55 protein-coding genes and 1 pseudogene (1 of these 56 running past the window's edge) are annotated in these 57,671 nt (G+C 42.3%); 27 read left to right on the top strand and 29 right to left on the bottom strand.

What is annotated here, in order from left to right; genetic code table 11:
• Together VIM89_RS20885 and cysC are read right to left on the bottom strand one after the other, a co-directional pair.
• Positions 1-1,263: the 5' portion of an SLBB domain-containing protein gene (locus tag VIM89_RS20885; protein WP_488158122.1), read on the bottom strand. It extends 1,236 nt beyond the left edge of the window; 1,263 of the gene's 2,499 nt are visible here — the first part of the coding sequence; the start codon lies at positions 1,261-1,263; its stop codon lies beyond the left edge, outside the window.
• A 151-nt stretch (positions 1,264-1,414) separates the two neighbouring features.
• Complete coding sequence (cysC, locus tag VIM89_RS20880) at positions 1,415-2,071, bottom strand: adenylyl-sulfate kinase (RefSeq protein WP_488158121.1); 657 nt, start codon at positions 2,069-2,071, stop codon at positions 1,415-1,417.
• A 130-nt stretch (positions 2,072-2,201) separates the two neighbouring features.
• On the opposite strand from cysC, the gene VIM89_RS20875 reads away from it, so the two are divergent.
• Positions 2,202-3,179 carry a glycosyltransferase family 2 protein gene (locus VIM89_RS20875; RefSeq protein ID WP_488158120.1) on the top strand — a complete coding sequence of 326 codons (978 nt, stop codon included), beginning with the start codon at positions 2,202-2,204 and terminating at the stop codon, positions 3,177-3,179.
• 14 nt (positions 3,180-3,193) lie between these two features.
• Here VIM89_RS20875 and VIM89_RS20870 read toward each other — a convergent pair whose 3' ends face one another.
• Positions 3,194-4,957, bottom strand: a complete 1,764-nt coding sequence (locus VIM89_RS20870) for an ABC transporter ATP-binding protein (protein ID WP_488158119.1) — start codon at positions 4,955-4,957, stop codon at positions 3,194-3,196.
• 150 nt (positions 4,958-5,107) lie between these two features.
• Between VIM89_RS20870 and VIM89_RS20865 the strand changes: the two genes are divergently transcribed.
• The gene (locus tag VIM89_RS20865; protein ID WP_488158118.1) at positions 5,108-6,025 is read left to right on the top strand and encodes a serine kinase; all 918 of its coding nucleotides are present in this window, start codon (positions 5,108-5,110) and stop codon (positions 6,023-6,025) included.
• Positions 6,018-6,971: a sulfotransferase domain-containing protein gene (locus tag VIM89_RS20860; RefSeq protein WP_488158117.1), complete on the top strand. Its 954-nt coding sequence runs from the start codon at positions 6,018-6,020 to the stop codon at positions 6,969-6,971. Before VIM89_RS20865 ends, VIM89_RS20860 begins: the two co-directional genes overlap by 8 nt.
• A gap of 4 nt (positions 6,972-6,975) precedes the next feature.
• Here the strand turns inward: VIM89_RS20860 and VIM89_RS20855 are convergent, their stop codons facing one another.
• The 7 genes from VIM89_RS20855 to mnmE all read right to left on the bottom strand — a co-directional run bounded on the left by VIM89_RS20855 (position 6,976) and on the right by mnmE (position 11,826).
• Entirely contained in the window at positions 6,976-7,170 is a 195-nt protein-coding gene (locus VIM89_RS20855) for a hypothetical protein (protein ID WP_488158164.1), read from the bottom strand.
• Complete coding sequence (locus VIM89_RS20850; RefSeq protein ID WP_488158162.1) at positions 7,095-7,334, bottom strand: hypothetical protein; 240 nt, start codon at positions 7,332-7,334, stop codon at positions 7,095-7,097. The genes VIM89_RS20855 and VIM89_RS20850 overlap by 76 nt, the downstream gene beginning before the upstream one ends.
• Positions 7,335-7,362: 28 nt before the next feature.
• The gene (locus VIM89_RS20845) at positions 7,363-7,614 is read right to left on the bottom strand and encodes a hypothetical protein (protein ID WP_488158116.1); all 252 of its coding nucleotides are present in this window, start codon (positions 7,612-7,614) and stop codon (positions 7,363-7,365) included.
• Between the two features lie 9 nt (positions 7,615-7,623).
• Positions 7,624-9,492 (bottom strand): asparagine synthase-related protein, encoded by a 1,869-nt coding sequence (locus VIM89_RS20840; RefSeq protein ID WP_488158115.1) that lies wholly within the window; start codon positions 9,490-9,492, stop codon positions 7,624-7,626.
• Between the two features lie 115 nt (positions 9,493-9,607).
• Entirely contained in the window at positions 9,608-10,051 is a 444-nt protein-coding gene (locus VIM89_RS20835) for a lasso peptide biosynthesis B2 protein (RefSeq protein ID WP_488158114.1), read from the bottom strand.
• A 4-nt stretch (positions 10,052-10,055) separates the two neighbouring features.
• Entirely contained in the window at positions 10,056-10,358 is a 303-nt protein-coding gene (locus VIM89_RS20830; protein WP_488158113.1) for a PqqD family protein, read from the bottom strand.
• A gap of 100 nt (positions 10,359-10,458) precedes the next feature.
• Positions 10,459-11,826, bottom strand: coding sequence for a tRNA uridine-5-carboxymethylaminomethyl(34) synthesis GTPase MnmE (gene mnmE / locus VIM89_RS20825; protein WP_488158112.1), 1,368 nt, complete (start codon positions 11,824-11,826; stop codon positions 10,459-10,461).
• A 203-nt stretch (positions 11,827-12,029) separates the two neighbouring features.
• On the opposite strand from mnmE, the gene VIM89_RS20820 reads away from it, so the two are divergent.
• Together VIM89_RS20820 and VIM89_RS20815 are read left to right on the top strand one after the other, a co-directional pair.
• Entirely contained in the window at positions 12,030-12,395 is a 366-nt protein-coding gene (locus tag VIM89_RS20820) for a hypothetical protein (protein ID WP_488158111.1), read from the top strand.
• Positions 12,396-12,423: 28 nt separating this feature from the next.
• On the top strand, positions 12,424-13,482 hold the full coding sequence (locus tag VIM89_RS20815) for a nucleoid-associated protein (protein WP_488158110.1): 1,059 nt from the start codon (positions 12,424-12,426) through the stop codon (positions 13,480-13,482).
• Positions 13,483-13,522: 40 nt separating this feature from the next.
• Here the strand turns inward: VIM89_RS20815 and VIM89_RS20810 are convergent, their stop codons facing one another.
• Positions 13,523-13,882, bottom strand: coding sequence for a DUF5655 domain-containing protein (locus VIM89_RS20810; protein ID WP_488158109.1), 360 nt, complete (start codon positions 13,880-13,882; stop codon positions 13,523-13,525).
• Positions 13,883-13,962: 80 nt separating this feature from the next.
• Between VIM89_RS20810 and VIM89_RS20805 the strand changes: the two genes are divergently transcribed.
• Positions 13,963-14,370: a hypothetical protein gene (locus tag VIM89_RS20805; RefSeq protein ID WP_488158108.1), complete on the top strand. Its 408-nt coding sequence runs from the start codon at positions 13,963-13,965 to the stop codon at positions 14,368-14,370.
• Between the two features lie 3 nt (positions 14,371-14,373).
• Here VIM89_RS20805 and VIM89_RS20800 read toward each other — a convergent pair whose 3' ends face one another.
• The 4 genes from VIM89_RS20800 to proS all read right to left on the bottom strand — a co-directional run bounded on the left by VIM89_RS20800 (position 14,374) and on the right by proS (position 18,403).
• Positions 14,374-15,201 carry a TIGR02757 family protein gene (locus VIM89_RS20800; protein ID WP_488158107.1) on the bottom strand — a complete coding sequence of 276 codons (828 nt, stop codon included), beginning with the start codon at positions 15,199-15,201 and terminating at the stop codon, positions 14,374-14,376.
• Between the two features lie 36 nt (positions 15,202-15,237).
• Positions 15,238-15,657, bottom strand: a complete 420-nt coding sequence (locus VIM89_RS20795) for an SMI1/KNR4 family protein (protein WP_488158106.1) — start codon at positions 15,655-15,657, stop codon at positions 15,238-15,240.
• A gap of 33 nt (positions 15,658-15,690) precedes the next feature.
• Positions 15,691-16,830, bottom strand: a complete 1,140-nt coding sequence (locus tag VIM89_RS20790) for a cystathionine gamma-synthase (RefSeq protein WP_488158105.1) — start codon at positions 16,828-16,830, stop codon at positions 15,691-15,693.
• 100 nt (positions 16,831-16,930) lie between these two features.
• Positions 16,931-18,403, bottom strand: a complete 1,473-nt coding sequence (proS, locus tag VIM89_RS20785) for a proline--tRNA ligase (RefSeq protein ID WP_488158104.1) — start codon at positions 18,401-18,403, stop codon at positions 16,931-16,933.
• Between the two features lie 113 nt (positions 18,404-18,516).
• On the opposite strand from proS, the gene VIM89_RS20780 reads away from it, so the two are divergent.
• The 4 genes from VIM89_RS20780 (at position 18,517) to VIM89_RS20765 (ending at position 23,236) form a co-directional block, all read left to right on the top strand.
• On the top strand, positions 18,517-19,290 hold the full coding sequence (locus tag VIM89_RS20780; protein ID WP_488158103.1) for a DUF4905 domain-containing protein: 774 nt from the start codon (positions 18,517-18,519) through the stop codon (positions 19,288-19,290).
• A 7-nt stretch (positions 19,291-19,297) separates the two neighbouring features.
• Positions 19,298-20,287: a septal ring lytic transglycosylase RlpA family protein gene (locus tag VIM89_RS20775; protein ID WP_488158102.1), complete on the top strand. Its 990-nt coding sequence runs from the start codon at positions 19,298-19,300 to the stop codon at positions 20,285-20,287.
• Positions 20,288-20,308: 21 nt separating this feature from the next.
• Complete coding sequence (locus VIM89_RS20770) at positions 20,309-20,962, top strand: uridine kinase family protein (RefSeq protein WP_488158101.1); 654 nt, start codon at positions 20,309-20,311, stop codon at positions 20,960-20,962.
• 207 nt (positions 20,963-21,169) lie between these two features.
• Positions 21,170-23,236 (top strand): sensor histidine kinase, encoded by a 2,067-nt coding sequence (locus VIM89_RS20765; protein ID WP_488158100.1) that lies wholly within the window; start codon positions 21,170-21,172, stop codon positions 23,234-23,236.
• Between the two features lie 48 nt (positions 23,237-23,284).
• On the opposite strand, the gene VIM89_RS20760 is transcribed toward VIM89_RS20765, so the two are convergent.
• The 5 genes from VIM89_RS20760 to VIM89_RS20740 all read right to left on the bottom strand — a co-directional run bounded on the left by VIM89_RS20760 (position 23,285) and on the right by VIM89_RS20740 (position 28,753).
• The gene (locus tag VIM89_RS20760; RefSeq protein ID WP_488158099.1) at positions 23,285-23,941 is read right to left on the bottom strand and encodes a 3-oxoacid CoA-transferase subunit B; all 657 of its coding nucleotides are present in this window, start codon (positions 23,939-23,941) and stop codon (positions 23,285-23,287) included.
• Positions 23,934-24,641, bottom strand: a complete 708-nt coding sequence (locus tag VIM89_RS20755) for a CoA transferase subunit A (RefSeq protein WP_488158161.1) — start codon at positions 24,639-24,641, stop codon at positions 23,934-23,936. Before VIM89_RS20755 ends, VIM89_RS20760 begins: the two co-directional genes overlap by 8 nt.
• A gap of 157 nt (positions 24,642-24,798) precedes the next feature.
• Positions 24,799-25,875 carry an SGNH/GDSL hydrolase family protein gene (locus VIM89_RS20750; protein WP_488158098.1) on the bottom strand — a complete coding sequence of 359 codons (1,077 nt, stop codon included), beginning with the start codon at positions 25,873-25,875 and terminating at the stop codon, positions 24,799-24,801.
• An 18-nt stretch (positions 25,876-25,893) separates the two neighbouring features.
• On the bottom strand, positions 25,894-28,251 hold the full coding sequence (locus VIM89_RS20745) for an endonuclease MutS2 (protein ID WP_488158097.1): 2,358 nt from the start codon (positions 28,249-28,251) through the stop codon (positions 25,894-25,896).
• Positions 28,232-28,753, bottom strand: a complete 522-nt coding sequence (locus tag VIM89_RS20740) for a DUF4296 domain-containing protein (protein ID WP_488158096.1) — start codon at positions 28,751-28,753, stop codon at positions 28,232-28,234. Before VIM89_RS20740 ends, VIM89_RS20745 begins: the two co-directional genes overlap by 20 nt.
• Before the next feature lie 40 nt (positions 28,754-28,793).
• Between VIM89_RS20740 and VIM89_RS20735 the strand changes: the two genes are divergently transcribed.
• The 5 genes from VIM89_RS20735 (at position 28,794) to VIM89_RS20715 (ending at position 32,801) form a co-directional block, all read left to right on the top strand.
• Positions 28,794-29,483 (top strand): YggS family pyridoxal phosphate-dependent enzyme, encoded by a 690-nt coding sequence (locus tag VIM89_RS20735; RefSeq protein ID WP_488158095.1) that lies wholly within the window; start codon positions 28,794-28,796, stop codon positions 29,481-29,483.
• A gap of 117 nt (positions 29,484-29,600) precedes the next feature.
• On the top strand, positions 29,601-30,065 hold the full coding sequence (locus VIM89_RS20730) for an N-acetyltransferase family protein (RefSeq protein WP_488158094.1): 465 nt from the start codon (positions 29,601-29,603) through the stop codon (positions 30,063-30,065).
• 4 nt (positions 30,066-30,069) lie between these two features.
• Positions 30,070-30,750 (top strand): RsiV family protein, encoded by a 681-nt coding sequence (locus VIM89_RS20725; protein WP_488158093.1) that lies wholly within the window; start codon positions 30,070-30,072, stop codon positions 30,748-30,750.
• Entirely contained in the window at positions 30,751-31,545 is a 795-nt protein-coding gene (locus tag VIM89_RS20720; protein WP_488158092.1) for an RsiV family protein, read from the top strand.
• Positions 31,545-32,801, top strand: coding sequence for an aspartate kinase (locus VIM89_RS20715; RefSeq protein ID WP_488158091.1), 1,257 nt, complete (start codon positions 31,545-31,547; stop codon positions 32,799-32,801). The genes VIM89_RS20720 and VIM89_RS20715 overlap by 1 nt, the downstream gene beginning before the upstream one ends.
• Before the next feature lie 43 nt (positions 32,802-32,844).
• Here VIM89_RS20715 and VIM89_RS20710 read toward each other — a convergent pair whose 3' ends face one another.
• Positions 32,845-33,588, bottom strand: a complete 744-nt coding sequence (locus tag VIM89_RS20710) for a DUF92 domain-containing protein (protein ID WP_488158090.1) — start codon at positions 33,586-33,588, stop codon at positions 32,845-32,847.
• Positions 33,589-33,644: 56 nt separating this feature from the next.
• On the opposite strand from VIM89_RS20710, the gene VIM89_RS20705 reads away from it, so the two are divergent.
• On the top strand, positions 33,645-33,878 hold the full coding sequence (locus VIM89_RS20705; protein WP_488158089.1) for a hypothetical protein: 234 nt from the start codon (positions 33,645-33,647) through the stop codon (positions 33,876-33,878).
• 199 nt (positions 33,879-34,077) lie between these two features.
• Positions 34,078-34,851: a porin family protein gene (locus VIM89_RS20700; protein WP_488158088.1), complete on the top strand. Its 774-nt coding sequence runs from the start codon at positions 34,078-34,080 to the stop codon at positions 34,849-34,851.
• 59 nt (positions 34,852-34,910) lie between these two features.
• Here VIM89_RS20700 and VIM89_RS20695 read toward each other — a convergent pair whose 3' ends face one another.
• Together VIM89_RS20695 and VIM89_RS20690 are read right to left on the bottom strand one after the other, a co-directional pair.
• A complete protein-coding gene (locus VIM89_RS20695; protein ID WP_488158087.1) occupies positions 34,911-35,393 on the bottom strand; it encodes a hypothetical protein in 483 nt (160 codons plus the stop codon).
• Positions 35,394-35,725: 332 nt separating this feature from the next.
• Complete coding sequence (locus VIM89_RS20690) at positions 35,726-36,385, bottom strand: adenylate/guanylate cyclase domain-containing protein (protein WP_488158086.1); 660 nt, start codon at positions 36,383-36,385, stop codon at positions 35,726-35,728.
• A gap of 198 nt (positions 36,386-36,583) precedes the next feature.
• Here VIM89_RS20690 and VIM89_RS20685 point away from each other — a divergent pair, with 198 nt between their 5' ends.
• A complete protein-coding gene (locus VIM89_RS20685) occupies positions 36,584-36,856 on the top strand; it encodes a hypothetical protein (RefSeq protein WP_488158085.1) in 273 nt (90 codons plus the stop codon).
• Between the two features lie 156 nt (positions 36,857-37,012).
• On the opposite strand, the gene VIM89_RS20680 is transcribed toward VIM89_RS20685, so the two are convergent.
• From VIM89_RS20680 to VIM89_RS20660, 5 genes are all read right to left on the bottom strand, one after another.
• Complete coding sequence (locus VIM89_RS20680) at positions 37,013-38,095, bottom strand: papain-like cysteine protease family protein (protein WP_488158084.1); 1,083 nt, start codon at positions 38,093-38,095, stop codon at positions 37,013-37,015.
• Positions 38,096-38,216: 121 nt separating this feature from the next.
• A complete protein-coding gene (locus VIM89_RS20675) occupies positions 38,217-39,359 on the bottom strand; it encodes a formylglycine-generating enzyme family protein (protein WP_488158083.1) in 1,143 nt (380 codons plus the stop codon).
• A gap of 60 nt (positions 39,360-39,419) precedes the next feature.
• Entirely contained in the window at positions 39,420-41,753 is a 2,334-nt protein-coding gene (locus VIM89_RS20670) for an arylsulfatase (protein WP_488158082.1), read from the bottom strand.
• Between the two features lie 31 nt (positions 41,754-41,784).
• Entirely contained in the window at positions 41,785-43,236 is a 1,452-nt protein-coding gene (locus VIM89_RS20665) for a RagB/SusD family nutrient uptake outer membrane protein (RefSeq protein WP_488158081.1), read from the bottom strand.
• Positions 43,237-43,247: 11 nt separating this feature from the next.
• Entirely contained in the window at positions 43,248-46,358 is a 3,111-nt protein-coding gene (locus tag VIM89_RS20660) for a SusC/RagA family TonB-linked outer membrane protein (RefSeq protein ID WP_488158080.1), read from the bottom strand.
• Between the two features lie 645 nt (positions 46,359-47,003).
• Between VIM89_RS20660 and VIM89_RS20655 the strand changes: the two genes are divergently transcribed.
• From VIM89_RS20655 to VIM89_RS20645, 3 genes are read left to right on the top strand one after another with little or no spacing between them, the layout of a single operon-like run.
• Positions 47,004-48,056, top strand: a complete 1,053-nt coding sequence (locus VIM89_RS20655; RefSeq protein WP_488158079.1) for a PfkB family carbohydrate kinase — start codon at positions 47,004-47,006, stop codon at positions 48,054-48,056.
• Complete coding sequence (locus VIM89_RS20650) at positions 48,037-48,699, top strand: beta/alpha barrel domain-containing protein (RefSeq protein WP_488158078.1); 663 nt, start codon at positions 48,037-48,039, stop codon at positions 48,697-48,699. Before VIM89_RS20655 ends, VIM89_RS20650 begins: the two co-directional genes overlap by 20 nt.
• 10 nt (positions 48,700-48,709) lie before the next feature.
• Positions 48,710-50,068 carry an MFS transporter gene (locus VIM89_RS20645; protein ID WP_488158077.1) on the top strand — a complete coding sequence of 453 codons (1,359 nt, stop codon included), beginning with the start codon at positions 48,710-48,712 and terminating at the stop codon, positions 50,066-50,068.
• 10 nt (positions 50,069-50,078) lie between these two features.
• Here VIM89_RS20645 and VIM89_RS20640 read toward each other — a convergent pair whose 3' ends face one another.
• Positions 50,079-50,660, bottom strand: coding sequence for a NanQ anomerase/TabA/YiaL family protein (locus VIM89_RS20640; RefSeq protein WP_488158076.1), 582 nt, complete (start codon positions 50,658-50,660; stop codon positions 50,079-50,081).
• Positions 50,661-50,860: 200 nt separating this feature from the next.
• Here VIM89_RS20640 and kduI point away from each other — a divergent pair, with 200 nt between their 5' ends.
• From kduI to VIM89_RS20610, 6 genes and pseudogenes are all read left to right on the top strand, one after another.
• A complete protein-coding gene (gene kduI, locus VIM89_RS20635; RefSeq protein WP_488158075.1) occupies positions 50,861-51,691 on the top strand; it encodes a 5-dehydro-4-deoxy-D-glucuronate isomerase in 831 nt (276 codons plus the stop codon).
• 164 nt (positions 51,692-51,855) lie between these two features.
• Positions 51,856-52,899 (top strand): LacI family DNA-binding transcriptional regulator, encoded by a 1,044-nt coding sequence (locus VIM89_RS20630; RefSeq protein WP_488158074.1) that lies wholly within the window; start codon positions 51,856-51,858, stop codon positions 52,897-52,899.
• A 113-nt stretch (positions 52,900-53,012) separates the two neighbouring features.
• Positions 53,013-54,413 (top strand): glucuronate isomerase, encoded by a 1,401-nt coding sequence (gene uxaC, locus VIM89_RS20625; RefSeq protein ID WP_488158073.1) that lies wholly within the window; start codon positions 53,013-53,015, stop codon positions 54,411-54,413.
• A gap of 168 nt (positions 54,414-54,581) precedes the next feature.
• On the top strand, positions 54,582-56,237 hold the full coding sequence (locus VIM89_RS20620; RefSeq protein ID WP_488158072.1) for a glycoside hydrolase family 28 protein: 1,656 nt from the start codon (positions 54,582-54,584) through the stop codon (positions 56,235-56,237).
• Between the two features lie 6 nt (positions 56,238-56,243).
• Positions 56,244-57,230, top strand: a complete 987-nt coding sequence (locus VIM89_RS20615; RefSeq protein ID WP_488158071.1) for a pectinesterase family protein — start codon at positions 56,244-56,246, stop codon at positions 57,228-57,230.
• 26 nt (positions 57,231-57,256) lie between these two features.
• Positions 57,257-57,671: pseudogene (locus tag VIM89_RS20610) on the top strand (tagaturonate reductase); the annotation flags it as partial.

Raw genomic sequence — 57,671 nt, 5'->3', positions numbered from 1 at the left:
TCTGACTGCAACGCCATTGACAACCCTGTTCAAAACAGAATCCACCTCGAACACATCGCCGTTTGATGGCTGATAAGTAGCAAAGTCTGATTTGGACAAATCACGTACCCTTCTCTCAATATCAGTTATCTGCTTGACTTTAATCGTATTTTTATAGGCTCTATCTGTATATCCACCGGCAAAAAATAATAGATCCTGCAGCGTTTCATTGTCTTTCAATTCAAAAATCCCTGGCCTTTTTACCTGGCCCAAAATGGTTACCCGCTTATTATAAACCGGGAAGTTAATTACATCATTTTCTTTTAGCGGAACGTTGCCCTGCTGGTCGCCTTTGGTAAGAAACTGGTACAGGTCGATCCTTTGCTGAACTTTATTATTACGGACAAGTTCGATATTTCGATAAGTGTTGATATCGCCGGGGCCGCCACATACGTACAGCGAATTAAAAACAGTAGAAAAAGATGACACCGTATAATTGCCGGGCTTAGCTGCGCCAACTACAGTGATATGTATGCTTTTGATCTTACTTAAAGTAACAACAACCGTAGATAATCCACTTTTTATTGACCTGTAAACCGTTTGGCTCATTTTAGTCCGCATAAGGGCGGTAGCTTGCTCAATAGTTAACCCTGCAACCGGGATTGTACCAACTTGCGGAATAAATATGGTGCCCTCAGGCTGTACTGTCGCACGAATAACAGCTTCCTGGTAACCAGATACATTGATCAATAACTCATCATCCGGACCAAGTACATAATTTACCGGCGTTGCAATGCGCAAATTGGGCTCAAAAGACAAGGATGGATTATTAAAAAAGGATGACCCGAATATAGCTGGAACAGATTGAGGCTTGCTGTAGCTTGAATAACTATTCCCTTGCCCTTTCCCCCTGCTTGTTGAGGTGGCAGTGTCGGCACGTGCAGGAGTGCTAACCGTTGCGTCTTTGGAAGATTGCCCCATTAACCTGGCTTTCAGCTTTTGTGCCTCAGCAGGAGACATCCCTTTACTAATCGCAATTTGTGCTGCCTGGTCGTAAGAAATATTATAAGATTGGAGTTTCGATTTTAAATTATCGATATCGTTATCTGAAAGCTGATCTGTATTGAAATTGGATAGATCATACCCGCTGAATACGTCGGAGTTTTGTGTTGCGTCAGTGCTCGGAGCTGTCGCTCTGAAATGTTTGCCCTGAGCCAACACAATAGATAAATTACAACTGATACAAAAGAATAAAAGCAGTAATTTTTTTATATTATTATGCATTTAAAAAATACTTAGATAGGTTCATAAGGTCGATGTCGCATCTTATCCTGGTTAAATGTTTGGTTTCCAATGCCTACCCGTAAGTCTCCATATTATGGATCAGACAAGTATATTTTAACCAGTACACAACAAGCGGTATAACCCGCTAAAATTATACATTTTCAGCAAATTTCATTTTATTTATTAAGTAATTTTTAACTAAACCTACACACTCATCAATAGTATTAACATCAGTGTGCAAATGTATGTCGGGTGACTTGGGAGCTTCATAAGGGCTATTGATGCCTGTAAAATTATCGATCTGGCCTTGCAGTGCTAATTGGTATAAACCCTTTGGGTCGCGATTAACACATTCAGCCAGGCTGCAATCGATAAATACTTCTATAAAATCATCATTACCAATAATATCGCGCGCCATCAGCCTGTCCTTTTCAAAGGGAGAAATGAGTGCAGCTATAACGATAACACCCGCATCATTAAATAGCCGGGCGATCTCGGCCACCCGTCTGATGTTTTCGGTCCTGTCAGCATCAGAAAACGTAAGGTCTTTATTGATACCGGAGCGTGTGCTATCGCCATCTAAAATATATGCCCGGATTTGTTCACTGTACATCCAGGCTTCAATTTCATTGGCAATGGTCGATTTCCCAGATGCCGAAAGACCGGTAAGCCATAAAGTAAAGGCTTTGCATTGGTTTAGTCGTTCGCGGTCTGCCCGGCTTACTTTGCTGATATGTTTGAAAAGATATTGAGAATCTGATGAATGGTTGGCTTCATCCTTGTGAATGGGTTTATTTTGATCATGCATAGGTTTATTTGCCGGTTTATAGCTAACTAATATAGAAATATTACTCAGACAATAGTTAAAATTGCACTAAATTACAAAGTCGGAAATCGAGCCAATTGCTTCTTTTCCATTTGTAATAATTGTAAAGAACTTGAACCTAAAAAAGCAACTGCCACATAAGTTATCTGTTATTATTCCCACAAAAAACCGCCCGGATTTGCTCAGAAGGGCTTTACGGTCGGTTGCCGTCCAGGAATATCCATCTTTTGAAGTATGTGTGGTTGACAATAATAATGACTACGAAAAACAGGCAGCAATAGATAGAATAGTAAAGGAATTCGCCTACGAATATCCATCATTAAGCTGGATTTACGTTCACAGTGCAAAACCTTATGCATCCGGTGCACGAAATGATGGTATAGCGGCAACCTCCGGCGATTTTATTATTTTCCTGGATGATGACGATGAGATGCTGGAAAATAGCATCAGTATACGCATGCAAGTCATGTCAGCCCAACCTGAATTGGTTTTGTTGTATTGCGGTGGATATTCAAAAATATATCCCTACCCTTTCAAAATGTACCGTTATTATCATTATAATAAAAGTATACATCGTGATAGGTTGTTAATGATGTCCTGCTCTTCGATCATGATCAACCGGAAAGTTTTTGAGATCAACAATCTGCATTTTAACGAGGAATTAAGCCGGATGGAAGATTATGACCTTTGCAAAATGATCATCAAACTAAACCTTAATGTAAAATCTATACCCGATCCGCTGGTAATGATCTATCTTCATCCAGAAACGAGATTATCGTCACAGGAACTAATTGACTATAGCTTTAAGGAAAAACTTATCCAAAGATGGGGGCACCAGGAAGAAGATGTCGTATTTGACTATGCACAAGGGGTATACCAGTGGCGAAAGTGCTTTGGCAGCAGCAATCAAAATTTGAAGGAAATATCCCAGGATCTATATAGAGATTTTAAACGTTATCCAACCCAATCATTCCGGCTTAAATTTATGTTGATCGGTATTAGTCCTTATCTTTTTCTTGCGCTTTATCACGTTTCAATTTTTCTTACACAGTCTTATAAAAATATGCTGGCACATATCGATAAACATTAGACACAATAAATGATCTACAGTTTTTGTGCATTGTACATGCTGTTGAAAATGCCACCTTTCCTCACCAATTCTTCCAGACTGCCTTCTTCAATAATACTTCCCTGCTGCATAAGGTAAATATGGTCGGCTATTTTCAGATTATATAAACGATGGGTGATCAGTATGACCATTTTATCTTTAAACTGTTCTTTGATATTCCGGTAAAGCTCCAGTTCGGCATTGGCATCCAGCGCGCTTGTGGGCTCATCAAGTACCACCAGTTGCGCTTTTTTGTAAAAGATGCGGGCTAAAGCGACCTTTTGCCATTGTCCGCCGCTCAGTTGTTCGCTGCCGGTGAACATACGCCCCATCCGGGTCTTATATCCCTGTTTCAACTGCGAGATGAAAGGGTGCGCACCCGATAACCCGGCGGCGTGTTCAACATCCAATAAATCGAACTTCTCTTCACCAATCGCGATATTCTCCTCTAAAGTGAAATAATATTTTTCAAAATCCTGGAACAGAAAGATCGAGTTCTTACGAAGGTCGGCCAGGGAGATATCTTCTATTCTATTATCATCAAAGCAAATACTACCCGACTGGATATCATAAAGTCTTGCGAGTAATTTTACCAGTGTTGATTTACCCGAACCATTCTCACCTACTATAGCTACCACTTTGCCGGGTTCACATTTGATAGAAACATCTTTTAATGCGACACGGTCCGTTCCGGGGTATTTGAATGATACATTATTAACAGTAAGGCCTTTCCCATCTTTGGGGAATGGGACAGGATAAGCCGGCTCGGAGCGTGGCTGAATGTCAAAAAAGGCGAAGATATCGCGCAGAAAGAGACGCTGCTGAAATAGCTGCACCCATGATTGCAGGAAGCTGTTTGAGGTGCTCTCCAGGCGTTGAAAACCCGCGATAGATGCTCCCAATGCCCCCACTGTGATAATATGCGACCATGCCTGTTTGGCCAGTATACCAAAAACCACCGCCATTACAATTATTCCCAGCGCTTCTGACATCAAACTGTAGCGCATAAATTTTAAATTCAGTTTCCTTTTCTCTCGATTGATAAAAAGACGCATGTTCCTGAATTTATTAATAAAATAAGGGCCAAAGCCAAATACCCGCACCTCCTTGGCTGTGGATATGCCGGTAAGCGTTTGGTGCAGGTAATTAGCCTCACGTTCAAGCGGCACGAATTCTTTTTGCTGTTTATGCAATGCTACTCCAGAGTACCATTTCACCAAAGCCAGGGGGACGGATAGCAGGATAAAAAACAATGCAAACAACGAATGGAGTGTAAAAAAATACCCTATCAATGCTACCATTGACAGCGTATTCTGCACAATAGAGTTGAAATTATTAAAAAGCTGGCTGATACGTGATACCGATTGCTGCTGCGCCAGGTGCAACGTATCATGATATTCGGGAGTCTCGTAGTATTCATAATCAACGGCAATAGCCTTCACCAATACCTCCGATGACAGGAAATCGGTGAGTTTTTCCTGGTAAATGGTGTTGATATAAGTTGAATATTGCGTTATTAATGCTGAAATGAACTGTACCCCGCCGAATGCCGCAATGAGAGGTATGATAGAATTAAATGAGCGATCTGGCTGCACTACCGCATCGAGCATCAGCTTCAGGTAATACAACGTCAGGAAAGACAGAAGGGCCTGTATGGCCTGCATCGCAAAATTGATAATGGTGATCTTTTTATCGACCCGCCAAAGCAGCAGCGAGGCCCTCCAAAGATCAGTAACAAAAGAACCGAGGTTTTTTTTCACTTATTTATACAAGCGGTATTTACTATTATTCAGCCATCGAAAATATAAATTACAGGCGGTTTTGTAACTATGAATATAAAATATAAAGAAGATAAAAAATATATTATTGGTTAATTTTTTTCTAAATTCGACAGCTAATCTATTTTATTAATGTTCAAATACTGGGGGTTTGGGCTGCATATTTCTTCCGAAATAGAATTTCCCGAATTTTTACCGGCAACTTTTGATAAGCCGGATATTACTATAAAGCTGGGTGGCATACCCGAAATGCTTAGTGGCGATGAAGTTATACGCAAGGTCAGGGTTTCAATGAGCCCTAAAGAATACCTGCAAAAGGTGATCAATATAGCCGATTATTATGTAAGCAACGGCAATGAGATACGTATACAGCCGCATAAGGATGCCGACGATAAAAGCGTGCGTCTTTTTATGCTTAGCAATGCAATGGCGGCTATATTACATCAGCGTAATACCATTCCCTTACACGCATCAGCTGTGTATCATAACGATGGTGTGATATTATTTTGCGGGCATTCAGGTGCAGGTAAATCAACCATAGTGATCGCGTTGGAAAAGAAAGGTTACAAAGTATTTTCAGACGATGTTTGCGTATTGAAAGCAGCTGAAGAAAATGATAAGATAGTAATGGCCGTTCCTTCATACCCTATGATGAAATTATGGGGCGACAGTTTTGTAAAAACCGGTCTTGAAGTACCAAATGACGACACAAAATTACGGCCTAACCTGGCCAAATTTGGTCGTTTTTATCATGATGATTACGAAACTGCAGCCATGCCAATCAGGCGTGTATTTATGCTGAATTCCAATAGCCTGGAGCAAAATGCTGAGATAAAAAAGATGGCTTCTATTGAGTCATTCAATGCATTGCAGCGTAATACTTACCGGCAGGTACAAATGAATGGTATGAAAAAACGCAACCATCATTTTGCCATTGTGAGCAAGCTCACCGCAAGTGTACCTGTTTATCGTATCAACCGCCCTCAGCATTTAAATACAGTTGATGAGATATCAGCATTGATAGAAGCAAATTTGCAGTATAATGGATAATACCGAAGAAAAACCGGAGGATCAGAAAAAGATTGTCTGGCTGGCATCCTATCCCAAAAGCGGCAATACCTGGTTCAGGGCCTTTTTAACCGCCTTGCTTGGCGACGGTACACTTGATATCAACATGATGAAGACCGATGGTATTTTTTCGTCAAGAAAGATCTTTGATGATACTACCGACTTGGACTCGACCTATCTTTACGATGATGAGGTGAAGCAAATGCTGCCAGAAGTATTTACAGAAGTAGCTTCGCAATATAGCAGACCGCGTCTTTTTGTAAAGGTACATGATGCCTACAGCAAAAATGTTGACGGCATTCCCATCATACCAGTCGAACCTACTTTGTGTGCGCTGTATTTTATCCGCAATCCGCTTGATGTGGTAGGCTCCTTCGCTAATCATAATGCGGGTACCATTGATGAAAGCATAGAGATCATGAACAACCCACGTGGCACGTTGGCCAGGCAAAATCGTCTACGCGGCGAGATGAACATTAATTACCAGTTTACGCAACTAATGTTCAGTTGGAGTGACCATGCGGAGAGCTGGACAAACCCGGAAGTACCTTTCCCTGTATTGGTTTTACGATACGAAGATATGCTTCATGATACGTTGAACACATTCAGCAAGGCCGTAGCCTTTATGGGCCTTGAAAAAACAACTGAAGAAATAGAAAAGGCTATTAATCAATGTCGTTTTGAGAAACTGAAAGAGCAGGAAAAAGAAAATGGTTTTATGGAAAAGAATCGCAAAAGCGAATCGTTTTTTCGCAGCGGCAAGTCTGGCGGATGGAAAAATGAGCTAACACCCGAACAAATCAGATCAATTGTTGACAACCACCGGGCTGTGATGGAAAAATACGGTTACGAGATACCGGATATAGAAGCTGTCGAGGCGTCATATAAGAATAAAGTCACCGGGATAAGCGCTGCCACTAAAGAATGATGTCTCATTGTTTATTACCTTTAGCCGCCTGATCCTTTTTATAGAGTGCAGCTTTTTCAAGCGCCTTGTTTTTATTGATATTCTTCCAGAAATCCCGTATTAAAAAATATTTATCGCCGAAGCTTACAAATATCTCCTCACCTTTGGTATAGCTTGTTTGGCTTGAAGGGTCATTATTCCATTCTTGAAGTTTTGCCACATATTGGTATTAGGCGTATCCGAATGATTATATGTTGAGCCTAAACCCAATGCAAGATATTGAAATGCACCATGTTTGCGGCATTCAATACAGGTACATTCCTTGTTAGCCCAAACATGATCTTTTAAAATAGGATCAATTGGATAATGCGCCCGCCAGGTCATTTTTAAAAGCCTGCATTCTTCAATAAATTCACCTTCGGCTATATCTTCTTTCGCAAAAAACACCATATCCGTGCACTGGTGAAAGACGGACCTCTACCTTTGGCGAATGCCCTTTTATCATCTCCTGCGGCTTTTCTTCCTGCAAACAGTATGGAATATCGTTTTCATCATTATTCTGAACAAATGAAAAATCATCTTCGTTAAAAAACAATTGCCTGTTTTTCAGTTCCGGGTGTTCGGCGAACAATTTTTCAAGGCCTTTTCTCAGCTTCTCATTCATAACGTAGATCTATTCAATTACCTGGTCTTTCCAATTTTTTTGAAGCCAGCGGGCCATGGGGGTGCTTACCTGCCGATTTTTTATAGCTTGTGGTTTAATAAGATGGATACCTTCCAACGCCGCATACATCTCATTTTGCATTTGCCTGGTCAAAGCAGCCTTTTCTTTTATGATATTCTCATCTTTTTCTGGATTGCGATACGGTGTCATATTACCCCTCTTGTTATCCCGTTCAAGCACCTCCTGCGGCAGATAATCCTTCAATGCTTTACGGTAAGCGGTACGGTGCAAATCACCTTCATACTTTAAATAATTGGGTAACGATAAGTAAAACTGGGTAAGGCGTATATCAGCCATCGGAAAACGTGGCTCCAGCCCAAAATATAGCCCAAATCGTGTTTCGCTTTCCATACGCGCCGGCAGGTGGTAGCGCAGGAAACGCCATTTTTGATAATGCCTGTAGCTTTTAAATTGCTCTTTCAACAACGGGCTTCGCCAGTTAACATCTCCTTTGGCACGTATATTTTCAGCCGGGATATTGTATATCTTACGTGCATTGCGGACATGCTTATTGTATATACCCAAGCTGTTTTTTAAAGTATGTAACCTGTAGCGAATGCTATAAGGTATAAGAGGGTCCAAACGTCTGAATCCCTGAAACTCGCGCTTCGCGAATAGATATTTTAGATATTGCTTTTTATCCAGGAAATCTAAAAAATAATATTTGCCCCGGTAGGTCACCATTTCATCACCCGGAAAGCCTGATAAAAGGGTACGGATACCTTCTTTTTGCGCTGCCTGTCTTATAGGTATCTGCCACTGTTGCTGCCAGGTATCGGGCCCGTCATTTACGTATAGCATAAAATCAATGTCTTCAAATGGATGAGCGGGCTGATCTGAAACGGTAATAACTGATCTTTTTATACCGTTAAAATTTACAACCGCATCGATAAACCTGCGTTCGCTTTTTTCCAGTTCCTCACCTTCAGTAATATGTCTTGGGATCGTGTTCGAAATTGCGATCAATTCCCGACCTTCAGGTTTTAAAAGCGACGATGCTACTCCTGCAATTCCCGACGAGTCCATTCCACCGCTCAGTTCGATCCCGATAGGATAAGCCGTGCGAAGCCTGCATTCCACCGCTCTTTCAAACTCTTTACAAAAAGCCTCATAATAGTCATCGCGGTTATCAAAATGTATTTCGGTAACAGCATCCATGTCCCAATAACGTTCCGTTTTCAGGTTGTTATTCTTTAGGTCAAATGTTAACGTGTGGGCCGGTTCAAGGCGTGAAATATATTTGTATAAAGTATTGCGATCATATTGTTCGGAATTGCGGAACATTGAATTGTAAAGGAATTGCATATTCAATGCCCTGTTGAGGCCGGGGATGTGCAAAAGGCCCTTTAACTCGGAAGCGAAAGCAAAAAAACTTTTATCGCTGTAATAGAAAAAAGGCTTTATACCTATATGATCGCGCGCACAAAATAGTTTTTCCGCCTTCTCATCCCAAATTGCAAAGGCAAAATCACCTACAATATGCTTTATACAATCATTGCTATATTTTTCATACAGCATTAAAATCAAGGTGCTGTCGGGCAAGGCACAGTCGCTTTCAAGGTTAAGCAGTAGACAGATTTCATCGCGGTTATCGATCCGCGCATCGGCGGTTATAGTAAGGCCATTTTTGGTAAGTGGCAATTTCTCATTCAACGATTCGGGCGTATTATAAAACATCAGACTCCCCAACCCCACATGTTCTTTCATCCATTTTCCGGCATCATCAGGCGTCCAATGCTTCAGCTTGTTTTCCATCAGCGAAAGCTCATCAATAGTAACAGGGGTGGTAAGATTTAGTCGGCCATAAATAACGCTCATGCCGTAAAAGTAATAAAATCGCTATTTATCTTTAAGTTAAAAGACAGATCAGGGATTGAAAGAAATTATTTGGTTTTCTATATTGATTCTTTTCTTTTTTGACATTGGGCATATCTCACGAAAAATAGGCATTCACTGAGAACTGGGTAAGATCCATATTGCCGGATACAACGTTATCATTGGGCGTTTTCAACCAGGCATGTCCCTCGAATTCACCTTCGTTTTTTTTCCAGCCTATGTAAAGCGTGCTGGGTATGTTGCGGCGGCGCAGTAATATCTTACCGGTAAGCGCCAGGGTATAGCATTCGGTTTTCCATAAAGCGTAGCGGTTGCAAAGTTTCAGTGTATGGTAAGTGCGGTTTATTTGCCTGATCTGCTCATGTGTTAGTTGCACATCGGGCCTGTGACTGCTTTGGCCCAACCACCCTTTTATTATTTTAAATGGCAGGTAGCTCAACGCAAAACGTACGCAGGCCGAGGTATATAGCGCTTCTATGAACAATAGTTTGTTACTTTTAGGCATCCGTACGGCCGTCCGTATTTTACGCAAAAGTTTCATAGCATTATTGCGGCTCGCTAATAATGATCATTTGCTGTTTAAGCATGCGTTGAAGAAAAGTTTCCAATTCGGTCTTTAATTGCTCTTCACTTATATCATACACTTCCAATACGCGCCTGTTTAATTCGTCAACAGTTATAGGCCCGTCTATCAAGTTCCAAATATCGCTTCCTACATTGTTCACACCTATGTAGTCCCCGTTATCAATGTTCATCATTACTATCTCTTCGCCGAGAGGGCTTGCCAAGAACTTTGATTCATTACGCTCGATCAGCGATGTTCCACTTATTACAGTTATATCAGACATATTTGATATTTTGATCAATACCAATGCAATATTAATAAATTATTTAATTGCAGTAGTCGTAGAGTAAGAAACAGAATCTGGAAAATCTATATTAAAACCGTCACTTGCCGATACAGAACTTGGAGAATATATTATCCAGCAGATCGTCAGTTGTAACGGTGCCTGTTATCTCGCCCAGATAATGCAGCGCCTGTTTAATATCCATTGCAAGGAAATCGGATGTTGTCTGGGTATCAATACCTTCTAAAAGGTGGGTCAATGCGGACTCTGTTTTCTGCAATGCCTCCAGGTGACGGACGTTTGTAACCAAGGTTTCATCACCATTTAGCTGATGTTTAACTGCAGCCGAATATATCTTTTGCTTCAGTTCATCAATATGCTGCTTTTGCTTTGCTGAAATTATAATTGCACTTTGGGTGTGAGGCAGCGATAGTAATTGTTCTTCATTCAGCAGATCAGCCTTATTAGCAACAACCAGCATTGTCACGCCTGGCTTTTGCAAATTTTCCAGGTCATTGTTCAATTCCTCAATGGTGATCTCTGCTGCATCAAATACATAGATCAGTAATGCCGATTGGCTTATCTTTTCCATAGTGCGCTGCACCCCTATTTGCTCAATGGTATCTGTCGCCTCACGGATCCCGGCTGTGTCAATTAATCTGAAATTGATACCGTTGATATTTAGTACTTCTTCTATGGTATCCCGCGTAGTACCGGGTATATGACTTACAATTGCGCGCTCCTCGTTCAGCAAAGCATTAAGTAAGGTTGATTTGCCAGCATTAGGCCGACCGGCGATCACCGTATTTACGCCATTCTTTATCACATTACCTAACTCGAAAGATTGAATTAATTGCCCTACTATCCTTGTAATATTATGAATCAATTGCTTAAGCTGTTCGCGATTGGCAAATTCTACATCCTCTTCAGAAAAATCCAGCTCAAGCTCTACTAGTGAAGCAAAGTTTACTAATTGTCCTCGCAAAACCTGCAATTGATTACTAAATCCACCACGTAATTGCTGCATAGCGACCTGTTGTGATGCTTTTGAGTTTGCTGCTATCAAATCGGCCACTGCTTCAGCTTGCGAAAGATCTAACTGGCCATTCAAAAAGGCCCTTAAAGTAAATTCTCCCGGCTTTGCTGAGCGGGCGCCTTTTTTAATCAATAGTTTGATAATTGACTCTATAATATAATTCGACCCATGACAAGATATTTCCACCACATTTTCGCTGGTGTAAGAACGTGGCGCAACAAATAAAGAAACCAGTACTTCATCTAGCAATAGGTCCTCATCCATAATCTGCCCAAAATGGATAGTATGTGATTCTTGTTTAGTCAGGTCCTTGCCCTTAAATACACTATTTGCAATTGTAATAGCATCAGGACCGGATAACCTTATCACAGCGATGGCCCCTACTCCGTTCGGTGTTGCGAGGGCAACTATGGTTTCTTCTTTAATATTCATAGTCAATTATCTGAATCAGAATTTTTCACGGTTATTTGCTTTCAATGGTGTTCAAGAAGGCTACGCCGTTTTCAGAATTAAAGGATTAACAGAATTCTGAAAATTAGCAAATTCTGTTAATTCTGATTCAGACGGTAAAAATCGCTATTTACCACTTGATTTTTATTCGGTAAGTGTAAAATATTAAACTGTAATTTTGAGGTATGGTCAATGCAATTCCATACGAGTTCGTGTTTGATTATTTGCCGTCCGATATAATCGTGCGGAAAATGTTCGGCATGCATTATATCTACTGGCGCAAAAAGATCATGATGATACTGCGCAGGAGGCTTAATGAACCTGAGTTTAATGGCGTTTGGGTAGCTACTAACAGAGCACATCATGAAAGCCTGGAAAAAGATGTACCTGATCTTGGCCCCTTCTTTTGGGCGGGAACTGAACAGCGTGGTAACTGGCTGCTGATACAGGATGGTGTGGAGGGTTTTGAGGAAGCAGCCATCAAAGTCTGTGAATTAATCTCGCACAACGATCCGCGTATTGGCAACCTGACAGAAAAAGCTCCGCTCTGAGCAATATTTATTTTACTTTCGCAGCATTATGGTAACTTTCTTTGAAGCTTCGCTTGAAACGGTATCGGTTCATCACATTGGCAACCAGGCACAAAATGAAATGTATGCACTTTCGGAACAGCCACTCTCATTTAAGGATGAGGTGATTCCTCAATTGCTGATGCAGTATTTTTTGCGGCCATTTGAAAAAGCGAATGAGGTTTATCACCTGATGCATAGCGGTGGGGACTTAGACCTGAACGAAGTTCACCATTACGTTACAGGTATTTTTGAGGATAACAGTAAGTTTCATGAATTATCGGAACAGATTGCCAAACATTTATATAACGCTTCCAATCATCCTAATATCAAACCGGGTGAGTTGTATCTGGCGCATTTCAAGAATGTGCAGATAGAAGGCAACCTGCTGGAAGCTGTCGGCATTTTTAAATCAGAAAATAAAGAGACCTACTTGAAAGTTTACCCCGAACAAGGTGGTTTTGGAATGGATTACGAAGAGAATGCCATCAACATTAACAAACTGGACAAAGGGGCATTGATCTTCAACATAGAAAAAGAAAACGGTTACAAAGTTGTGGTTGTCGATCATACGAACCGGGGCCAGGACACAGCTGCTTACTGGAAAGACAACTTTCTGCAATTAAAAATCCGTAACGATAGCTTTAATCAAACCACCAATACTTTAGGCATATATAAAAATTTCATCACCCAAAAACTGGATGATGAGTTTGAGCTAAGCAAAGCCGATAAGATCGATCTGCTTAATAAATCCATGAAATATTTTAAGGAAAAGGACACCTTTGATATGGATGAGTTTACCGGTGAAGTATTAGGCAATCCGCAGGCCATCGAGTCATTCAAAAGTTTTAAAAATCAATACGAGCAGGAATACGAGATGCCTATCGCTGATGTTTTTGAGATATCAGGCAATGCGGTTAAAAAACAGCAAAGGGTATATAAAAGCGTGTTAAAGCTGGATAAAAACTTCCACATCTATATTCATGGCGACAGGGAATTGATAGAAAAAGGCTTTGATGATGATAAATCAATGAATTATTACAAAGTTTTTTTCAGGGAAGAGCAATAAAAAAATTCAACCGGTTTTGATTACCGGTATCACCAAAATCTTAGCTATTGTACGCTAAACGCATAAAATCCCGCACTTCGTCATTCACATCATCGGCATGCAGCATCCTGAAATGGTGGTTAAACTGCATGTCCCCAGGCACTTGCGCAATTTTCTGAAAACAAAAGTTGTCTTCGTAACGTTCTCTTAACGGAAAAACAACATGAATGAAGTTTTTCCCTAATTGAGTGATATATGCTATTCTTTTATGCGAGTTGGCCACGCCGATCATGGTCTTTGCCGGGTGCAAAGTTACCGGTGCGACTTTTTGGAACTCATTTACAAAATGATGAAAAAGCGCCAGGGTATGCTCCGACTTTCCATTTAAGAAATTCCCCAGGTCATTATAATAATTTTCCATACAAATTCGTTATTTCCCAAATATTAACTAAATATTTAATTAAAGTTTTTTATAATTGCATCTCATTAAAACCTTATCAAATGCGATTTCTAATTCTAAACGCCCTATTATTATTATTTTCAATTGGTGCCTTTGCACAAAATAGCAAATTAAACGATACTTCTGTCAGGTTAACACCCCAGGTTAGAAGTGAGCTCATCAAAGAATCAAAAAAGAACGGAAAATTAGATTACTGGACACCAATAAAAGGCCACGAACTGGATGGTGAACGAATTGAACATGATCTTTATGTTTCTAAAGAAGATGCCGCCCTTATTAAGTGGACTTTCCAATTAACCATCACAAGTGTTAAAAACAAAGCTGATATCATCTCATTATATGAAGAGCTCAGGGGACGCCAGGCGAGTAATAGCGAGTTAAATTATATTGACTATGCCTACCGTAAGGCTCTGGAAAAACGCGTGAAATCCATTGCGTACGACGAATAAAGCCTAAAATTTCTCTTCGATACCCAAACCGAAAAGAGCAAAATCATACTTAACCGGGTCTTGCGGATCAAATTCACGCAGGCGCCCGGTTAATTCAATAGCTGTTTGCCAGTCGGTTTGTTTTCGATCAATCAGTTTCAGTTTACGGGCTACCCTATCCACATGCAGATCGCACGGCATAATCAGATCGGAAGGTCTGATTTTATTCCAGATGCCAAAATCCACTCCGCGATTATCCTTACGCACCATCCAGCGGAGAAACATGTTTAATCGCTTACAAGTTGATTTTTGTGAAGGCGATGATACATGCTTTTTGGTGCGATGCGGATAGTCGGGCAATGAGAAGAAATAGCTTCTGAAATGATTGAGATAGTTTTCAATAGGTTCGCTACTAACATCCGTGTTATGGCCTTTGCGCTCATGCTTCGAGTGCCTCAGCATGACACCATTCTTTTGTGAAGAAGGCATAAATGCGTCTTCCAACGAATCATAATTAGAATAATGATATCTGAAGAACGAGATAAAATAAAGTGTGTCTACATCATTAAAGGTGCGGTGCTTAAAGTGAAGCAGTTTTTTCAGATCAGGTTCTTCGTGGTTAATAATGAAATCATAAGGCGCGCCGTCCATCAGGCTGATAAGCTCCTTGCATTTATTGATGATGGTAATACGCTGCCCCCAGGCTAAAATAGCGGCCCAAAAACCCATGATCTCGATATCCTGTTTGCGGGTAAACAAATGAGGAATTGAAACCGGATCATTTTTTATAAAATCCGGCTGGTTGTATTGTGCTACTTTACTGTCGAGAAAAGCTTTGAGATTTTCGATCATATTATTATTTAGTAGCAGTGGCAGTTGCAGTAGCAGTTAATAAATTAAATCTGAGCTAGAATTTATCATTCCAACTGCTTCTTGAAATGTTTTGGCTATCGGACTATCTTCAGCTTTTTTCATGGTTGAATACAGCTTAAATATCCCATTTTGATTTTTCTTAAAACCGATAAAATGACTCGCCAGTAAAAAATCACAAATGCCGATAAAATCTTCATCAGGTGATTCGGCATATTCTTCTATTATTCTTTGAATAGGCCAGAAATAAAACATGTGCTCTTGCCAATCCAAATCCTGAAAGCCATCAACAATCAAATAGAGGTTTTTAAAATCTGTGGGGAATTTAAAGTTCAGTATATTTTCAGCGTTTTCAATATCTGCAATACTTGCGCCTTGATTCTGCTTAGTTTTAGCCCAATTCCATTTTGAAATAGCTTCTTTGATCCAGGTTTCCATAGTATAAACAAATACTGCCGCTGCAACTGCTACTTACGAAAGCGCTTGTTTCAAATCATCGATGAGGTCATCGATATCCTCCACTCCAACACTCAAGCGCAACAGATTATCTACAACTCCCGCTTTTTCACGTTCTTCTTTGGGGATAGAAGCATGCGTCATGGTTACCGGATGATTGATCAATGACTCTACCCCACCTAATGACTCAGCTAATGAGAATACTTTAAATGAAGAAGCAATCCGGAATGTCTCCTTCAGGTCTGCACCTTTTAGGGTGATCGAAATCATTCCTCCGAAATCGCGCATTTGCTTTTTGGCGATATCATGATTAGGGTGATCGGTGAAGCCCGGCCAGTATATCTTATCTACACGGGGATGTGTTTTTAAAAACTCAGCCACTTTACGACCGTTTTCGCAATGTGCTTTCATGCGGAGGTGCAGGGTTTTGATACCGCGTAGCACCAGGAAGCTATCCATCGGTCCGGGTGTAGCGCCGCAAGCATTATAGATGAACCAAAGCCTTTTGTACAGATCCTCATCATTCATCATTAAAGCGCCCATCACTACATCACTATGCCCGCCAATGTATTTGGTGACTGAGTGCATCACGATAGTAGCACCCACATCCATCGGGTTTTGCAGATATGGTGAAGCAAATGTATTATCTACCACTAACATTAAACCTTTTGTTTTAGTGATTGCCGCTACTTTCTCAATATCAATCACTTGCATAGTTGGATTTGTTGGTGTTTCAATCCAAATCAGCTTGGTATTTTCGTTCACATAATCGTTAATGATCTCAGGCTTAGATAGATCAAGAAAATGAAATTTGATACCGTAGTTAGCAAACACCTTCGTAAAAATCCGGTACGAACCGCCATACAGATCGTTGCCTGTAATGACTTCATCACCAGGTTTTAACAACTTCATCACGGCATCCGTAGCACCCATGCCGCTTGAAAAGGCCAGGCCATACTTAGCATTTTCCAGCGCAGCCAAACAATCTTCCAAAGCCCTACGGGTGGGGTTAGTACCACGAGAATACTCATAACCTTTATTATCCCCCGGTGCTTTTTGCCAGTAGGTTGACGTTTGATAGATCGGGGTCATGATAGCCCCGGTAGTTGGATCGGGCTCCTGCCCTGCGTGTATGGCTTTAGTTGCGAATTTCATTTTTGATAGTTTGAATGTTGTAAAGTTGTAAAGTTGAAAGGTTATTTTTGTCCGGTTTTAGTAACATTCCAACTTTTCAACTTTTCAACCTTACAACAAATTAATACGCCCTTGCAAACAACACCCTCTGCGTTGACGGTTTTCCTGTCAGGATACATTTACCTGCTTCCTGTTTATTGTTTAATGGAATACAACGAATAGTTGCTTTGGTTTCTTCTTTTATGCGTTGCTCGGTTTCCGCAGTACCATCCCAATGGGCTGATAAAAACCCTGGCTCTTCATCAAGCAGGCGTTTAAATTCTTCGTAATTGTCTACCTCTTTGGTATTTTCGGATCTGAAGTTTTGCGCCTTTTGATAAATGTTCTGCTGAATATCTTCCAATAATTGCTCAATTCTGCCAGCTAATCCTTCCTGGGAAACTGTTTCCTTGGTTTTTGTATCGCGACGTGCCAGCTCAACCGTGCCATTCTGCATATCACGACTGCCGATAGCCACACGCACGGGAACACCCTTTAATTCATACTCAGCAAACTTAGCGCCGGGGCGATGCGTATCGCGATTATCGAACTTCACAGAGATATTCTTCGCTTTCAATTCTTTACTCAATGCATTTACATATGCGGTTATATTCTCTAACTCTTCGTCGTGCTTATAAATTGGCACAACTACTACTTGTATAGGCGCTAGTTTTGGAGGCAATACCAAACCTGCATCATCAGAATGCGACATGATTAGCGCGCCGATCAGCCTGGTGGAAACACCCCATGAAGTTGCCCAAACATAATCAAGCTTATTTTCTTTATTGGTGAACTTTACGTCAAAAGCTTTGGCAAAATTCTGTCCCAGGAAGTGGGAAGTACCTGCCTGTAAGGCTTTTCCATCCTGCATTAATGCCTCGATACAATAAGTATCCAATGCACCTGCAAAACGTTCATTTGGTGTTTTACGGCCTCTTACTACAGGTAATGCCAGCCAGTTTTCGGCGAAATCGGCATACACTTCCAGCATTTGTTCGGTCTCTGCAATGGCTTCCTCGGCAGTAGCATGAGCCGTGTGTCCCTCCTGCCATAAGAATTCGCTGGTACGCAGAAATAAGCGTGTACGCATTTCCCATCTTACCACGTTGGCCCATTGGTTTACCAAAATTGGCAGGTCGCGGTAAGACTGTATCCAGCCTTTATAAGTATTCCATATGATGGTTTCTGAAGTTGGACGAACGATCAGTTCTTCTTCCAGTTTTGCTTCTTCATCCACCACAATATTTCCTTCACCATCATTTTTCAGACGGTAGTGGGTAATTACGGCGCACTCTTTCGCAAAGCCTTCTACGTGACTGGCTTCTTTTGAAAAGAATGATTTCGGGATAAATAAAGGGAAATAAGCATTGGTGTGGCCGGTGTCTTTAAACATTTTGTCCAGTACAGCCTGCATTTTTTCCCAAATGGAATAACCGTAGGGCTTAATGATCATACAACCTCTAACCGGCGAATACTCGGCCATATCAGCCTTGATTACCAGGTCGTTATACCATTGCGAATAGTCTTCCTCTTTACTAATGATCCCTTTGCTCATATTATATCTTAGTGAATTTAAATGAACGCCAAATTTATAAATTTAAATGTTACCCTGAACTGATTTTCGCTATACAAACCGATCAGTATTAAATACCCATATTTGTACACATTTTGAAAACGCTGCAGCCACATATCAATTATCAGTTTAAGTCGACCGTATGGCGACTGGAGGTCGATCCGATAACAGACACCCTATTTGCCGAGATAAGGGACAATAGCGATAAAAGAGTTTCGTTTTCAGCGATCAATCTCGAAAACGGTGAGATTTATTTCGACGACCTGCAAACCGAAGAAAGATGGCTGACCGGTATCGAAACCGCCTATGACGGTACTTTGCTGTTGCATAACTATCAGTCTGAAAGCAGCCCCGCTCATAAAGGCTTAATAGCAATTGACAGGAAAACAGGGCAAATGATATGGAGCAATTATACTCATGCATTTGATCATCTGTCAGAAAACGGGCCGGTGATTTATGATACCAGGCTTCAACCACCGCAATTATTGATCACAGATATAAAAACGGGAGCCATTAAAAGACAATATCAACCGTTGATTGATAAGGAGGTTGAAAATTATATTATTTTACCGGAGATAACTCCTATCAAGATCGCATCTTCATTATCGTTACAGTTAAAAACTTTCGGTAATACCATACATTACCTTGACCATAATAATTTCAGAATTGTATCTTTGCACGCGTTTGCAGATGGGACACTGCAGCAGCTTTTGTATATATTTACTACGGATAATAAGATAGTTTATCAAGATTTGTTGAATGATGATATACAAAAGTTGCAACCTGAGTCGTTTCTATTGCGTAAGGATCAGTTGATCTACCTTACCCGCAAATCAAGATTAAAAGTTTTAAACTTAGATACGTTTTAACACTAAAATGAACTTCAAATTATTATTAACCGTCTTCCTATCAGTCTTTTCCATATCAGTTTTTGCACGACCAGTAGCCGATTCAGTAGGGGTAGAAAATCACGACGGGAAAAAGGTTATCCTGCACAAATTGGATCCAAAAGATAATTTCTATTCCATAGGCCGCCGCTACAATGTGAGCCCAAAGGCCATCATGAAATTTAACCCAAATGCAAAAATGTCGATCGGTAATATTATCAAAGTACCTACCGACAGGCCATTTGTAGAGTCAGCACCGGCAGTTGTAAAAACCAATCCGGTTCATCAAAATAAGCCGGTGCAGCAACCGGCAGAGACTAAGCCACAGCAGCAGCAACCTGTACAGCAGCAATCACAAAGTCAACCGGCAAATAATACAACAGATAATAGCGTACCAACTCAATATAAAGTATCCGCTGGAGAAACATTATATGCCATATCCAAACGCTTTAATACCACAGTTGAAGACATTGTTAATCTGAATGGATTAAAATCGAATAGTATTAGTCCCGGCCAGGTATTGCTGGTAAAATCAAATACAGCTGCACCTCAGTCAGTTCCTGCTCAAACCCAAGCTGTTACACAAAATCAGCAGGTTCAAAACCAGCAAACAGAACCTGTAGTTGCCACGCGCGACTCGACTTCACCGGACAGTAGTCACCATATCAACAATGCCAATCGTTTTGGTCTTTATGAGAAGGATGAAAAGGGTGTGGCTACCTGGATGGATGACGATGGCCTCGATCCAAACAAGATGCTGGTATTGCACCGCACTGCTCCTATCGGAACGGTAATAAAAATCACCAATGTAATGACTAATCGTACTACCTTTGCAAAGGTGGTGGGCCGCTTTACCGATAACGAGCAAACCAAAGATGTGATCATTGTGATGACCAAGAACGTTGCAACCGCATTGGGCGCTTTGGATAAACGTTTCCAGGTAAATTTGAGCTACGGTACATCCGAGCCAAACAATTAATTTTCGGGATTTAAGACAGACATGCTTAACCAGGAATCGAAGAATTCGAAGCCATTCATCATGGGTATAGCCGGCGGAAGCGGCTCGGGCAAGACCTTTTTTCTAAACCGTTTTCTTGATCATTTTACCAGCGACGAAATTTGTTTGGTATCGCAGGATGATTACTATTTCCCGGTCGGCCATACCATGACCAAAGAGGAAAATAAGTTGTATAATTTCGACGATCCGAAGACCATTGATCGCGAACATTTTTACGCGGACATCACCAAACTGATCAACGGAGAAACCATCTATAAAAAAGAATACACTTTTAACAATCCGGATGCTGTTCCGAAAATATTAGAGATCAAGCCCGCACCTATTATGATAGTTGAAGGCTTATTTATTTTTCATTTTAAGGAGATCGCTGATCTACTCGACCTGAGAGTATTTATCGAAGCTGATGAAGACGTGGCTCTTTCACGTCGTTTAAAACGCGACCTTGAAGAGCGGGGTTATTCCAATGAGGATGCGATGTATAAATGGGAAAACCATGTGATACCTGCATATAAGGAGTTCCTCCTGCCTTATAGAAATATTTGCGAACGGGTGATCGTAAACAATACCCATATCGCAGACGATATCATCCATGTAACGGAACAGATATCTAAAGAATTAAGAGAAAAAGTACTTTAATTTCGTTTTGTACGCTTCATTTTTTTTTAAGATCAGGTGCTTACGTTCATGCGCGCGCAATCTAAACACACACAAATAACTTATAATCAGTCAAGTACAGTTACAAACCAAACAATGTCATTGAAAGCTTGTAATTATAGATTATAAATCTATGCCAAATAAAATTTCGCTGAAAATTTTATCTTTACAATCAAGTCCCCTTTGTTTATGACGAACCGATTTGACCGTAGCCTCCGGATAGGTTATGGGTTTTCCTTATTGATCGTTTTAACGATCGGCTTTGTGTCCTTTTTAACTCTCCAACGATTGTTAAAGAGTAACCAGGCCGTGTCTCATAGCGGAGAGGTTATGCAGAAGCTGGAGAAAGTGCTTTCTGTGATGAAGGATGCTGAAACAGGTCAGCGGGGCTATCTGCTTACGGGCCGTGCTAATTTCCTGGAGCCTTATAACGGTGCTTATCGTGACGCGTTGATCCTAACCGATGAACTGGCTAAACTTACGGCCGGCAATCAGCCACAACAAATTAATATCGCTTCCATACGCAATATACTGCACCAGCGCATGGATATCCTGCAGAAACTTATTGATAAAAAGCAAGGTGGACAAACGATATCATCAGAAGACCTTGACACCGGTAAATCAGCAATGGATGCCTTACGTCAAGCAGTGGCAAAAGCAGAGGCCGATGAACAATTACTCCTGGCTGCGAGAACCGGAAGGCTAAACAGTTATGTAACAATTGTACCCGTTTTTATTGTTCTGGTGGTATTGGTTGCTTTGGCAATTATAGCCTACTCTTATCGGAATGTGATATCGGATATCCGTATAAAAGATCGTCTGAGAGCTGAATTGGAAGCTCGGGAACAGGAAACCGGGGCATTGAATGAAGAGCTTACAGCATCCAATGAGGAGGTTACTGCAGCTAATGAAGAGGTCACTGCATCCAATGAAGAACTGACCAGCATTAATGAAGAATTGACCAAAGCCCGTGAGGAGTTACAAAGTGCCAATGAAACGCTCGAGAGAAAGGTTGAGGAGCGGACGAAAGCTCTTGCTCACAGTGAAGAAGAAACCCAGACGCTAAATGAAGAGTTAACAGCCACCAACGAAGAACTGGCATCTGCAAACGAAGAACTGGCTGCGGCTAACGAGGAACTGCAAACTACCAACGAAGAACTGGCTGAAAATGAACGGCGGCTTCAACAATTGCTGCAGGAAGTAATGCTGGCCGAGGAACGCAGCGCCAAACTTGCCGCCATCGTTGAGTCATCCGACGATGCCATTATTGGTAAAACACTAGAGGGTATAGTTACAAGCTGGAACCGTGGCGCAGAGCATACATTTGGCTATACGGAGCAGGAAATGATAGGAGAGTCAATCTTAAAGCTGATACCACAAGATCGTCAATATGAGGAACCGATAATTCTGGGCCGTTTACAAAAAGGTGAACGTATTGACCATTACGAAACCATCCGCCAGAAGAAAGATGGAACGCTAATCAATGTGTCGCTGACCATTTCGCCGATACACAATAAGGCCGGGAATATTATAGGCGTTTCAAAGATCGCCCGCGATATTACCGAGCAAAAACGCGACGAGCAACGAAAAAGCGATTTTATCGGGATGGCCAGTCATGAGCTCAAAACGCCGTTAACTTCTCTGACTGCGCTGATACAGGTGCTTCAGCAAAAAGTAAAGGAAAATGATCAGCAATTTATGAGTAATGCGCTTGCCAAAGCGAATTTGCAAACTAAAAAGATGGCCGGTTTAATCAACGGTTTCCTCAATGTGTCCCGGCTGGAGTCTGGCAAATTATTGATCGAACAGCACCCGTTTGAACTCAATACATTAATCAGCGAAATGATTGAGGAAATACGCCTTAGCGTTAGCAGTCATACATTTATATTTGAACCCGTTGGTGAACTGACGGTAGATGCCGACCGGGAAAAGATCGGTTCTGTTTTGTCAAACCTGCTTTCTAATGCAGTTAAATACTCACCAGGGGCTAAATTTGTAACTGTTAAATGTACAAGGGGACCCGAAGAGGCGACTGTAAGCGTGCACGACGAAGGGATAGGCATCAACCCGCAGGATCTGGAACGACTGTTCGACCGCTATTACCGCGTACAAAGTGAGCACACGAAACACATATCCGGGTTCGGCGTTGGGCTATACCTGAGTGCCGAAATTATAGAACGTCACGGCGGTGCTATATGGGCCGAAAGTGAAAAAGATAAAGGTTCTACTTTTTATTTTACATTGCCTCTGGCTTGATTTAAGTCGAAAGTCTTTAGTCAAAAGTCTGAAGTCTATTGCAGGGAGTTAAATAACCATCTCTGGTACTTCACCCTCAATTATCAATTTACCTGCTGTAGCTGCTTTTATTTCTTCAACATTCACTCCGGGAGCGCGTTCCAATAATTTAAAACCGCCTTCGGGAAGTACTTGCAGTACACCCATTTCTGTTACGATTTTTTTTACACAGTTAATGCCTGTAAGCGGAAGGGTGCATTTAGGTAATAGTTTAGACTCACCAGCCTTGTTCACATGCTGCATCGCCACGATAATGTTTTCTGCAGATGCTACCAGATCCATCGCGCCGCCCATCCCCTTTACCATCTTTCCGGGAATTTTCCAACTGGCGATATCCCCGTTTTCTGATACTTCCATCGCCCCCAAAATGGTCAGGTTGACTTTTTTAGCCCTGATCATCCCAAAACTCATCGCCGAATCAAAAATAGCAGAGCCTGGCAAAATGGTGATGGTTTGTTTACCCGCATTGATCGAATCGGGATCTTCTTCTCCTTCAAAAGGAAACGGTCCGATACCCAATAACCCGTTTTCGGATTGTAGCACGACATCCATCCCTTTTGGAATATAATTGGCTACCAGGGTTGGTATACCTATGCCGAGGTTAACATAGTAACCATCTTTTATTTCTTTTGCGATACGTTTTGCTATTCCTTCTTTATCAAGCATTATCTTTTTTCCTTACCGTACGTTGTTCAATCCGTTTCTCATAATTCTCTCCCTTAAAAATCCGATGAACATAAATCCCCGGAGTATGAACATGATCGGGGTCTATTTCACCGGCCTCGACCAATTCCTCTACTTCAGCAATAGTCACTTTACCAGCCATAGCCATTACGGGGTTAAAATTCCGTGCCGTCGAACGATATACCAGGTTACCCATCGTGTCCCCTTTCCAGGCTTTTACAATGGCGAAATCAGCATCAAAGGCCATCTCCATCAGGTAATCTTTACCGTTAAAGTTTCTTACTTCTTTTCCCACCGCTACTTCAGTACCAATACCTGCAGGCGTAAAAATGGCAGGCATGCCGTAACCGGCAGCCATGCAACGTGTGGCCAGTGTACCCTGAGGAATGAGTTCAACTTCCAACTCACCGCTTAATAATTGTCGCTCGAACTCGGCATTTTCACCTACATAAGAGGAGATCATCTTTTTAACCTGGCGCTGCTTTAACAACAAGCCTATACCAAAATCATCAACACCTGCATTATTGGAAATACAAGTCAGGTTTTTCACACCCTTTTTAACCAGGGCTGCAATACATTTTTCGGGTAACCCGCACAAACCAAACCCACCGAGCATAAGGGTCATGCCATCCCGGATATCACGGACAGCTTCGTCAGCACTGCTAACAACTTTTAACACGATTTTTAAATTTAATAGATTTATAATAGATGTTGCCCGTAGAGGCTATCATTACAAATAACGCAATTTCGATGCAGATTCAGAACACGATTTTTAGATTTATATGATTTACGAGATCAAAAATTATCATCTTTTCAATCCTACAAATCCAACAATCGTGTCACCACTTAATATTCTGATCAATAAAGGCTATCAGATCATCGGCCATGGCCTGCTGTTCTTTTTTGCTGGGATGCCCGGGTGTGTTTTTATAAGGAAAAATGTGCACGAATATCTTCTTATCTCCAATCTGGTCGACTGCTTTTTTGATATATCCCGGCCATGGTGCGCCTTCTTTTACGGCGTCCATACTGCCTAATGCGCAAATGATCTGTGCCTTGGGATACTTACTTCTTATAGTTTTTACAAAATCTTTGTAGGCCTTTACACATTGCTCGTCAGTTGGCGGCTTCGTACCGAATCTTGCTTTAAACTGGTCGTTATCAGGCAACTTAACGATCCAATTGTCATTCTGAAAAAGATTGATTACTACCAGGTCGGGTGTATATTTAGAAAAATCCCACCTGCTTTCAGCATCTGTAGCATCCAACCGGTAATACATTTCGGGCATGATCAACGGTGCCCAGCTTACCATTATCCCAATGCCGCTTCGAGAGGTATTATGTAATTCTGCATCAAAGTGACGGGCGGTAATAGAAGCGTAGCTTAAATAAGCGTTCTCATATGGAGCCGTCCCTCTATCCTGCCCTGTTGTATCTTCATTGGCATATCCACAAGTGATTGAATTTCCAAAGAACTCCATCTTACGCTTTTGTTGCGACGGCGGCAATAATATACTCGCATTTTTATCAAGCTCGAACCCATAAAACCAGGTTTTGCCCATCGCCCATTCGCTGCGCTTGAATAATTCAATGGTATGATTGCCTGCTGGAAGACCTGTGACCAGGGTATATTGCTTTTGAATGCTATCAGGCTGAAGAACAGAGATCACCTTACCATCGAGGATCACATTCCAGTAATCGTTGCCGTGTTCATCTCTCAGGGTCGCTTTTATGAAAGCTCCCTTGAAATTCATTTTGATGGAAGATGCTGACCATGAAAGCTCGGCTGCCTCATCCGTCATTGCAATGCGCCCCGAATAACGAATGTGCATATCATGGCTTTTAACAACTATATTTTGTGCATATACAAGGGAAGCCAGCAGCTGCAGCACAAATAAAAAGTACAACTTTCTCATGTTCAGGTTGTATTCAGGTTATTTCAAATATACATATGTTATTCCATCCCCGCCCCTGTCGGCATGCTCATCCTCCATCCTGTCAACCGCATCGTATTTTTTCAGGTAACCGCGAATTAATTTACGCAATATTCCGTCACCTTTACCATGTATGATCTTTAAATTATTGAAACCCATCATCAATGCCCGGTCGAGCATTTTTTCGATGTCATATAAAGCTTCCTCGCCACGTTTTCCACGCACATCAATCTCGGGGCTAAAGCTGGCATAATCATTAGTCTGCCCGCTGAAGCTTCTTCTAAGTTCTTTCGGAACTTCTTTTTTGCTGATTCTTTGTACCCGGTTCTTTTTAGCCACCGTCCGCAGGTCTCCAATAGCAATGATCAGATTGTCTTTATTGATCTCCATAATCTGACCCGTAGTTTCAGAATCATTCAGCTTTACCCAATCACCCGGCTTCAATTCTTCAGATACAGCAGGTTTGGCAACTTCGAGTTTAACAGTATTCTTCTGTAACTCCTGATTAAGTTTTTCGCGCAATTGCCGCGTTTTCTCCTTATCAGCCCTACTGCTTTTGATATCGGCAATGGTATTTTCAACCAGTTTATTAGCATTCAGAATGATGTTCTTGGCCTCCTGTTTGGCGTCCCGGATAAGTGCTTTTTTATTTTCCTCGAGGTAGCTTTTCAACTTTTCATTTTCTGAAAGGAGTTCGTTTACACGTTTCTGCTGCCTTTCCAGCTTAACTTTAGTATCGAATATTTCCTTTTTCTCGCGCTCCAGGTCAACTAATAAAGTATCAACCTTTTTCTGGTTAACGCCAATCTTGTTTTTTGCCAGATTTAGCACCTGTTGCGGCAAGCCAATTTTTTGGGCGATCTCAAAAGCATAAGAGCTGCCAGGCTTCCCTACTTCCAGTATATAAAGCGGACGCATCTCCACATTATCAAACAGCATGGAGGCGTTTTCTATGCCTTCGGTATTACTCGCAAAAACCTTTAGGTTTGAATAGTGTGTAGTAATCACCCCCCTCACCTTTTTATGGTTAAGTGTTTCCAGAACAGCCTCGGCAATCGGGCCGCCAAATTGGGGATCAGTACCTGTACCAAACTCGTCAATCAGTACAAGGGTTTTGCCATTAGCCATCTCCACAAAATCCTTCATTTTGGATAGATGTGCACTGTATGTACTCAGGTCACTTTCTATTGATTGATCGTCACCGATATCGACAAATATTTGCTTAAACACCCCCACTACGCTGTTGTCTGCTGCGGGAATTAATAAGCCTGCCTGAGCCATCATCTGCAGCAGTCCTACTGTTTTCATGCAAACAGATTTACCGCCTGCATTTGGCCCTGATACTACTACAATACGGGTGCCCTCGTCAACGTTGACGTTAAGCGGCACAACTGTTTTCTTTTCTGCTTTAAAACTCAGGTATAGTAGTGGGTGCCTCGCATTGATTAATTTTATTTTCGCCTCGTTCACCACTTCAGGCATCGAAGCCTCAATATCGATAGCAAATAAAGCCTTAGCACGAACGAAATCCAGCTTGGTTAACAGGCTGTGATATGATAACAATAACGGCACGTAGGGCCTTAGTTCATCGGTCAAAGCAGTAAGTATCTTTACTATTTCACGGCGACGTTCAAACTCAAGATCACGGATGCGGTTATTCAGCGTAAATACTTCTTCCGGTTCAATATAAACAGTTTGCCCAGATGAAGATTCATCATGAATAAAACCTTTGAGCTTACGTTTATTTTCAGCTAGCAAAGGAATGCACAAGCGGCCATCACGAATAGTTAATGATCCATCTGCGGTCCAGCCGTTGGCTGCTGCATTTTTAAATATCTGGTCTATCTTTTTACGGGCCTCCTGTTCAGCTTTTGCTATAGATGAGAAAAGTTCAGCTAGCTCGCGCGAAGCATTCGGTTTGATCTTACCTTTCTGATCGATCACCTGTTCGATCTTTTTAATGATCGATCTTTCTATCGGCAAATGTTCAAATAAAGCCTCCAGGTTAGGATACTGTCCTTCCCGGTCATTAAAATAGGCGATCACAGCAAAGACTGTTGCCAATGATGCCTGCACCTGGTAGAACTCTTCCTCTGTTAAAAATGCACCTTCAATTTTGACTTTATTGGCAAGGGATTTTATATCGAAAAAATGATGAATTGGCAATGCCTCATCATTTTCCAGTATGTTTTTAAATTCGCTGGCCTGGCTCAGAAACTTGTGGATCTGATCATAATTATTCATCACCTGTATCCGGTCAACCATTTGCTGACCCATCACACTGAGGCAATGCGCTTTAATCAGTTCCTTTATTTCTGTAAAGCCAAGTTTATCTATACTATGGGAGGGAATCAGCATGAGTTCTTTTTCGTGGCTTGATGAATGGTGTAAACCTTTTTTTAATAACCGGCGTTGTTGGCTTTGCCTGCTGTGGTTGTTGCTGAGGCTGAGCCTGTTTTGGTAGCTTATTAAGTGAGTCGGTGCGCCTCTTGTTATCCTTGTTTATCTTATCCAGGTTAAGTTTGTTCACCGAATCACTTTTAGTTTTTATGTTTATCGTGATCTGATCGTAAATAGCCTGTAATTTTTCAGGATTTGAGGCATAATATTGAAAGCTTTTTTTAAACTGAACCGAATCCGTTTGATACTTTCTGAAAACCATCAGATATCTATCCGTCCCGTATTTATACAATGAATCAGGCAACTGCATCACATTGTACATGCTGCCATCCACAATATGGATATCGGTAAGCAGGTTGGTCATTTTAGCTTGCGGAATGATGCCTTCAGGTGTTTTATTACTACTGCAGGCGGCCACGAAAATCAATACTGAGAAAAACAGCTTATTATATTTATGCATTCTGTAATTTAGCGGCATTATTAAGCAAAACTACGGATAAATGAGCATTGCGGATAACATCAAACGCTTAAAAAACGAAACTGATACGATAAAAGTACAATTGATCGCTGTATCAAAAACAAAACCGGAAGAAGAGATAATGGAGGCCTACGATGCTGGTCAGCGGGTATTTGGCGAGAATATGGTGCAGGAGCTGGTCGACAAGTATGACCATCTGCCTAAAGATATCGAATGGCACCTGATAGGTCACCTACAAAGCAATAAGGTAAAATATATTGCTCCTTTTATCAGCATGATCCAGTCTGTTGATAGCCTGAAACTATTGCAGGAAATAGATAAGCATGCCCAAAAACATAGTCGTGTTATCGACTGCCTATTGCAAGTATACATCGCTGATGAAGAAACAAAGTACGGACTTGGCTTTGATGAGACAATCGAATTGTTGCGTTCAGAGGAATATGCCGCTTTAAAAAATGTGAGGATTCGCGGACTGATGGGTATAGCCACCAACACGGAAAATGAGAAGCAGATCAAAGAAGAATTTTATGAATTGAAAACTTTCTTTGACGGCATAAAGCAGAGCTATTTCAGAAAGGAAAATTCTTTCGATACGCTATCAATGGGCATGTCGTCGGACTATAAAATGGCTATTGAACAGGGCAGCAATATGGTACGCCTGGGCAGCACAATTTTTGGTCAGAGAGTAATAAAACATTGGAAAAATAATTAGAACACGATTTATAAGATTTTAGAGATTATCAGGATAATCTCATGATGAATATAAATTTTTATTAGAATCATGTTTAATCCTTAAAATCCTATAAATCGTGTTCACATATAAATAACTATGCAAATACATTTACGAACAGCCGCTAAAGAAGATTGTCCGCGCCTGCTTGAATTGGTACATGAATTAGCTTTATTTGAAAAAGCCCCTAAAGAAGTTACGGTTACGCTGGAAGAATTTGAAGATGCAGGCTTCGGCCAAAAACCAGTTTGGAAAACATTTGTTGCTGAAGTAGACGGATTAATTGTGGGGTTCGCTTTATACTATATCCGCTATTCAACCTGGAAAGGCTGCCGCATGTACCTGGAAGATTTGATCGTAACTGAAGACTGGCGTGGCAAGGGCGTTGGTAAGCTGCTTTTTGACAGGCTGATAATAGAAGCCCGTGAAATGGGCTTTAATGGTATGAGCTGGCAGGTATTGGATTGGAACGAACCTGCTATTAAATTCTACAAAAAGTATGAGGCAGCGCTTGACGGTGCCTGGATAAACGGATCTTTATCAAAAGAACAGATAATGAATTAAGGTTATGAATTTGAGGTATATCCTTTTTGTAATGATCGCATGCAGTTTGGCGTCTTGTCAATGGGGAACGTCGACAGAAGATAAGCCTGCCATCACAACGGATACACTTCAATTCGTTTATAAGAATACAAAACAAAAAGAGGCGGGTTCGACGATTGATATCTCCTATCCTATTTTTAAAAATCAACCGGTTTTAAATGACTCACTGAATAACTATTTAAAGGGTCAAAAGGCAGCAAGTAATCGTGATTTGCATGCTGTAGTTCTAAGGCAGGATTCGAGTTTGACAATAATAGAAATAAATGAAGCTTCTGTTGAATCAGAGAAATCAGGTAAGAACACAACAACTCATTTTATTAACTGGAATACCAAAAAATCAAGATCCATAAAGCTCAGTGATATACTGATCGATCAATATTCAGATCAGCTAAACAAAATTGCAGAAACTATATTCAGGGGCAACGAAAAGCTTAATGCAACAGCTTCATTAAGTGGCTATAGCTTTAAAAGTGGTCAATTTGCATTGAATAACAACTTTCTGATTACCCCCATAGGTCTAAAGTTTCTATTTAATAGTGGCGAAGCAAAGCCCGAGAGTTATGGGCAGGTTGTACTGTTCATTCCTTACTCACAAATACTAAATTTGCTGCGGCCAAATACGGTCATAGATCAATATCACAAATAAATGAACCGCATCCTTGTCGCATTAATTTCACTAACATTGTTATGTGCTGCTTGTTCGCATAATAAACCAATAAAAACGACAAAAGATAAGCTTCCAAAGCTGTCAGGTAAAACAAAGGACACCCTGGCCTACACATATGAGGGAGAAGGTGGAGAGAGTGATAGTTGTAATTGCGATTACATTGCAATTACCTATCCATTATTTAAAACCAGGACAAGCTTAAATGATACCATTAAAGAAATGGTTGTCGGTACGTTATCCGAGTACAATGAAGATAGCAGCGATACAACAAAAAGTCTCGCAGTTAGGGTAAAAACAGTTGTCGAAAACAACACATCGAAGGTTGACACAAGCGAAGGGCAAAGTGTTCCGACGACCTATGAACTTCATATCAGGGTTATGTCGCAGGATTCCAAAGTGCTAGTACTCGAGGTGGAGGAAGATGGATCGGGCGGTGCCCATCCTAATTCACGGTCGATTTATATAAACTGGGATACCAAAAAAGATGAAGAAATTGTGCTGGATGACGTCTTGGTTAAAGATTATAGCGACAAACTGGACGAAATTGCAGATAAAATTATCAGAGAAGAAAAGTTGAATGAAGGTTTATCCGATGGAGGCGATACTTTTGCATTGAATAGTAATTATTATTTTGCACCTGATGGGATTCATTTCTACTATAATAACTATGAAATAAAAAGTTACATGCAGGGGCCAACAGATCTGCTTATCCCTTATTCAAAAATAAAAAAACTGATACGGCCGGGATCGGTCCTATCGCAATATATTAAATAATGCTTGTTTTCAAATTCGGAGGCGCATCGGTAAAGGATGCTGCGGGAGTGATCAATCTCTCAAATATTGTAAAAAAGTACGAAGGTAAACAATTGCTGATCGTGGTTTCGGCTATGGGTAAAACCACCAATGCGCTGGAGAAACTGACCAAAGCTTATATCAATAGCTCCGATGACTTGCATGCTGTTTTTGATGAAATAAAGGAATACCATTTCAATATTGTTAAAGAACTCTTTGCGCCTAATCACCCCGTTTTTAATGAAGTAGCAAATACATTTGTGGAGATCGACTGGATGATAGAAGACGAGCCTCATGCCGATCATGATTTTATTTATGACCAGATCGTATCTATAGGCGAGTTGGTGTCGACGCGTATTGTTGCAGTTTATTTAAATCAGGTGGGCGTTAAAACCCAATGGCTGGATGTGCGAGGCTATGTGCACACCGATAACAACTACCGCGAAGGCAACGTAAACTGGGATAAAACCCGGAGCAGCATCAGCCAGGAAATACCTGCATTGCTTGATAAGGGCGTAATAGTAACCCAAGGTTTTTTAGGCGGTACTTCAGAGAACTTTACCACTACGCTAGGTCGTGAGGGGTCGGATTATACGGCTTCCATTTTTGCATCCTGTTTAAATGCAGAATCGGTTACAACATGGAAGGATGTTCCGGGCATATTAAATGCAGATCCGAAACATTTTGCCGATACTGTCAAGTTCAATGAACTTACTTATGCAGAAGCCATCGAAATGACCTATTATGGCGCAAGTGTGATCCACCCGAAAACAATAAAGCCACTACAGAATGCAAAAATACCTTTGCTTGTAAAATCATTTAATGATCCTGCTGCGGAGGGCACAATAATAAAAGAATCAGCCGAAATGCATTTCGATAAGCCGGTGATCATCCTGAAACAAAACCAGGTGCTGCTTTCTATATCAGCCAAGGACTATTCGTTTATATCCGAGGTTCACCTGAGCGAGATTTTCAAATTATTCGCACAGAATAATATCAAAGCGAATGTGATGCAAACTTCAGCCCTAAGTTTCAGTGTATGTTTTGACTTGAACCAGGAACGCTTTGAAAAGCTTTTGGCAAGCTTTAGCCAGGATTTTAAGGTGAGATACAACAGCGAACTTACCCTGATCACCGTAAGGCATTATAAGCTATATGATTTGAAAGGACTGGTAGTAAACCGACCAATATTACTAGAGCAAGTAAGCCGGAACACGGCTCAAATGGTAGTAAAATAACAGAATACTATTTTGCTTATTTTCAATAAATTACATTTATTATTTAAACAAACACGTAAATTATCCCTGCCACTGTAGCGGCAATAAATGTATTCAAAAAATTAACACCATTATTTGTCAGCAAGTGTTTTCTTTCCAGCAAAGCGCCCAAAATTGAGTCGGATAGATTACCAATAGTGCCAGCCACTATTATGATCCAGAAGCCTTGATTCCATCCCAAGGCCAGTGCATAGATCAAGGTAATAATTGCTGATCCTATAATACCAATTAAAGTTCCTTCTAGACTAACTACCCCATCCAAACCTTTGACGTCTTTCTTCCACGAGATTATATTATAAAACCGCCTGCCATACACCATGCCTAATTCTGATGACAACGTATCAGCCATAGCGGATGATAAACTTGCAGCCATCATTAAATTGCATAACAGTGCTTTTTCAGGGAAAAAATAGCTCAACGCCCCCATCAGGCCCGCTACTCCTCCATTAGCTAATACCTGTCCGGCATCTCTCCTTACAGATTGGTCATGCTGTACTTTGACTAACCCCTTCTCTTTATTCTTCCACATCGTGGCAACAGTACCCAGGATAAAAAATGTTGCCAGCATACCTACACCAGTGTATCCGAAACCTAAAAATACCATGATAGCAATCACGGCTCCGGTTAAAGCACCGCTAACAGTTAATTTTCTGGTTGCAATACTTGCAGCTACAATCGCAATCAATATTAAAATAAAAGGCAGTGAATGATAAATGGCCGGCATGTGAATGATTAAAACTGCATCCAATTACGTTAATAGGTTTACAGAATTAAAATTTATTTTACATTTGTAGCAAACTTTAAATGATGAAAAAGATCAGCATATTACTTATTATTATAGGCGTAGCGGTAATCATCTATTGCCTCTATTTTTTCCACCCATTACTGAATGCAGCAGACTCTGACACCATGAGCGTAAATCCGTCTGGTGTAAGATCACCGCAATGGCCTTTATTTATAGGTATCCTGACCACTTTTGTGGGCATTTGCTTCTATTTCATCGGTGTTGGCGAAGAGAAAAAGAAAGCCGGAAGATAATTAAGAAAGCATTCTATTTGCATAAAAGGGATATAGCCGATTGGTTATATCCCTTTCTTTTTTGCGTATATGTTAATTTCAATGTAAAATATATGTTAATGACGTTACAAATAGGTTAATAGGTGTATCATAATGATTTAGCTTTGTATAAGGGTCTGAATAAGACCATCTATCGTTCAACCATTTAAACTACATCATTATGAAAAAGCTATTTATTTACCCACTTTCTGTTTTGTTGTTTCTATGTTTTTCGGCTAAAGCTCAAGATTTTGCATTGGGTGTCCGGGGTGGTATCAGTATTCCTAACCTGAGCGGCGGCGGCAGCAGTGCTGAGAATCCGCTTAATACCGGTTACAGTTCACGCCTGGGGCCTGATTTTGGTTTATTCGGAGAATTTAAATTTTCCAAACTATTCTCTATACAGCCTATGCTTGAATATTCATCACAAGGTGGCAAAAAGGACGGTTTCCAGGCATTGGCCACACCTGCAGAGTTTCAACAAATGTTTCCTCCGGGCCAGGCTCCTACCTATTTATATGCTGATTATAACAGCGAAGCCAAAATCAATTATCTGATGATACCTGTTTTAGCCAAATTTGGATGGGATTTAAAAAATTCGCCGTTACGTATTTATGTTGACGGAGGGCCATTCGTAAGCTTCTTACTGTCGGCTCACCAGGTTACAAGCGGGCAAAGCCAGCTTTATGCTGATCCGGGGAAAAACCAGCAGCTAACCCAGCAACCCCAATCATTTGATGCCAATACCGATATAAAGGACCAATTACATGGAACCAATTTTGGCGCCGAAGGCAATATAGGATTGATCTATAAACTAGGGCACTGCAGTATATTTGTCGAAGGCGGCTTTAATTACGGCTTCTTAAATATTCAGAAAGGCACAGCAAACGGCAAAAACAATACCGGCGCGGCTACTGCGTCTGTAGGCTATAGCTATTGGTTTGGGGGTAAATAAGAATATCTATCAATATACTAAGGAATGTTAGGTCGGAGACAAAATCCGGCCTAACTATTTTATTTTTTATGCATATGCCCTATTAAATAACCTATTATAAATGCAAGCGCGATAAGGCCCCACCATATGTACTGCAGCATTTGCATTCTCTCGATCTTTTTTTGAAGATCCCTCCGCTCCGATTCAGCAGATAGTTTAAGATTCTGCAACCGCATATTCTGTTGTTGTAGTTTAGCCAGCGTTCCCCCTATTTCAACGGGTTTCTCTTTTTCTGTTTTGAATTGCTTTGTAAAGCCGCCCTGCTTCAGAAATTTTTCGCCCTTGGGTTTCAAAACCAGTTTATCAGGCAGTTCATAGTCACCATGTTTACCTGATTCGGCTATAAGGCCTTCTCTTAATAATATTTGTACCATTGCGAAAGCTGTTGCTTCATCCTGATCAAACAGCTGCATTAGCTGCGGCCTGGTCAGGCTGTCCGGAATACCGAAGGCTTCCAGCACCGCATCCAGCATTTCGCACTCATATTCATTCAGTTCAGTCATACGCACAAATTTGGTTATAAAACTTTAACAAGACAACGGACAAATAATTGTCCCATACATAAAAAGTTCTTTTCGGAATTTGTTTCTAACCGACTTACTAAAATTTATTTATTAGAGTTTTTACCGGAAGGCGCAGGGACGCGTATGCTTTTCAAACATGCTGATGTTGGCACCTAATCGGCACACAATTATGCAGAAGGCTGGAGCGGGACTTTTAGCAGACTTGAGAAGCTGCTACAGGCTCAAAATTGAATTGGCGTTCACGTTCACAGCCTGTGAACGCTCATGAACACTTGTGAACGCTAGTAATTTAGCATTTGGCGATATTACTTTTATCCTGCGATAGCCAGAAAATAATCAACATCGTCATACATGCTGTAAGGCTTACCAACTAAACGAACTTGTTGCTCATGCCTGATCCCTTGCAGTTCAACGGTTTGATGGTGAACAATAGCCGTATCATCAGCCAGAAGCTGGTATGCATCTTCTGACATGATCAGGTCATTATTCAACTTCTTTGTTATCGATTGAAGCCGGGAAGCAATATTAACAGGCAACCCCATTACCGACAATTGCGGCGCCCGATCCAGCCCAAATTCACCGACAAAAACTTTCCCTGCATGTAAGCCGACACCAATCTTCAGTGGTACACCATAATAAGGTTCTGCATAGGCTTCATTGAACAGGCTGACGGTCTGGAACATGCCTTTAGCAGCCTGGTAAGCATTATTTACCGACTCCCTTAACCCTGTTTGCAAACCAAACACTGCATACAAACTATCCCCTGCGATTTCCACCACCTTACCCTCGAACTTCTTCACGATCTCATTGAAAGCAATAAATAAACGGCGAACCACCTGGATCACCATTTGCTCCGGCTGCGATTCCATCAAACCGGTGAAATCCCGGATATCCAGGAATAAGATCGCCAGTTCTTGCTCCTTATCGGAGGCAACTGCTATTGTATTCGGTATTAAGTAAGTATTTTCCATGATATATAATAGTGTAGACGGATGACCATTTAAAACATTTTGAATAAAAGTAAAATGATGGTTACGCGGGCACAAGGTAAAAGTGGTCAACTAGGTTAGCTAGTCGGTGAAGGTTGGATTATCGGCGGTAAAAAATTTTAAGATAATTTATTCAACCTCCAATAAAACCTGTACAGCTAACCTTACGTAAAAGCCTATATGCCAATTACATGGACAGAATTTGATGAATGTGTAAAAGATCGTATTGCGTATTACCAGCAACAGTACGACCAGGCAACGCGTGTTTATAAGAAACTGCTTAAAGAAGGTGGGGATAACCAGGAACGTGTTATTGATATCTTATCCGTTCAGCAGATGATGGCCGATGAGCTGTGCCGGTTGCGAAGGCTGCTCAACAAATATTCTCCCGGTCCTACAATGATCATTCCGGACAAAAAATTTCTTGATGTTAAACCTAACAGGTTGAATTAAACGGCCTTTCTCGTTGCCACGAGCATCTTTATCTCTAAAAAATTTATTCTCACTGCTTTGCCAGCGCAGGAATCATAAAGAAAAAAGTAGCCTATGAACAAGGCTACCTGGGATGGCTCTTAAAAATTTTCGTCGGCTACGTTTTTATTTATTTATCTAACTGCCAATAGCTTCGTCTTTCGGCTCCTTGTCCTTGTCACGAGCGGCAGCAAAAAGCAACTCTGAAAAACGCTGCCTGGTCAGTTGTTCACCTGTACGCAAAAAATCTGTTGATGTCACAGGAATAAAGATATCCTCTTTAGGGTTTTTATCGTCGGCCAGCCAGAAAGCCTCTACCTTGAGATTCGGCTGCCTGACTACCCTTAGGGTAAAATTCCGGGATGTAAAATTTTTATTATTTGCAATAACTGACAATTCATTTTGATAATTCTTTACAAACTCGTCCCCATGGAGTACCTGGAGCATTTTTGCGTTTTTTTCCGGGCTGTCAAATTCAAATATCATTGGTGAAGGCTCACTGCTATCAAACACACGAACGCCGGTCTTATGTAAAACCATTTTCTCTCCAACAAGATCCCGAAAATCTATTAAGTAAGTATCGTGAGGCAAAGTTTGGTGCGGGAGCATAGCAAAATGTTCTGGCGGCGGCCCGGGAATGGGATGCGGAAACGCCCTCTCTTTGATCACACGCGCCTTCTCCTCAAAGTCAAATGCAATTGCAGCATATTGAAGCATAAGCCCTCCTCCCGATCGTTTAGTAAAATAAGAATGCGTCCATTGCCCTGCAGATTGGTAATTATTAGTAAAGTTAGACAATAGCTGGTAACTTTTCCCATATATCGGGTCATCAGCGTAAACGTAGTCTGAACCGGTGGAGTCGTCAAAACCATAGATCGCAATGAAATGACCGCCACCGCCAAACCAGCCGATCCGAACACCAATAACCCGGTAAGCATTTATTTCCGTTTCTATCTGGGCTATAGGTAGCGGGTTATTTACCATATTGACGAAGTTACCAGTAACGGTCAGTGCCTGGTTCAGGTAGAATGAAACATTACAAGCCGAGGGGGTCGGTGCGGCGCAACAGTCAGGCCGCGGCAGGGCGAAACATGCTACCTTACATTGCGTCCACCCGGACGCCGGATCGTAATAAAGCGATATGCTTGTTGATGTTGCTGCCCAACACCAATTCGAATTGACCTGGTGTTGCATGTTGAAGTTTAATTTAAGATTTGGCATAAGATTCGGTTTTTGCAGAACTGTTTTCAAATTCAATTTTAAATTAATACAAAAACCCAATGAAAGGTACCGTGAAAACACCTAAAATTAAACCGTAAATACACGTATTCATACAAACGCTTTACTTATCCTCCACACATCTGAAGCCCACGTGCTCCATACCGCTATCCTCGGTACTTTTCATTCGCCGTGCTACACGATAACCGGAACAATAGCTGTCGTTGCACAAAAATGATCCGCCCCTGATTACCCGTTTTTTAGCGTAGGGATCCTCCGGGTCATAGCTGGTTGAAGGCCCTTTGGGATTAGTTGCTCCGTTGGCAATGGTTGAGTAATAGCTGCTATTATAATAATCGGCACACCATTCCCATACATTACCGGCCATATCATATAAACCATAACCATTAGGCGCGAATGAACCTACAGGCGCTGCCCCGTAAAACTTGTCGCGTAAAGTGTTCTGATTAGGAAAATGGCCCTGCCAGGTATTTGCCTTTACCTTTCCCTGGTCAACAGGCTCATTACCCCAGGGATATATATTGTTTTGAAGTCCTCCGCGTGCCGCCCACTCCCACTCTGCTTCCGTAGGCAGGCGTTTACCGGCCCACTTGCAATAAGCTACGGCATCAAACCAGGATACGTGCACTACCGGGTAGTTCTCTTTTCCTTTGATGCTGCTTCCGAGTCCGTGCGGGTGCTTCCAGTTTGCACCCTTCTTCCATTCCCACCATTGGGTATAATCGTTAAGGTCAACCGTTCCCTTGGGTGCGCTAAATACGAGTGAGGCAGGCACAAGATCACTGTCAGCCGGTTTTTCTGTACCTGGCGGCAACTGTTTTTTTAGCTCATTCCAGTCTGGTTTACGTTCGGCAGTGGTGATATAGCCGGTCGCCTGTACGAATCTGGCGAATTCCGCATTGGTTACTTCGGTTGCATCTATCCAAAACCCGTTGACGGTCACTTTATGCTTTGGAAGCTCATCGGGCGATGCTTGCGAATTATCACCGCCCATTGCAAATGTGCCGGCATTAATCCAGATCATACCTTTATGGCCTTTATCCGCCGGTTTGGATGGCTTATCGGTTGCAGCGGCTGACGATCTGAAGGAAGCAAACCGTTTCGGAATATTAGATTCGCAGCACATAGGCTTTTTGGCCAATGCAGCCGGCAGCGGCACATAGCATATCGCATTAACATTCGTTTTATGCTTGCACGCTGACAGTACAATTGCCAGGCAGAATAAATAAACAAGCGATCGTTTCATTTCAATTAATTAAAAACAGGGGCTACTTTGCTATGCGCATTTCGCCCCAAACCCTGCAAGCTATTTGTATTGTATTGTTATATCTTTCAGGTTTCCAGTGAATTTGAAAGGGATTTTATACCGGTCGGATACCGCTGAATTCAGGTCCTGACCCACATCTATTGCATCAATATAAAAACCAATGTATTTGATCTCATCAGCAGTTATTGGCCGTTCGGCTACTTTCTTTTCATTCACATAGATAGCCTCGGTACCTGCCGGTGCGTTCCTGTCGGGCTTGACTCTTTTGCCATCTGCAGATGCTGCAGGTTTTGGAGGTGCTACATAATTCAGCTCGAAACGCAGGTTTAGGTTTCCCTGAGGTAGAGGTTCCGACTCCAGGTATTGCACTTTGGTACCCGTATTATGCGCCGATATAAATTTACCGTCCTGTATAAACAAGCTCAGGCCATCAAACTCGCCGCCGTCTGCATACAATACCCCTTGCGTTCCGTTTGAATAAGCGTTAACCCGCGCCGTGATCGAAAACGACTGCTGGCTAAGCTGCGGACCGCTGAAACTTGAAAGCTGATCGACACCGGGATACAGAACTATCTTGTCCGCATATTTATAAGCGCTTCTTTTGCGCCCTCCGGTGCCACCATCCTGGATACCATCGATCAATGGGTAAACATTATACTTTTTGGCTTCATGATCGAACAGATCAACCAATTCCTTTAACTTTTCAGGCTCTTTTTTTGCCAGGTCGATCCGTTCATTAAAGTCGGTATTCAGGTTATATAGCTCCCACACATCATTAGCGAAATCCGTTCCGGTTTGGTGAAACACTTCAGCTTTCCAGCCGTCTTTATAGATCGATCGTTTACCTCGCAGCTCGTTATATTGAATGGTGTGGCGCGGTGCTGCAGCCGAATCCTTTATAGCATAAACCAGGCTGGAACCATCAAAAGGTTTTTGTTTTATGCCATTGATCGTTTCAGGAAATTTGGATCCCGTAAGTTCAACAATAGTTGGTGCGATATCAATAATATGGGAATACTGGTTGCGGACACCTCTTTCCTTAACGCCGTTAGGGTAAAATACGATGAGCGGATTATGCGTACCGCCTTCCGAATTGGCATCGGCTTTCCATAAGCGGAAAGGTGTGTTGGTGGCCTGTGTCCAACCCATAGGAGCATCCATGTCAGATGATTCAGTACCGAATTCATCCAGGTGCTTGAGCGCTTCATCAACCTGCTCTTTAGTAGGAAGGCTATTGATGCGGCCATTGAAGGTGCCGTTTGGCGGGCTATGGCTCGATCCGTTGTCGCCTATCATGCCAAGGATCAATGTATTATCCAGTTGCCCGATTTCCTTCAGGTAATGAACGACGCGGCCAAACTCATAATCGACCTGTGTAAGCATCGCTGCGAATACCTCCATATGTTTAGCGTAGAGTTTTTTCTGTTCGGGTGTAAGGCTGTCCCATGCAGACACCGTCGGATCGCGGTCGGGCAGTATGGCGTCTTTCGGGATCACCCCCATTTCCTTCTGCCTTTTAAATACCTCTTCTCGGTACCAGTCCCAACCTTTATCAAACTTTCCTTTATAATAATCACGGAATTGTTTATCGGCCTGGTGCGGTGCATGGATGGCGCCGCTCGCGAAGTACAGGAAAAAAGGCCTGTCCGGAGCAGTGGAACGCTGGTCTGCAATATATTTGATCGCCTTATCAGCAAGCAGCGTACTCACGATCTTCTTATTGGGCTCAATGTCGGCTATCCGGGTATCTTCATACACATTCGGGTGGTATTGGTCGGTATGACCAAAGTGCCAGCCAAAAAAGTGATCAAAGCCCTGCCCCGTAGGCCAGCGGTCAAATGGACCGGATGGAGTGATCTCGTTAAGCGGGGTAAGGTGATACTTGCCGACCGCAAAGGTGTTATAATAATTTTCGTGGAGTATCTGGGCGATAGTCGCTTTATCCGGAGGCATGCGGGCATCATACCCCGGAAAACCTAATGCACTGTAATTGAAATAACCCATGTGTACCGAATGATGATTGCGACCGGTCAGCAATGCAGCACGTGTAGGGCCGCAGATCGCCGTAGTGTGAAAATTAGTAAACCGGACGCCGTTATTGGCCAGACTATCCAATATAGGTGTCTCCATCAAGCCGCCAAAAGCGCTCGATGTACCGTAGCCAGCATCATCGATCAGGAAAATAATGACATTTGGCGCTCCTTTTGGCGCATGTTTTTTCTCGGGCCACCATTCCTGCGATTCGCTGTAAGTTTTACCGATCTTACCCCTGAATACCGTGTCGTCCTGGGCTTTTGCATATTGAAAAATGCACAAAAGCAGCAACATCATAGCCGGTAAGCGGCTGTTAAAGTGCTTGGTTTTTGTTTTCATTAGCGTATGGTTTGTTTGTAGTGCTTTCATTTTAATTCCATCCTGTATTTTGCGTAATTTTCGGATTCACGTTGATCTCTGCTTGCGGAATCGGGAACAGATTATCTTTATCACTGGCTGCAGGAGCTTTAGCAGTCACTGTTTTCAGCGCCTGAACCAGGCGACCGGTCCGCACCAGGTCGAACCAACGCTGTCCTTCCTGCACAAATTCCCACCTGCGTTCACGATAAACTGAATCCCTGAAGTCTGATTGTGATAAGTTTGCTGTCAGATCGGGTAATTTGGCACGCTCACGCACCTGGTTGATTGCGCTGTAAGCATCAGCTGTCGGGCCTGATTGTTCGTTGAGAACCTCAGCGTACATCAGCAGCACATCAGCATAGCGCAGGACCGGAAAATTGATGCCCGACTCAACCGGAGTAAGCAGCTGCGTGGTGTCGACGAATTTGCGCAATCCGATATACTTGAATTTGTATGGTAAACCCGTAGAAGGATTAGTCAGCGTTGTAAAATAGGTCACACCTTTACGGGTATCCGTTTTAGCGAATGACTTATACAAACTGCTGTCGGCGGGCAGGTCCGGCGGTATCTTGGTGCTAAAGCCCGAGAAAACGTCGGTCATGATACGGTCGCGGCTGTTATTAGCACCCGAGTTGGAAAGGAACTGAACTGAGAAGATATGCTCTTTACCATTTTTGGTTGATTTGTTGAACACATCAGCGTAGTTGCTGAACAGTCCGTAACCATACGGACCATTGATCACCTCCAGTAATTTGGCGCCGGCATTTGTCCAATCCTTTTGGGTAAGATAAACCTTGGCAAGCAAGGTCTTAGCCGCCCCGGAAGTGGCCCTGCCAATGTCGTTTCCTGAATAGTTTGCAGGTAGGTTTTCTGCATCCTTCAGATCGCTGATGATCTGCGCATACACTTGTGCAGCGGGCGTTCTGGGTATATTTGTTTCGGCTACGCTCGTAGCCTGATGCAGCACCAGCGGTACATCGCCAAAAAAGCGCACCAGATTGAAATACAAAAGTGCCCTGATAAATTTGGACTCACGCACCAGCCTGTTCCGCAACGTGGTGTCGATCTGCATTGTAGCTATATTATCGATAGCAACGTTGGCCCAATCTATACCACGGTAATGCTGTGTCCAGTTACCAAGGATACGGTTGTTATTGGCGATATAAGTGATACTTCCCATCGCGCGCACATCGGGGTTGCTTGCCGCGTTACCTTCGGTTTCGTCATCCGTAGCGGCATCAGCCATAAAATAAAGCTGTCTGCCGTACATCGGAAAATCGCCTCCCGGGTCAGTATTAAGCGAGCTGTAAACAGCCGTCACTGCTGAAATAGCGTCGTTGGATGTTTTATAAAATTGCCCTTGTACAATGATCGCTTTCGGGTCCTCTGACAATTTGTTGCAAGAGTACACCGAAAACAGGGCTGATATTGCGGATAAAATAATTAAGTTCTTTTTTTTCATCTTGTTTTCAATTAAAAGGTGATGCTTGCTCCTGCCAGGAATGTTTTCGAGCTTGGATAAGCGCCAAAGTCGATGCCTTGCAGCAGGTTGTTCTGACCGAAGGTGTTTACCTCCGGGTCATAGCCCTTGTAATGGGTTAATGTGAGTAGGTTTTGCGCCGAAACATATATCCTGATCTGTTTGGCCAATATTTTATGCGCCACAGCAGGACTGAAATTGTAGCCCAGTGAAATATTCTTCAGGCGCAGGTAAGAACCATCTTCCATATATCGGTCAATAACCTGTGCCACGGGGCTGTAGCTTGCGCGCGGTATGGTATTGCTGGGATTAGCCGGTGTCCACCGGTCAAGTAAAGAAGATGATGCATTCTGGCCAAGATTAGTCAGTTCAAGCTCCTCCCGCAGCAGGTTATATATCTTATTGCCATAAGATCCCTGGAAGAAAACATACAGATCGAACCGCTTATAATTGAATGTATTGGAAAAGCTATACAGGAATTTAGGCTGAACACTGCCCAGGTTGGTCTTATCATTTGCATCGATCACACCGTCGTGATTAATATCAACATATTTCCTGTCACCGGCCTGTTCCTTTCCCAGCAAAGGTGTTTGGCTAAGGTTATCGCCTGATTGGATGATCCCGTTCGTCTTGTAGCCCCATATCGTTCCCAACGGCGAACCAACTTTTACCACAACCGGCGAAAGTTTATAGATCAGGTCGCTATAGGCATCGGCTACCTGGGCATAAAACATTTGCTGACCGCCCAGGTCAAGCACGGTGTTGCGGTTGAAAGATATTGTTGCCGATGTCTTCCATTTGAAATTATCAGACCGGATATTATCGGTATTTACAGCAAACTCAAGCCCTTTGTTCGATACGCTGCCAATGTTCTCCAACTCAGAGGCAAAACCGGATGTTAACTGCACCGGCACGTTGATAAGCAGGTTAGTGGTCTTCTTATAATAAGCGTCTGCTGTAAAATTCACCCTGCCGTCCCATAACCCCAGATCAACCCCGAGATCATACTGTGCTGTCTTCTCCCATTTCAGGTTGGCATTACCCAGGTTGTTTGGCGCAAAGCCCGTCGCTACAGTATTATTAAAAAAATAATTAGTTGGCGATAGCGTTACCAGCGACTGATATTCGCCTATTTCCTGGTTACCTGTCGTCCCGGCACTCAGGCGCAGGTTAAGACTCGATATTGTATTGACATTTTTGAGAAAGTCTTCATCCTTTGCATTCCACGAAAAACCAGCTGATGGGAAATAACCCCACTTATTATCAGCGCCAAACCTTGATGAACCATCCGCTCTGCCGGTTACGGTAAAATTGTAACGGCCGAGGTAAGAATAGTTGATCCTCGCCAGCCACGAATTCAGTGTCCAGCTATATTGTCCAGATGTTGGGATCAATGGCACCGAACCGCCTTGTAAACTATTATAGCCTGAGAGATTAGATATAAAGTTTTCGGAGCCCGAAGTATTAAATACACCGGTAGAGGTTTGAGTTGTATAACCTGCTAAAATGGTAAAAGAATGTTTATCGAATGTTTTACTATAGGTTAGCGTATTTTCATTCACCCAGGTTGTAACCTTATTGGCACCTATGCTTGCCAGCCCGTTCGTAGCATAACCCGAAGAGGAATTGCTGGGGTTGAACTGGTTTTGACGTGTATTAATCACATCTCCCCCAATGCTCACTTTGGCTTTCAGGCCTGGGACGATCTCATATTCGCCATAAAAATCGCCCAAAGCACGAAATGCATCTGTTTGGTTCACGTTAACCAGCAAGTCATTGATCGGGTTGCCTGGCGTAGCCGCAAAAGGATTGTTCAGGTTATAAGAACCGTCGGCATTTTTGATAGCAACTGTCGGTGGCACATAAAGTATCGAAGAAATATTTGTTCCGGCATTACCATATTGGTTGGATTGTGTGGTCGTAGCATTCAAACCGATCTTAAACTGATCAGAAAGATTGCGCGTATAATTTGCACGTACCGATATCCGCTTAAAACCTGTATTTAACAGGATACCTTCCTGGTTAAAATAATTCCCGGAAATAGCATAAGTAGATTTTTCATCCCCACCAGAAACTGTAAGGTTGTGACTTTGCACCGGTGCCTTGCGGAAGGCTGCGCTTTGCCAGTCGGCCCCCTGACCAAAAGAGTTTACCTGGTCGGCAGTATAATAAGGTGGCAAGTTCTGACTGGCCTCAATATCGTTGGTCAGCTGGGCGAACTGTGTCCCATCCAAAAGCGATAATTTTTTCCTGATCTGCTGTTGTCCCGCATAGACGCTGTAGTTTACATCGTCGTGGCCGCGCTTGCCTTTTTTTGTGGTGATAATTACTACCCCATTGGCGCCACGTGAACCGTAAATTGCTGTGGCAGAAGCATCTTTCAGTACTTCTATCGATTCAATATCGGACGGATTTATTGTTGACAGCGCATTTAAGCCCTGGGCACTGCTGTTAGGATTTACACTTCCCTGGGTACTGGTGTTATCATTATAAAATGGCAATCCATCGATCACATATAAAGGCTCATTGCCTGCGGTGATCGAATTGCCGCCCCTGATCCTTACTGTCGCTGAAGCGCCAGGCTGCCCGGAACTTTGCGTAAGCTGCACGCCCGATGCCGAACCCTCCAGCAAATTATCAACCGACGAAACCGGCTGGTTCAGGTTTTCTTTAGGGACAGTCGCTATAGAACCGGTAAGCTCCTTTTTTTTCTGCGTGCCATAGCCTACAATAACCACATCGTTTAATTGCGCCTGGTTCTCTTTCAATAGGATCTCAACCGGACTGCCTGTTGCTGTTAATTGCTTTGGCAGGTATCCCACAAAAGTTATCACCAGGATATATGGGAAACGCTGCCCGGTAACAAAGCTGAATTCGCCCTTTTGATCGGTTGCAACAGCATGTGTAGTGCCCTGTATCCTGATGACAGCCCCGGCAATGGGCTGCTTTGTGACCGAATCGAGCACCTTGCCAATAAGCCGTGAATTGACAGTGGCGTCGGTTGGGTTTTGTGCCCGGGCATTAAAAGGAAGAAGTAGTAAGAGCGTTAATTTTAATAGGGCATGCCGAAGTCGTATTTTCTTTTCATGGACATATAATTCCATATCTTTAACTGTTTTATGTTAATGATTAATTGTTAGTAAAACTTGGTGATGATCAGTAGTGATTGGCGTTACGACCTGATCATTCATGACATGACCGGCAAGGCTTCCTTGCCGGTTTATTTATTTCTGGTACAGTCTATTTCATACGCATTTTGATAACTATTGCAACTAAGAAAATTTGGGTAAAGCATTGATAAGGTGCAGACATGGAAACAAATTCAGCAACAACACATGCATAGAGAATACACGCTGAAATGGCTGGCCGATCTTTTGACGAATTGTAAAAATGTTTTCATGGTCTCGTTTCCGGGTCAAATATAAAAAGATATTTTATATAAACTACTAAATAGGTAGATTTTATAGTTTATTTAGAAAAAGCAATAAAAAAAACCGAACTCCCATATGCAGATTTTATGGTACGAATTTCAAACCAATTCATTTGCGGTTGTCAATGAGTTGCTCATTTATAATTTGCGACAACAAAGGTTGATTGATCCCTTTATCAACATTCATCAACTATAACGATGAAGTAAATATTATAACCTCAAAACTTGAATCGATAAACCTTCAACGATACTTTTGGAGCTCACTAAATTATAAACGGCACGTTAATACGGCCTTCAAATCCCTGCTTTCGAGAGGCAAATGAGTCAAGAAAAGATCAATAAAAGTTATTCTGGTTCTGTATTAAATTTTGGAGAGTTATTGTTCAGGATAAGCCTCGACCGTGAAAAGCGTTGGCTAAAGGAAAATAATGTACCTTTTTATATCGGGGGTGCAGAGCTGAATGTAGCTACTGCCCTGGCTTTGTGGGGAATACCAACTCAATACTTTACAGCTCTGCCTGACAATGACATGTCGGCGCAGATCACATCCTTTCTGAATGACAACGGCATAAGCACTCTCCATACCTATTATTATGGGAGCCGCGTAGGATTATACTTTTTAACCAAAGGCGCCGATCTTAAAAATAATTCGCTGATCTATGATCGTGCCGGTTCAGCATTTTCGGAGCTCAAACCGGGGATGATCGACTGGGATCAAGTGCTCGACGGTGTAAGTTGGTTTAATTTTAGCGCGATTTGTCCTGCCGTTAACCAAAACATAGCTGATGTTTGCGAAGAGGCACTTATTGCTGCATCACGCAAAAACATCACCATTTCCATCGACCTTAACTATCGCGCGAAACTATGGCAATATGGTAAACAACCGCATGAGGTAGTGCCGCAATTAGTTAAATATTGCGACCTGGTTATGGGCAATATTTGGGCTGCTGAAAAAATGCTGGATATACCCTTTACATTAAATCCATACCCGGATGTATCAAAAAACGACTATTTGGAGGCAAGTTTAAAGACTTCGCAAAAGATCGTTGAAAAATATCCCAAATGTAAAGCCGTTGCTAATACCTTCAGGTTTGATGTCAACGGAGGCATTAATTACTATACCTCGTTGTATACAGATGGGCAACAGTACAACTCGGCTGAGTACTCATCTGATACTATCGTTAACAAGGTGGGCAGCGGCGATTGTTTTATGGCAGGTTTGATCTATGGTTTTTATAATCAACACACTCCTGACCAAACACTTGAATTTGCCACATTGAGCGCCTTTGATAAATTATTTATTGAGGGCGACACCACCAATAAAACTGTAGAAGAAATCAAAAATCGTTTGAATGAATCAGCGTCAGCTTGACATACTAAATAGCATTACAACCCAGGGGTTGCTTCCCTTGTTTTTCCATGCAGATGCGGAAATAAGCCTACAGGCAAGCAGATCGTTATATAAGGCAGGCATCAGGGTGCTGGAATATACCAACCGGGGTCCATCGGCCCTTGAAAACTTTAAACAACTGGTAAAAGTAAGGCAACAGGAAATGCCTGATCTGTTCCTGGGTATCGGTACAATAAAAACGGTAGTCGAGGCTGCCGATTTTATTAATGCCGGCGCGGATTTTATCATCGCCCCTATTGTCGATCCGGAAGTTGCGCAGTTGGCTGCAAAGCACGAACTGTTATGGTGTCCCGGCTGTATGACGCCGACCGAGATCAGCCTTGCGCAAAAAAATGGTGCCAAACTGATCAAGCTATTTCCGGCAAATGTTTTAGGGCCTGGTTTTTTAAATGCTGTGAAAGAAGTATTTCCGGGACAATTATTTATGCCGACAGGTGGTGTCGAATTGAATCATGATAACATCAGCACCTGGTTTAAGGCAGGCGTTTGCGCCATTGGCCTGGGAAGCAAATTAATTACGCACGAGGTTTTAGAAAAGCAGTTGTTCGACCAATTATATATTGATACGCAAAAGGCGCTGGATATTGTCAAGGCAGCCAGATAAACAGAAACAGATGATAACATACGAGGAAAGAGTTGGAAATTATAGATGGGTAATTGCTACACTGCTGCTGTTTTCGACCACCATTAACTATATGGACCGCCAGGTGATCAGCTACGTAAAAGATTACTTTTGCACACCTGTAGCCAAAGGCGGTTTTGGTTGGACGGATAACCAATATTCTTACATCACTTCTTTCTTTACTGCCTTTTATGCAGGGATAACCGTTATCGCTGGTCTTGTTATTGACAGAATCGGTACTAAACTTGGGCTTGCCATTTCGCTAATTACCTGGTCTGTATTCGGTATTCTCAATGCCTTTGCGGGCAGCTCTGTTATAATGCATACCGCAGTGAGAAGTCTGTTTGGCATCGGCGAAGCCGGAAATTTTCCGGCTTCAATTAAAGCGATTGCCGAATGGTTCCCCAAGAAAGAGCGGGCGCTGGCGACTGGTATTTTCAATAGCGGTGCCAATATCGGGGCTATGATTGCCGCCCTGTTTGTGCCCTGGTGCCTGATACATTGGGGTGAGGCCCAGGGTTGGAAAATGGCCTACATCATAACCGGTTCAGTGGGTTTTATATGGCTGATCTTTTGGTTTTGGCTATATAATAGTCCATCCCAATGCAAGTTTGTTTCCAAAAAAGAGTATGACTTTATTCATGAAGATGACCTGGCGGCGCACGTTGCTCCATCCGAAGATGTGGCGGTACGTGAAAAAGTATCGTGGTGGAAGCTATTCCGATATCCGCAAACCTGGGCATTTTTCTGGGGCAAATTCATGACCGACGGCATCTGGTGGTTTCTCCTGTTCTGGCTGCCCGACTACCTGAAAAAGCAATTTGGTATGAATATCCACCAGATCATGTGGCCAACTTTCGTTGTATATGCTATTTCGATAGTGGGCAGCACATACGGCGGCAATCTGCCCCGCATGATGATCAACCGTGGCATGCCGGTATCCAAAGCCCGGATGACTGCCATGTTCATTATCGCCCTCCTCCCCTTGCTGTTACTTTTAACCCAATATTTTGGTAATAAAGCTGTATTTGGCAATTATGCATCAACCCTGGCAATAGCTATGATTTGTATCGGTGCTGCAGCTCATCAGGCTTGGTCGGCCAACCTTTTCACAACCGTATCCGACATGTTCCCGAAAAAAGCAATCGGTTCGGTAACTGGTATTGGCGGTATGGCCGGCGGTATTGGCGGCGTAATCATCCAAAGGTTATCCGGCATACTCAATACCTCTTACAGTTCGCACCCTCAAACAGCCTATCTTATTATGTTTGTTGTGTGTGCCCTGGCTTATATCACTGCGTGGACAATCATCAGGATTTTAACCCGCAAACCGACGACCATCGACGTGTAACGATTCCGAACTATTGCGTATAAGCAATTTTGATAACCAGCTTCTTAACCTGATCATAGCCGTCAACTTTAATATTCGGCCTATGCACATCCGCCGGGAAGAATAAAAAGAACTCTTTGGGTGTTGCTATGTAATACGTTCCATCGGAAGAGTAATGGGCTACATCTTTCGCCTCATTGTAAGGCTCCGTAACGGTAGCTTTGGAAAGAGGCACTACGCCTATTTTCTCTTCGCCATTTATAACGTATTGCAGGTCGATGTATTTGCGATGCGATTCCCATTTAGAAGCCTCAAATGTTTTGGACGGTGCGTAGGTAATGCTTGCATAAGCATTTTTGCCGTCTATGGGGTATTTGCCAGGAGCCAGTGTAGCCAATTTGCTGCTATCGCCGAGAAATTTAAAGACTTTATCCCAGGTAGCCTTGTTGGTTTCATATTGCTTTTTAAATTCCACCGCGTCCACTTCAGGATATATATTGATCTTTAAACCATCGGCCCATGTCTTACTTTTCACCCATTTGTTTGCGTTTTTACTGTTTTTGTTGGTTTGAGCTTTGGCCAAATTGCCTGTAAAAATTGCTGCAAATGCCATACATATTAGAATTACCCTGGATATTTTCATGCTGAATTGTTTAAATCGTTAACCAATTATACAAGCTACCAACAGAAAAACACCCGTTATAAAGCCGATTATTTACTTTAACGTTGAAGTAGAAATATGAACCCATAGCTTTATCATTATACCTCAACATTGTAGAATTGCACATTAATAGTCATTAAAAACATACGCCATTGAAAGTAATACATAGTGTGCATTCTGAGGATTTCAAAACTTATCAGACCGACTTGATCCGCGAACGCTTTCTAATAGACAACCAGGTACAACCAGATCAGTTAAATTGCGTTTACACGCACTACGACAGGATGATCGTCGGTTTTGCCAATCCCGTAAATAAGGAACTTGAGCTACCCAATTATGATAACCTGAGGGCCAATTACTTTTTAGAACGCAGGGAAATAGGAATAATAAACGTTGGCGGGGCAGGTTCTGTAATTGCTGACGGCAAATCTTTCAACCTGAACAAACTCGATTGCCTTTATATAGGCAATGGAACAAATAGTGTGAGCTTTGTAAGTATTGACGCAAAAAAACCGGCAGTATTTTACCTGCTATCATCCCCGGCACATGCAACACATTCCACTACCCTGTTAACGCACGCAGATGCTGTTAAAGTAACCTTAGGCTCGGCAGCAACGGCCAATCATCGTACGATCAATAAGTATATTCACTTAGAAGGTATTAAGAGCTGCCAGTTGGTAATGGGACTTACGATTTTACACGAGGGGAGCGTTTGGAACACGATGCCGCCGCATGTGCATGACCGCCGTATGGAGGCTTACTTCTATTTCGATGTGCCACAGGGTCAAAAAATATTTCATTTCATGGGCGAGGGTAACGAAACAAGGCATATTACGATGAATAACTATGACGCCGTGATTTCGCCGCCTTGGAGTATCCATTCGGGTTGTGGCACATCAAACTATGGCTTTATATGGGGTATGGCAGGCGAGAATCTCGATTATACCGATATGGACGCTATCAGTATTCCGGATATCAGATAATACTATCAGCATTTACTTATATCGGTTACGGCTTTCCTTTACGCGAAGCATAGCACCGTTTTGCTGTCAGGGTTAATTTTATTACATTTAATTTTTATGTTTACCGGCATGATATTACCAACTACAACCGTTGGTATTGTGTAAAGAGAATTGAATACGATAAAATGAATTTTGAGGCAGTTACCATTAAAGATATAGCGAGAGAGTTGGGTATATCCGCTTCGGCAGTTTCCAAAGCACTGAAAGATAGCTACGAGATTAGTGAGAAAACCAAAAAAGCTGTACTCGAATGTGCTAAAAGATTGAACTACCGTCCCAACCCTATGGCTCAAAGCCTCAAACGCGGCAACAGCAAATCGTTGGGTATTGTCATTTCAAACATTGATAATAACTTCTTCGCACAGGTGATCAATGGAATGGAGTCCGTCGCTTACAGTAAAAACTATAACGTGATCATGACTCAAACCCATGAGTCGTACGACCTGGAAGTTTCAAATGTAGAGCATCTTGCCGTCAGGGCAATTGATGGCCTCCTAATCTCATTATCCAATGAAACCAAAGATCTTGGTCATCTCAAAAAATTGCATGACAAGGGATTGCCCATTGTATTCTTCGACCGTGTGACAGACGATATTGAAACGCACAAAGTTATTGCTGACAACTTTAAGGGCGCTTATGAAGCGACCAATAGTTTGATAGAAGCCGGTTACAGTAAAATAGCACATATTACCAGTTCACCTCACGTATCAATTACAGATGATCGCCTGAATGGGTTTAGACTGGCTATGAGTGAGAATAACATCCCTGTAAATGAACAGTATGTAAAATATTGTCTCCACGGCGGACGGGATTTGAGTGAAATTGAAAAAGCATTGACCGAGTTGCTTTGCTCGCCTGACAGGCCTGATGCTTTGTTTACTGCGGCGGATAGGATAACTACCACCACATTAATATTGCTGCATAAGCTTGGTTTTAAGATTCCGCAGGATATTGCGCTGCTGGGGTTCACCAATACCGGGCTTGCTGAGGTATTAAATCCGTCCTTAAGCTCTGTTTATCAGCCCGCTTTTGAAATGGGTAAAAAGGCAACCGAAATGCTTATCAGCCTGATAGAAAGCAAACGACCGGTTACCGAGTTTGAAAAGGTTGTACTCCCGACAGAAGTTATCATCAGGAACTCATCAAAACCAATACTCATTCACAAGTAACTTCTCAGGAATACTTTACTGTAACGTTTGAGTAAATAATAATCGCCCGATCGTTGGTAGGTGTCTGTTAGCGGATTACATTTGGCGCGCAGATCATTTTCTGTGAAACTATCATGAAGCCTTTTTTAGATGAGAATTTTTTACTGCAAAGTAAAACAGCTGAACGTTTGTACCATGAATATGCTGCCGGCATGCCTATCATCGACTACCATTGTCACCTTGATCCGGCCCAGATAGCTGCTAATATAAACTTCACTAATCTTACCGATATCTGGCTGAGAGGCGATCATTATAAATGGCGCGCCATGCGCACAAATGGCGTTGACGAACAATATATCACCGGCTCAAAAAGCGATTGGGAAAAATTTGAAAGCTGGGCAGCTACGGTGCCTTATACCCTTCGCAATCCATTATACCACTGGACACACCTGGAACTACAGCGCTACTTTGGTGTGCATGAAATATTATCAACCAAAACAGCTAAGGCGATCTATGATGAGTGCACCCAGAAATTGCAGACTCCCGAATACAGCGTTCAAAACATCATCAAAAGGATGAACGTTGAGGTGATCTGCACCACCGATGACCCAATTGATAATTTAGAGCATCATCAAAAAATAAAACAAAGCGGATGGAGTGTGAAGGTATACCCTGCTTTCCGGCCTGATAAGGCGATGAATGCGGATGATATAAATGGGCTGAATAATTACATTGCCAAACTTGAAGCCGTTACGGACACAGCTATAAACGACTACAGCGACTACCTCGCTGCGTTGAAAAAACGCCATGATTACTTTGCAGCAAACGACTGTGTGGTATCCGATCATGGGTTGGAGCAAATGTATGCCGAAGACTATACTGATGCAGAAATCGCTGCGATCTTCAAAAAAATCCGTGCAGGTCAATCATTGCAAGTTATTGAGATATTGAAGTTCAAATCGGCGATGTTGTATGAATTTGCTGTATGGGATCACGAAAAGAACTGGACACAGCAATACCACCTGGGCGCTTTACGAAATAATAACTCGCGGGCATATAAAGAGATTGGGCCAGATACAGGTTATGATTCTATCGGCGATTTTTCGCAGGCACAAGCCCTCTCTCGTTTCTTAAACAAACTGGACAGCACCAATCAATTAGCTAAAACCATTATTTATAACCTTAATCCGGGCGATAATGAGCTGTTTGCCACAATGACCGGCAATTTTAATGACGGCACTGTTGCAGGCAAAATTCAATTCGGCTCGGCATGGTGGTTCCTTGACCAAAAGGACGGCATGACCAAACAATTGAATGCACTTTCAAGCATGGGCCTCGTAAGCAAGCTGGTAGGTATGCTTACCGATTCGCGCAGCTTTTTGTCGTATCCGCGACATGAATATTTCCGCCGCCTGTTATGTAACCTCTTTGCCGAAGATATCGAAAATGGTGAATTACCATCCGATATTGAATGGACCGGCAAAATCATACAGGACATTTGTTATTACAACGCCCGTAACTACTTCAAATTCTAAAACCGGCCGGTTTTCATCAATACTATTCCCTGTTACTAAAAACACTCCAACGTTGGAGTGTTTTTAGTTTGTTGTTTCCTTTCTTATTAGTACTCAGTGAGTAATTTTGTTGATTGTCAATTTGACATTATTACCAATTAAGGTTTTATAACCATCTGCGAATTAAGAATGCTCATTACAAGAAGATGCTTTTGGATTATCACCTGCTTTTTGGCGGGATGGCTTAGTGCTTCGGCACAAACACAGCCCTACTCATGGCAACATTTACCGCAAGTGGCAAGGCCTCATTTCAAAAAAGACACTTTTAATATCATTAACTACGGCGCCAGGGCTGATGGTATCACCCTCAATACCAAAAGTATAAACAAAACAATTGATGAGTGCAGCGCAAAAGGCGGTGGCGTAGTACTGGTGCCGCAAGGGCTTTGGCTTACCGGTCCCATCGTTTTAAAGAGCAATGTCAATTTACATATCAGCCGGGCTGCGTTGTTACAATTTACAGATGATAAAAGCCAATATCCGCTGATCGAGGGAAATTATGAGGGGCACGCGGCAGTTCGCAACCAGTCGCCTATTTCTGGTAGCAATCTCGAAAATATTGGCATTACCGGCGAAGGCATCATAGATGGTCATGGCGAGGCGTGGCGAGCTATATCAAAAGAACGACTAACCAACCCTGAATGGGAAGCGCTTGTGGCGTCGGGAGGTATAGTTAGCGAAAACGGGAAAGCGTGGTATCCTTCTCAAAGCTATGTTAACGGATTAAAGACACCTGACGCCGGTATAATAACTCCCGGGAAAAGCCTAAAAGATTATGAGTTGATGAAGGATTTCTTCCGTCCGAATCTGTTGGTGCTTACTAATTGTAAAAAGGTCTTGTTACAGGATGTTACTTTCCAGAATTCACCTGCATGGTGCCTGCACACGCTGATATGCCAGGATCTTACCTTGCAAAATGTCCGAGTACGAAATCCATGGAACGCACAGAATGGTGATGGCATCGATGTTGAGTCCTGTAAAAATGTATTGATAGAAGGCAGCACTTTTGACGCCGGTGACGATGGTATTTGTATCAAATCGGGACGCGATGAAGAAGGACGCCGCAGAGGAATGCCAACAGAGAATGTAGTTGTCAGAAATGATGTGGTCTATCGTGCACATGGCGGCTTTGTGATCGGCAGCGAAATGTCGGGCGGAGCGCGGAATATATTTGTGTCCGATTGCACTTTTATAGGTACCGATGTCGGTCTGCGGTTCAAAACAACCCGAGGGCGCGGAGGAATCGTTGAAAAGATCTATATCAAAAACATCAGCATGAGGGATATCAGAACCAATGCTATACTTTTTGATATGTATTATATGGGCAAATCTCCGGGTGACGATGATACCAACGGTGATGCCAATCGCATCCCTGTAACTGAAGCGACACCACAGTTCAGAGATTTTTATGTAGACAATGTAGTTTGCAACGGTGCCGAAAAAGCATTACAGATCAGAGGCCTGCCGGAAATGCACATTAAAAACATCCACCTGGAAAACCTGGTGTTAAAAACGAATAAAGGCGTTGAGATAACAGAGGCTACTGGTATCTCACTGAAAAATATTTACCTGGATTGTAAGGATTCTTCTCCCCTAGTTAGTATAAAGAATAGCAGCGAGGTCTCATTCGATCATCTGACCTACGCCAAGGCACAACTATTGTTTTCTGTGGAAGGTAAGAGCTCATCGGAATTAAAAGTTACCCATACCGATCCTACAAAAGCCGCAACTCAAACTGCATTCGGCAAAGGCGCCGACAGCCATTCGCTCACGATAATTAAATAGTGCAGGATGAAAAAGTTAGTCGTGTTGATCGTAAGCCTCTTTGTAGCTGCTTCGCTGATGGCTCAGTCCACAACATATCCAACGCACTTTACTGTTGCACAGGATGGCAGCGGTGATTTTAAAACCATTCAGGAAGCGGTAAATGCTGTTCGCGATCTGTCTCAGGCGCAGGTTACTATCAATATTAAAAAAGGTATTTATCACGAAAAGCTGGTCATCCCTTCTTGGAAAACGAAGATTTCGTTAGTTGGCGAAGATAAATCGACTACGATCATTACCAATAACGACTATTCCGGCAAGTCCGTTCCGCAGGGAAAAGATGCTTTCGGCAAAAATAAATTTACTACCTACACCTCATACACGGTTTTGGTACAGGGAAATGATTTTATTGCGGAGAATCTTACGATAGAAAACTCATCCGGGCGTGTTGGCCAGGCTGTAGCCTTGCATGTCGAGGGCGACAGGTGTAAAATAAGCAACTGCCTTTTGCTTGGTAACCAGGACACCTTATATGCTGCAACTGAAAACAGCCGTCAATACTACAAGAACTGCTTTATACAAGGAACCACCGATTTTATTTTTGGTGAGGCCACAGCAGCATTTGATCACTGCACCATAAAAAGTCTTTCCAATTCCTTTGTCACTGCTGCATCCACTACCCCGCGCCAGCAGTATGGTTTTGTATTTCTTGACTGCAAGCTGGTTGCGGATACAAGCGTCAAAAAAGCGCATCTCGGAAGGCCCTGGCGTCCTAATGCTAAAGTGGTTTATATCCGCACTGAAATGGGATCACACATTGTACCTACGGCCTGGGACAACTGGCGGAATCCCGAAAACGAGAAAACCGCATTTTTTGCTGAATACCAAAGCAGCGGGCCAGGTGCTAACGTTTCGGGCCGGGCGCCATGGTCGCATCAGCTAACTGGGAAAGAAGCAGAACAATACACACTTAAGAATATACTTTCCGGTAAGGATGGCTGGGATCCGCAATAAAACATGATTTACTTTTTAAAACAGATATGAGACTATCAACAGGTAATTTAAAAAACATAAATGTACCCGGTTTGCAAAAGCCCGGTATGGAAATTTTTGAGCTCCCCACAAAAGTACTGCAGTTTGGTACGGGTGTATTATTAAGGGGGCTTCCCGATTATTTTATCGATAAGGCAAACCGCCAGGGCATTTTCAACGGTCGTGTTGTTGTTGTAAAATCCACCGACACCGGTTCTGCCGATGATTTTGCCAAGCAGGACGGACTTTATACCATCTACTCAAAAGGTATCGAAAATGGCAAGGAAGTAAGCGAGCAGGTTATTTGCTCGTCCATTAGTTGGGTGTTGTCTGCTGCAAAAGATTGGGCGGCTATCCTGAAGCTGGCAACAAGTCCCGATTTGCAAATAATCATTTCTAATACCACTGAAGTAGGTATTCAAT

The sequence above is a fragment of the Mucilaginibacter sp. genome, from assembly GCF_036568825.1.
Taxonomy (GTDB): Bacteria; Bacteroidota; Bacteroidia; order Sphingobacteriales; family Sphingobacteriaceae; genus Mucilaginibacter.
The sequence above is the reverse complement of the archived record's forward strand: the minus strand, read 5'-3'. Positions and strand labels throughout refer to the sequence as shown.

Bases quoted from the DNA above. Each gene is read 5' to 3' on its own strand.
- cysC (WP_488158121.1), bottom strand. From the start codon at position 2,071: ATGCATGATCAAAATAAACCCATTCACAAGGATGAAGCCAACCATTCA.
- VIM89_RS20675 (WP_488158083.1), bottom strand. From the start codon at position 39,359: ATGAAACGATCGCTTGTTTATTTATTCTGCCTGGCAATTGTACTGTCA.
- VIM89_RS20810 (WP_488158109.1), bottom strand. From the start codon at position 13,882: ATGGAAAATTATTATAATGACCTGGGGAATTTCTTAAATGGAAAGTCG.
- VIM89_RS20640 (WP_488158076.1), bottom strand. From the start codon at position 50,660: ATGGCATTTGCAGCAATTTTTACAGGCAATTTGGCCAAAGCTCAAACC.
- VIM89_RS20645 (WP_488158077.1), top strand. From the start codon at position 48,710: ATGATAACATACGAGGAAAGAGTTGGAAATTATAGATGGGTAATTGCT.
- VIM89_RS20705 (WP_488158089.1), top strand. From the start codon at position 33,645: ATGATGAAAAAGATCAGCATATTACTTATTATTATAGGCGTAGCGGTA.
- VIM89_RS20750 (WP_488158098.1), bottom strand. From the start codon at position 25,875: ATGAGAAAGTTGTACTTTTTATTTGTGCTGCAGCTGCTGGCTTCCCTT.
- VIM89_RS20660 (WP_488158080.1), bottom strand. From the start codon at position 46,358: ATGGAATTATATGTCCATGAAAAGAAAATACGACTTCGGCATGCCCTA.
- VIM89_RS20685 (WP_488158085.1), top strand. From the start codon at position 36,584: ATGCCAATTACATGGACAGAATTTGATGAATGTGTAAAAGATCGTATT.
- VIM89_RS20670 (WP_488158082.1), bottom strand. From the start codon at position 41,753: ATGAAAACAAAAACCAAGCACTTTAACAGCCGCTTACCGGCTATGATG.
- VIM89_RS20720 (WP_488158092.1), top strand. From the start codon at position 30,751: ATGAACCGCATCCTTGTCGCATTAATTTCACTAACATTGTTATGTGCT.
- VIM89_RS20735 (WP_488158095.1), top strand. From the start codon at position 28,794: ATGAGCATTGCGGATAACATCAAACGCTTAAAAAACGAAACTGATACG.
- VIM89_RS20740 (WP_488158096.1), bottom strand. From the start codon at position 28,753: ATGCATAAATATAATAAGCTGTTTTTCTCAGTATTGATTTTCGTGGCC.
- VIM89_RS20615 (WP_488158071.1), top strand. From the start codon at position 56,244: ATGAAAAAGTTAGTCGTGTTGATCGTAAGCCTCTTTGTAGCTGCTTCG.
- mnmE (WP_488158112.1), bottom strand. From the start codon at position 11,826: ATGAATATTAAAGAAGAAACCATAGTTGCCCTCGCAACACCGAACGGA.
- VIM89_RS20760 (WP_488158099.1), bottom strand. From the start codon at position 23,941: ATGCTTGATAAAGAAGGAATAGCAAAACGTATCGCAAAAGAAATAAAA.
- VIM89_RS20730 (WP_488158094.1), top strand. From the start codon at position 29,601: ATGCAAATACATTTACGAACAGCCGCTAAAGAAGATTGTCCGCGCCTG.
- VIM89_RS20850 (WP_488158162.1), bottom strand. From the start codon at position 7,334: ATGACCTGGCGGGCGCATTATCCAATTGATCCTATTTTAAAAGATCAT.
- VIM89_RS20865 (WP_488158118.1), top strand. From the start codon at position 5,108: ATGTTCAAATACTGGGGGTTTGGGCTGCATATTTCTTCCGAAATAGAA.
- VIM89_RS20630 (WP_488158074.1), top strand. From the start codon at position 51,856: ATGAATTTTGAGGCAGTTACCATTAAAGATATAGCGAGAGAGTTGGGT.
- VIM89_RS20725 (WP_488158093.1), top strand. From the start codon at position 30,070: ATGAATTTGAGGTATATCCTTTTTGTAATGATCGCATGCAGTTTGGCG.
- VIM89_RS20800 (WP_488158107.1), bottom strand. From the start codon at position 15,201: ATGATCGAAAATCTCAAAGCTTTTCTCGACAGTAAAGTAGCACAATAC.
- proS (WP_488158104.1), bottom strand. From the start codon at position 18,403: ATGAGCAAAGGGATCATTAGTAAAGAGGAAGACTATTCGCAATGGTAT.
- VIM89_RS20835 (WP_488158114.1), bottom strand. From the start codon at position 10,051: ATGAAACTTTTGCGTAAAATACGGACGGCCGTACGGATGCCTAAAAGT.
- VIM89_RS20650 (WP_488158078.1), top strand. From the start codon at position 48,037: ATGAATCAGCGTCAGCTTGACATACTAAATAGCATTACAACCCAGGGG.
- VIM89_RS20765 (WP_488158100.1), top strand. From the start codon at position 21,170: ATGACGAACCGATTTGACCGTAGCCTCCGGATAGGTTATGGGTTTTCC.
- VIM89_RS20815 (WP_488158110.1), top strand. From the start codon at position 12,424: ATGGTAACTTTCTTTGAAGCTTCGCTTGAAACGGTATCGGTTCATCAC.
- VIM89_RS20820 (WP_488158111.1), top strand. From the start codon at position 12,030: ATGGTCAATGCAATTCCATACGAGTTCGTGTTTGATTATTTGCCGTCC.
- VIM89_RS20860 (WP_488158117.1), top strand. From the start codon at position 6,018: ATGGATAATACCGAAGAAAAACCGGAGGATCAGAAAAAGATTGTCTGG.
- VIM89_RS20745 (WP_488158097.1), bottom strand. From the start codon at position 28,251: ATGCTGATTCCCTCCCATAGTATAGATAAACTTGGCTTTACAGAAATA.
- VIM89_RS20715 (WP_488158091.1), top strand. From the start codon at position 31,545: ATGCTTGTTTTCAAATTCGGAGGCGCATCGGTAAAGGATGCTGCGGGA.
- VIM89_RS20775 (WP_488158102.1), top strand. From the start codon at position 19,298: ATGAACTTCAAATTATTATTAACCGTCTTCCTATCAGTCTTTTCCATA.
- uxaC (WP_488158073.1), top strand. From the start codon at position 53,013: ATGAAGCCTTTTTTAGATGAGAATTTTTTACTGCAAAGTAAAACAGCT.
- VIM89_RS20830 (WP_488158113.1), bottom strand. From the start codon at position 10,358: ATGTCTGATATAACTGTAATAAGTGGAACATCGCTGATCGAGCGTAAT.
- VIM89_RS20680 (WP_488158084.1), bottom strand. From the start codon at position 38,095: ATGCCAAATCTTAAATTAAACTTCAACATGCAACACCAGGTCAATTCG.
- VIM89_RS20665 (WP_488158081.1), bottom strand. From the start codon at position 43,236: ATGAAAAAAAAGAACTTAATTATTTTATCCGCAATATCAGCCCTGTTT.
- VIM89_RS20795 (WP_488158106.1), bottom strand. From the start codon at position 15,657: ATGGAAACCTGGATCAAAGAAGCTATTTCAAAATGGAATTGGGCTAAA.
- VIM89_RS20655 (WP_488158079.1), top strand. From the start codon at position 47,004: ATGAGTCAAGAAAAGATCAATAAAAGTTATTCTGGTTCTGTATTAAAT.
- VIM89_RS20845 (WP_488158116.1), bottom strand. From the start codon at position 7,614: ATGAATGAGAAGCTGAGAAAAGGCCTTGAAAAATTGTTCGCCGAACAC.
- VIM89_RS20840 (WP_488158115.1), bottom strand. From the start codon at position 9,492: ATGAGCGTTATTTATGGCCGACTAAATCTTACCACCCCTGTTACTATT.
- VIM89_RS20695 (WP_488158087.1), bottom strand. From the start codon at position 35,393: ATGACTGAACTGAATGAATATGAGTGCGAAATGCTGGATGCGGTGCTG.
- VIM89_RS20620 (WP_488158072.1), top strand. From the start codon at position 54,582: ATGCTCATTACAAGAAGATGCTTTTGGATTATCACCTGCTTTTTGGCG.
- VIM89_RS20770 (WP_488158101.1), top strand. From the start codon at position 20,309: ATGCTTAACCAGGAATCGAAGAATTCGAAGCCATTCATCATGGGTATA.
- VIM89_RS20690 (WP_488158086.1), bottom strand. From the start codon at position 36,385: ATGGAAAATACTTACTTAATACCGAATACAATAGCAGTTGCCTCCGAT.
- VIM89_RS20805 (WP_488158108.1), top strand. From the start codon at position 13,963: ATGCGATTTCTAATTCTAAACGCCCTATTATTATTATTTTCAATTGGT.
- VIM89_RS20790 (WP_488158105.1), bottom strand. From the start codon at position 16,830: ATGAAATTCGCAACTAAAGCCATACACGCAGGGCAGGAGCCCGATCCA.
- VIM89_RS20700 (WP_488158088.1), top strand. From the start codon at position 34,078: ATGAAAAAGCTATTTATTTACCCACTTTCTGTTTTGTTGTTTCTATGT.